The organism is Sinimarinibacterium flocculans (genome assembly GCF_003201205.1).
Classification (GTDB): Bacteria; Pseudomonadota; Gammaproteobacteria; order Nevskiales; family Nevskiaceae; genus Solimonas; species Solimonas flocculans.
On record NZ_QICN01000002.1, the window covers coordinates 111,780 to 169,450 of the forward strand.

Genomic DNA, 57,671 nt, shown 5'->3' on the forward strand with positions numbered 1-57,671 from the left:
CACCCTCAGCGCCGTGCTGGCGGAACTCGGCACGCTCGAACCCGCCACAGCGTCGATCGCCGAAGCAGGCGCGGCGCCCCGGACCACGCCGACGCCGACGGCCAGCATCGACTATCAGTCGACGCTGCTCGCCATCGTCGGCGAGCGCACCGGCTATCCGACCGAGGTGCTCGACCTCGACGCCGATCTCGAAGCCGATCTGGGCATCGACTCGATCAAGCGCGTCGAGATCATCGGCGCGCTGCAGAAGGCGCTGCCGGACACGCTGGCCGCCGGCATCAAGTCGCGGATGGAGCACTACACCAAGGCGCGCACGCTCAGCGCCGTGCTGGCGGAACTCGGCACGCTCGAACCCGCCACAGCGTCGATCGCCGAAGCAGGCGCGGCGCCCCGGACCACGCCGACGCCGACGGCCAGCATCGACTATCAGTCGACGCTGCTCGCCATCGTCGGCGAGCGCACCGGCTATCCGACCGAGATGCTCGACCTCGACGCCGATCTCGAAGCCGATCTGGGCATCGACTCGATCAAGCGCGTCGAGATCATCGGCGCGCTGCAGAAGGCGCTGCCGGACACGCTGGCCGCCGGCATCAAGTCGCGGATGGAGCACTACACCAAGGCGCGCACGCTCAAGGCGGTGCTCGACGAGCTTGCCGCGAACGCAGCGCCGGTAGCGGCGGAGGCAGACACGTCGGCGCCGCAGTCCGCTGAGCCGACCGCGTCGCATGCAGCCGGGGCCTTGCCTCGCTATGTGATCAAGTCGCGGGCGGCGCCACTGGCGACTGCCAGTGTCGAACTGCGTGGCCTTGCGCTGCTGCTTGGCGCCGACGATGCGATCCGCGCCGGCCTCGCGTCGCAGCTGGCGGCGCGCGGACTGACGCCGGTGCTCATCGACGCCACCGACGCCCAGACCCTGCGCAGTGCAATCGACGCGGCGCGTGCTCAACATGGCCCGGTACGCGCGCTGCTGCATCTGCACGGCCTGGGCGCCGCGGCGGCCGACGACCTCGACGCCTGGCGGGCGATCTGGCGGCGCGACCTGATGAGCCTGTTCCACGCAGTGCAGGCCTGCCACGATGAACTTTCGGGCGCACGTGTGCTCGCCGCGAGTCGTCTGGGCGGCACTTTCGGCCGCGACGCCATCGGCGAAGGCGGACCGCTCGCCGGTGGCGTCTGCGGCATCCTCAACTGTCTGCGTATCGAACTGGCCGGCTGCGTCGCGCGTGCGGTCGACTTCGACGGCCATGCCGACCACGAGGTCGTCGAACTGCTCGGCGCCGAATTGTTCGCCGCGGATCCCGAAACCGAAGCCGGCTACATTGGCCGCGAACGCTACGGCACCGCGACACTCGAACAGGCATTGACCGCCACGCCCTTCCCTGCCGGCCTGACGCCCGCCGGCGATTGGGTGGTGCTGGCCACCGGCGGCGCACGCGGCATCACCGCGCGCATCATCGAGGCGATGGCGCGTCCGGACATGCGCCTGGTGCTGCTCGGCCGCACCGGCGAGCCGGGCCCGGAGCCCGAGGCGACCGCCCGCCATGCGCACGCCGATTCGCTGCGCAAGGCGCTGCTCGCCGAGCGCCTGGCCAGCGGCGAACGCCCGCGCCCGATCGAGATCGCGCAAGCGGTCAACCGGGTCCTGGTCGATCGCGAGCTGCGCAACAACCTGGCGCGGCTGCGTGCGACCGGTGCACAGGTCGACTACCGCGCCGTCGATGCCCGCGACGGCGATGCCCTCGGTGCGCTGATCGACGAACTCTATGCACGCCATGGCCGCATCGACGCGGTGCTGCATGCAGCGGGGGTGATCGAGGACAAGCTGCTCGCCGACAAGAGCGCCGACTCCTTCGCGCGCGTCCTCGGCACCAAGCTCGACCCGGCGTTCGTGCTGACCCGGAAGCTTCGTTCCGAATCGCTGCAGCTGATCGCGTTCTTCACTTCGGTCGCCGGTCGCTACGGCAATCGCGGTCAGGCCGACTACGCCGCGGCCAACGAGGCGCTCAATCGTCTTGCCTGGGAGCTGCACCGGCGCTGGACCGACACCCGGGTCATCGCGGTGAACTGGGGACCGTGGGACGGTGGCATGGCCAGCGAGGACGTCCAGCGCCAGTTGCGCGAACGTGGCTTGGCGCCGATCGGCATCGACGCCGGCTGTGGCTTCTTCATCGATGAACTCGCCAACGGCCCGCGACACGATGTCGAACTGGTCGCCGGCCAGGGACCGTGGGGCGCGCTTGCACAGCCCTTGCCGGCGTCGACGGCGTCGGCGTCAACGGCGCGTCAGGTGTTCGTGCGCAAGCCCGCACGCGTCGGCATCGGTGGCGCGATGTCGGTCGACCAGCATCTGAGTCTCGGCGACGACCCGTGGCTGCGCGATCACGTCATCGACGGCCAGCCGGTCGTGCCGCTCGGGATCGCGCTCGAAACCATGGCGCAGTTCGTCGCCGGCAGCTGGCCGGGCTGGCAGATTGCCGAGGTCCGCGATCTGCGCATGCTCGCGCCGCTGCGCGTGGATCCCGAACTCGGCGCCGATGTGCAGTTGCGCGCGCGCGCCGGCACCCACTCCGAGGCCGGCAGCCAGCACGTGTCCGTGCAGTACGGCAGCCCGAAACGCGGCGTCGAGCCGTGGTTCCAGGCGAGCTTCGTGCTGCGCGAGGTCCTGAGCGCGCCCGCGACGCCGCGGCTGGCGAGTCTCACCGAACTCGAACCGATCGACGCGGGCGAGGCCTATGCGCGACACCTGTGCCGCGGCGAGCGCCTGCGTTGCCTGCAGCGCATCGACGCGCTCGCGGCGAACGGCGCGGTCGCCAGGCTGCAGCCGTCGCGCGCGCAACAGTTCTGCGCGGACAGTACCGCCAACTGGCTGTTCGATCCGGCACTGCTCGATGCCTTGACCCAGCTGGCCTTCGTCTGGGCGCAGCAGCAGCACCAGCAGGGCGTGCAGCCGCTGCGGATCGGTCGCGTGCGGCGCTACGACGGGGCGACCGTCGGGCCGGTCACGCTGGTGCAGCACTTCACGCGTGACATCGACGGCGACAGGCTGCGGGGCAATGCCGAGTTCGTCGATGCCAGCGGCGCGCTGCGCTATGCGGTCGACGACATCGAGAACCGGATCGGCATCGAGTTCAACCGGCTCGCGCCGAGTTCGCCGGACTACGTGAAGCCCGCCGTCGGTCTGCGGCGCTGAGGCTCGCGCGAATGGTTGATCGTCATGATCTGTCGACGGCCCGCAGCGCTCACGGCGCTGCCTCGGCTCCGTGCGCGAGCGTGGTGCACCGGGTCTGTTGCACGCCCGCGGCGAATCCTGCGCAATCATCAGGGCTGTCCCTCTCGACAGCGTCGCAGCGACGTCCGACAATCCCAGCGTCGATCGCGATGATTGAATCCGCCTACGTACATGAGCAGTCGCAGCACGCAAGCTCACGCCGACGAGTCTGGACCGGCGTCGACCGCTGCGGTCCAGCCACCCCGGCCCGCCGAGCAGACGCCCAGCCCAGAGGTGTTGCTCGAATTCCAGCAGACAATGCGGCAGTTCCTGAAGATGCAGGAGCGCATCCTCGTGCAGTTTCTGCAGCCGGTCGCGACCGACGAAGCGCGCGCGGCGCCCGCAACGACATCGCCCGCCCCGTCGAGCGTCCTGATCCGCGCGACGCCGAACGTCGGCGCGGACGGCGGCGTGGTCCTGCATCAGCCGCTGACGCTCGCCTCGGACCCTTACCTCGCCGACCATGTCATCGATGGCCGCGCGGTGCTGCCGATGGCGATGGCCCTCGAGTACATCGCCCAGTTCGCGGCACGTTGCTGGCCGCAGCGGCACGTCAGCGAGGTGCGCCAGCTGCAGCTGATGTCCGGGGTGACGGTCGATGCCGAGCGCCCGCCCCGGCTCGAACTGCGCGCCAGTGCGCCCTCGGTCGACGAGGGGGGGGTGCTGACGAGCGCGATCGAACTGTGGACCGCCGTCGAACGTCCGCGGCTGCACTACCGCGCGAGCGTGCGACTCACCGATGCCCGGATCGCAGCACCGCCGTCGCGACTGAGCGTGCCGTCCGGCGCACCGATGGCAGGCATGCAGGCGTACACGACGCTGCTGTTTCACGGGCCGCGGTTCCGCTGCATCGAACAGATTCCGGCGCTGGGCGAATCCGGTGCACTGGCCATGCTGCGGACGTCGACACCGGCGCAGCTGATGGGGGCAGACACGCACGCCGATGCCCGCTGGCTGTTCGATCCGGCGGCGCTCGACGCCGCGCCGCAGCTGGCGTGGATCTGGGGCTTCACCCATCGCAACGCCGCTGCATTGCCGACACTGATGCCATCGGTGCGCCGCTACGGCCCGGCAACGGGCGCCGAGCGTCTGCAACTGATCCAGTCGATCAGCGCTGCCGCCGGCAGCACGACCCTGCGCTACGAAGCGGAGTATCTCGACGACAGCGGCCGGGTCCGCTACGCGATCAGCGCCGGCGAGAGCACCTTGAGCCCGGCGCTGAACCGACTGGTCCCGGCCTCGCCGGCCTTCGCGCGCCGCGCACCCGACGACCGCCTGTCCTGAGCGTGCTGCCCGCGGGGCGGCGCGCATGAGCAGGCCACTCGACGTCGCCATCGTCGGCCTCGCCGGCGTCTATCCGTCGGCGCCGAACGCGTCGGCGTTCTGGCGCAACATCTGCGCGAAGGTCGACGCAATCTCCGACGCCGGTCCGGAATGGGCGGGGCCGTACTTCGATCCGGACTCGGACGACGACGACCGCATCTACACGACCCGGGGCGGCTTCCTGCGCGAACTCGCGCAGGTCGACCCGCTCGAGATCGGCCTGATGCCGGCGATCGCGGCCGGCGCCGACCCCGATCACCTGATCGCGCTGAAGTGCGCGCGCGATGCGCTGCGCGATGCCGGCTATCTCGACAAGGGATTCGATGGCGACCGCGCCGGCGTGATCGTGGCCCGCGGCACCTACGGCAACCGCGGCTTCGCCAGCATGCTCGCCCGCGGCTTGTTCCTCGATCAGATGATGGACGTGGTGCGTGAGCTGCGGCCGGACTTCAGCGCGCAGGAAGTCCGCGCGCTGCACCGCGACCTGCGCAAGCAGCTGCCGCCCTACGGCGGCGAGGTCGTCGGCCTGCTGACACCGAACGCGATCGCCGGCGTCATCGCCAACCGCCTCAACCTGATGGGGCCGAGCTACATCGTCGATGCCGCCTGTGCGTCGTCGCTGATCGCGATCAACGCCGCGGCGCAGGAGATCGCGTCGGGGCGCTGCGATCTGATGCTCGCCGGCGGCACCCAGGTGCAGACGCCGGCGATGCTGTACATCCAGTTCACCCAGATCAGCGCGCTGTCGCGCGGTCAGCTGCGGCCGTTCCAGAAAGGCGCCGACGGCACCCTGCTCGGCGAAGGCTGCGGCATGCTGGTGCTCAAGCGCCTCGATCACGCCGAGCGCGACGGCGATCGCATCTATGCCGTCATCAAGGGTATCGGCGTGTCCTCGGACGGCAAGGCCAAGGGCCTGCTCGCGCCGCGCCTCGAAGGCGAGGTGCTGGCGATGCGCCGCGCCTACGACAGCAGCGGCATCGACCCGTTGACGGTGGACCTGATCGAGGCCCACGGCACTGGCACCGCCATCGGCGACAAGACCGAGATCGAGGCCCTGACCGAGATCTTCGGTGGGCGCGGCGCCGGCCCGCAGATCGCAATCTCGGCAGTCAAGTCGATGATCGGCCACTGCCTGCCGGCCACCGGCACCGCGTCGATGATCAAGACCGCGCTGGCCCTGCACCACAAGGTGTTGCCGCCGATGCTGTGCGACGAGCCCGACCCGGCGCTGCATCTCGAACGCACGCCGCTGTACATCAACAACCAGACGCGGCCGTGGGTCCACGGCGGCCAGACCCCGCGCCGCGCCGGCGTCAATGCCTTCGGCTTCGGCGGCATCAATGCGCATGTCGTGCTCGAAGAGTATGTGCCCGCGCCATCGAAGACGCAGCTCAGCGTGCTCATCACGCCGGAATCCGGCGAAGTGTTCCTGCTCGCAGCCGACCGTCGCGAACGCCTGGTCGAACTGGCGCGGACCGCGCTGGCGCGGCTCGATGGACCACAGGCATTGACGCTGGCCGAGGTCGCACGCGCCGCAAGCGCGCACGCAGTCGGTACGCACCGGCTCGCAATCGTCTGCGACAACCTGACCGAGCTGCACAAGAAGCTCGGCGGTGCGCTCGACAGGCTCGCGCAAGCAGACGTCGCGCCGTTCCGTACCCGCAACGGTGTGCATTACGGCCACGGCCCTGCCGCCGGCAAGCTGTGTCTGCTGTTCCCCGGCGAGGGCTCGCAGTATCCGGACATGCTGCGTGATCTCGCGTTGCGCTTTCCGCAGGTGCGCGAGGGCTTCGATTTCATCGAGGACGCGGCGCGCCGTCGTGGCAGTCGCTCACGCGCCGCACTGCTGTATGCGGCGCCGACCGGCTACGACGACGCGCAGCGCTCGGAACTCGAGGGCGAGCTGCAGGCGATGGACGTCGGCGCCGAAAGCGTGTTCGCCGCGAGTCTCGCGCTGCAGCGGCTCTACGACGATCTCGGCCTGCAGTTCGACGCGATGCTCGGCCACTCGACCGGCGAGAACACCGCGCTGACGGCCTGCGGCGTGCGTCGCTACGCGTCGACCGACGAACTCGCCGAAGCGGTGCAGGTCGTGCATGGCCTGTACCGCCAGCTCGATGCCGAGGGCCGCATCGTCCAGGGCACGCTGCTGTCGGTCGGCGGCCTCGATGCGGCGACGCGCGCCGCGCTGCTTGCCGGCGATCACGGCCTTCAGCTGGCGATGGACAACTGCCCGAACCAGCTCGTGCTGTTCGGCACGCCCGAAGACGCGGAACGACTGCGCGAGCAGCTGTCGGCGCAGGGTGCGATCTGTCAGGCACTGCCGTTCGGCCGCGCCTATCACACGCCGTTGTTCAAGCCGATGGCGGATGCCTTCCGCGATTACTTCCGCGATCTCGAGTTCGGCCCCGGCCGCGTGCCGCTGTACAGCGCACGCAGCGGCGCCCCGTTCCCCGACGACGAGGCGGCGATCCGCGAGCTGACTGCGCAGCAGTGGGAAAACCCGGTGCGCTTCACCCAGACCGTGCAGCGCCTGTACGACGACGGCCATCGCGTGTTCCTCGAAGTCGGCCCCGGCGGCAATCTGACCTCGTTCGTGACCGACACCCTGCGCGACCGGCCGGACGTGATTGCCGTGGCCAGCGACAACCGTCGCCGCGGCAGCCTCGCCCAGTTCCACACTGCGCTGGCGACACTGTTCGCTGCCGGCAGCGTCTTCGATCCGCGCAAGCTGTACGCGCATCGCGATGTCGCCGAACACGACCTTCTCGCGCCGCGTGCGGCGAAGAAGGCCGCGCCGAAGCAGCCGTTGCGCATGCCGAAGATCGAACTGCCGGAGCAGTGGAAGCGGCCATTGCCTGCCGCTGGCGCTGACGATGTTTCTTCTCCTTCTCCCCGCTCGCGGGGAGAAGGTGCCCGAAGGGCGGATGAGGGGCAGTTGGCAGGTGCCGCGCCTAGCCCCTCACCGCGTTTGGACACGCTGGGGAATGACTCAATGTCATTCCCAGGTAGCCAAACGCCCTCTCCCCGCATGCGGGGAGAGGGGGAAGAGAACGACCCGCGCCTACAACTGCTGCGCAGCCACTTCGCGCTGATGCAGGATTTCCTCGACAGCCAGGCGCGCGTGCTCGGCTTGGTTTCGAGCACAGCACCGGCAGCATCCATGCCGGCGGCCCCGGCCCCGGGCCTCGACCCCAATTTCCCGCTGCTCGGCGGCGTCCACGAACACAGCGACACCCGGCTGGTGATGGAGCGTCGCTACACGCTCGACAGCGATCCGTTCCTGCGCGATCACTGCATTGGCGGTGCGCCGAGCGTCCGCGACCGCTCGCTGCTGGCGATTCCGGTCATTCCGTTCACCTTCAGCCTTGAGATCTGCGCCGAGGCTGCGGTGAAACTGATCGGCCGCGCCGATCTCAAGGTGATCGCGCTCGAACAGGCGCGCGGCAGCCGCTGGCTGTCGCTGGACGAGGGTGCGATCGATCTGCGCATCGCTGCCGAACGCGTCGCCGTGCAGGGCGACGAGATCGCACGCGTGCATGTACGCCTGTTCCTGCTCGGCAGCGGCGCGCCGGCCAGTGGGCTGATCGTGTTCGAAACCCAGGTGCTGCTCGCGACCGGCTACGCCGCTGCGCCGCCGCCGGCCTTGTCGTGGCCCGGCACCGACGCTCGCGCGCCGCATTTCAATGCCGACGATGCGCTGTATGTGCGCGGCATGTTCCACGGCCCACGCCTGCAGGGCGCGAAGCGACTGTTGCGCTGGAACAGCCGCGCGATCGACATGGCGCTGGAGACGCTACCGACGCAGGACTACTTCGGCTTCACCCAGGCACCGCGACTGCAACTCGACCCGGCGCTCGCCGACGTGCTCGGTCAGACGTTCTACTACTGGCTGCAGGAACAGCAGGGCGGTCTGATCAACTGTTTCCCGTATGCGATCGGGCGGTTGACGCTGCACGCGCCGCCGCTGCCGGCGGGCACGCCGCTGCACAGCCGTGCGCTGCTGCAGGTGCCCGCACCGGATCGGCTCAGCGCCGACGTCGAGGCCTGCGACGAACAGGGCCGCGTCGTCATGCGCGCGACCCAATGGGAAGACCGGACCTTCGAGGTGCCGGAACGCTTCTACCGTTTCCGCCTGCAGCCGGCGCAGGGCTTTGTCGGCGACATCTGGATGGATGGCCTGCTGCCCCCGGGGCTGCACGCACGGCGGGTGGCGCCGTTCGAAAACGATCTGCTCGCCTCGGGTGGCGGCATCTGGGGTCGCGGACTTGCGCACATGGTGCTGAACCGCGACGAGCGCGCGCGCTGGTATGCGCTACCGGCGGCAGGCCCGCGCCGTGACGAGTGGCTGCTTGGCCGCATCGCCGCCAAGGAGGCCGCGCGCGACTGGCTGCGCACGCGTCATCAGATCGATCTCGCCAGCGCCGATATCGAGATCGTTGGCGACGATCGTGGCCGCCCGCAGATCCGCATCGCCGCGCTCGCGCAGGCGCCGACGCCGGCGCTGTCGATTTCGCACAGCCAGGGCTGGGCCGCGGCCGTGGTCGCGGACCCGGGTCTTGCGGTCGGTTTCGACTACCAGCGCCTGCGCTCGGTGCGCGCCGCCGAGCTGATCCAGGGTGCGTTCGGCGACGCCGAACAGCACTGGTTCGCGCAGGTCGACGAGGCCGAGCGCGGCCTGGTCGCCGCGGCGCTGTGGTGCGCGAAGGAAGCGGCGTCGAAGGCCGCAGGCAGCGGCCTCGAGGGCAGACCGCTGGATTGGGTCGTCAGCGCCTGCCAGCTCGACCCGCGCACCGTCGCCTTCGGTTCGGCACAGATCGTGCGCGGAGCTCAGACGTATGATGTCGCCCTGCAGTTCGAGGACCGCGATGCGATCAGCGCGCTGTGCATCGTTGCTGCTTCCGCCCGCCAGCCTGTGTCATGAGCCAGCACGGCATCCATTCCGCGTCATCCTGAGCGCAGCGAAGGATCCGTCGTTCGTGTCGTTCGACGCCGACACCCGGATTCTCCACGCCGCCCAGACTGACCATCGACTGATTTTCTGCCTTTCGTCATGACCGATACCCCCCGCAAGACCAAGACCCTGTTCATCGGCCTCGATGGCTGCACCTACACGGTGCTCGACCAGATGACGCGAGACCTGCCGGGCACCGGCATCACGATGCCGTTCATGAAGTCGCTGCTCGAACGCGGCACCCGCGCCAAGCTGCGCTCGACGCCGAATCCGCTGACACCGCCGGCCTGGTGCTCGATCATGACCGGCCGCAATCCGGGCGAGCACGGCGTGTTCGACTTCATCCGTGCCGAGGATCGTGGCGGCGAGGTCTACTGGACGCTGTACGACGCCCGCGATATCGACTGCGAGACGATCTGGTCGATCTGTTCGCGCAAGAACGTCTCGGTCGCGGCGCTGAATTTCCCCCTGACCGCACCGGCCGCCGAGAACCTCAAGGGCTCGATCGTGCCGGGCTTCATTCCGGCCAAGCACCTGCGTCGCAACACCCATCCACGCGAGCTGTTCGAGCGGATCAAGACCGAGATTCCGGGATTCGATCCGAAGGAACTTGCCTGGGACTTCGACAAGGAAAAGCAGGCGATGGAGTCGCTGTCGGCCGACGAGACCGCGAAGTGGGTGCGCTACCACCTGCCGCGCGAGGAACAGTGGTTCAAGGTCGCCGAGTTCATTCTCCAGAACGATCAGCCGGACTTCATGGCGGTGATGTTCGACGGCACCGACAAGATCCAGCATCAGGCATGGCCTTGGCTCGATCTCGACCTGCTGCCCGACAACCCGCAGGGCCATGACAAGGAGATGCGCGAGGTCTGCCTCGAATACTTCCGCAATCTCGATGGCTACATCGAGAAGCTGGTGACACTCGCCGGTCCGGACACCCAGGTGTTTTTCGCATCGGATCACGGCTTCACCGCGTCGACCTACGTGCTGCGCATCAATGCCTTCCTCGAAGAGAAGGGCTATCTCGCGTGGGCGCAGAGCGACGGCAGCGACATGGCGGTCCGTCGCGAGGCCGCCGACTTCGCCAACCTCGACTGGTCGAAGACCACCGCCTACTGCCGCACGCCGTCAAGCAACGGCATTCATATCCGCGTCGCCGAAAAGCCGGGCGATCCGGGGATCCGGCCCGAGGACTACGCGTCCTTCCGCGACAAGCTGATCGACGACCTGAAGTCGCTGAAGCATCCGGTCACCGGGGTGCAGATCGTCGCCGACGTGCTCAAGCGCGAGGCGCATTTTCCCGGCCAGCACATGACCCGCGCCTGCGATCTGACGCTGGTGCTGTCGGACAACGGCTTCGTATCGATCAAGAACCTCAAGCCCTGCGTCGCCGACCGCCCGCTGGCGATCGGCACCCATCACCCGGACGGCATCTTCATGGCTGCCGGCCCGGGCATCGCCGCCGCAGGCATGGTCGACACGCGGCAGATCGTCGATGTCGCGCCGACCCTGCTGCACAGCCTCGGCCTGCCGGTGCCGACCGACTTCGAAGGCGAGGTTCCGTCGCCGTTCTTCGACGCGGCATGGCTGGCCGCGCATCCGGTGAAGAAGGGGGCACGCACGCGTGCACCACAGCGGCGCGAGCTCGAACAGGAAATGGACGCCGGCGAGCAGAAGCAGATCATCGAACAGCTGCAGATGCTCGGTTACATGGAATAGATGTGATCGTCGAACTCGCAGGCCGGCTGCCGTTGCGAAGCTTCCGGCAGGTGGTCGTGCAGGACAGTCCAGGGAACCCCCACCCATGAGCAGCCATATCGGCCTGACGGCCCAGGACCTGATCGGTTTCGGTCTCAAGGTCTACGAAGGCAAGTCGATTGCCGGCAGCCTTGTCTACGAGAGCCCGGCCTTCATTCTCGATCCTCGCCGGATCAAGAACTGCAGAGTCGGCGCCTTCACCTACTTCAACGGTCATTCCACCTCGAGCATGTATGCGACCGAGGTCGGGCGGTACGGCCAGATCGGCGAGTCCTGCATCATCGGCCCGCCCGAGCACCCGATGGACTGGTTCAGCACGCACATGTTCGCGTTCACCCAGCGCCAGCATCTGCCGCGCTTCTACGAACTCGAGGACGCGGAACGCCTCGCACCGGATGGGCCGACGCCGACGCGCTTCACGATTCCGATGAAGACGGTGATCGGCCACGATGCCTATGTCGGCGCCGGCGCCTTCGTCAAACGCGGCGTCACCATCGGCGTCGGTGCCGTCGTTGCCGCACGCGCCGTCGTCACCAAGGATGTGCCGCCCTATGCGATCGTCGCCGGCACGCCGGCGCGGATCATGCGCTATCGCATGCCCGAGCACCTGATCGAGCGGATGCTCGCACTCGAGTGGTGGCGCTACGATCTCGCACCGCACAAGCACAACGTCGACTTTGCCGACATCGACGGCACCCTCGGCTACCTCGAAGAGGCGCATGAAGCAGGTAAACTACAGCCTCTGATGCCCCGGACCTACCGGGTCGAGCGCACCCGGGAAGGCTTCAATCTCGACCGGATGCCGCAACCGCTCTACTTCTCAGAAACCGCATGTCCGTCAGCGACGCCTACTTCGAACGACTAGTTACTCTCCTCGAGGACTTCACTCAGGACTGGGACCACGAATTTGCCGGCGTGATGGGCCGCGATACGCGACTGCTCGCCGACCTGGGCTTCGAGTCGATCGACATCATCCAGCTCGTCGTTGCGATCCAGGAAGAACTGCTCAAGCGCAAGCTGTCCTTCGACAAGCTGCTGATGAAAGATGGCCGCTACGTCGATGACCTGTCGATCGGTCAGATCGCCGACTACCTGACGGCGAACCATCCCGGCTGAGCTCCGCCCGACAGCCGTGTCGGCGCCGCTGTGCGCCGGTTCCGATATGCCGCATACTTCCGGCACATTTTGTCGGGGTGTCACTTTTGTCCCCATCGCCGAAGAAGAAGCCTGCAGCGCGCAAGCGCGACAGTGAACCCAAGCGGGCCTATCTGAGTCGCGACAAGCGCCGGCAGACGCTGCTGGACGTCGCCTCGACGATCGTTGAGCAGCATGGCTGGGCCGCGCTGACGATGAGCGCACTGGCCGAGCGCGGCGGCACCAGCCGCCAGCTCGTCTACCAGCACTTCCCGAGCCTGGAGAAACTGCTGGCCGACACGGCGTGGCACATCTTCCAGGGGACGATGCACGACACCCGTGCGTCGGTTGCGGCACACCCAAGCAATCTCAGCGAGGCCGCCCGCGCCTCCGAGTCCTTCACGCTCGACCTGCCCCCCGGTCGCGGCGACGCCCTGTGGCAGCTGGTCGCCGGTACCGCCGCATCGACGCCGGAACTCGAGAAGATCCGCCATAACCTGCGCCAGCTCATCGTCGGCCTGTGGGCCCCGCTGGTGCGCAAGCAGCTCGGCCTGAATGCCGCCGACGCCCGTGCCTATGCGTGGATGGCGATCATGTCGTTCTGGGGCATGCGCCAGCTGATCCGTGACGGCGAGGTCAGCCGCAGCCGTGGCGTGCGGCTGTTCGGCGAGTTTCTCGACCGCCTTTCGCAGCCGTAGCGACGCCAGCGCCCGTATCATGGGCGTTCATCGTCACAGGCTCACCCATGCGCCGTCGCCCATCCTCCGAAGAAATCGCTGCCGGCGAACGTCCGCCGAGCAAGAGCCAGCTCAAGCGCGAGGACGAGGCGCTGCTCGCGCTGGGCACCGCCCTGCTCGACCTGCCCGAGAGCCAGCTCGATTCGATCCCGATGTCAGACCGCCTGCGGGCGGCCTTCGCCGACTACCGACGCTTTCCGACGATGGAAGCCCGACGCCGGCAGATGCAGTTCATCGGCAAGCTGCTGCGCAGCGAGGACGCCGATCCGCTGCAACACGCCCTCGACGCCCATCAGCGCCTGCGCGACCACGACACCCGCACCCTGCACGATGCCGAACAATGGCGCGACCGGATCCTTGCCGGCGACGATGGCTGGCAGGCCTGGCTTGCGGTCTATCCGGCCGGTGACACGCGTGCGCTGCGTGGCCTGATCACCAATGCGCGCCGCGAGATGGAGCAGGCCGAAGACGTCGCGCGACAGCGCGGCCAGGCTCCGCGCAAGGGCAAGCTCTACCGCGAGTTGTTCCAGAAACTGCGCGCCGTCATGAGCGCCGACGACGCGGTGTCGGACTGACGACGGGCCGCGCCGGCGGATCGGCGTATGATTGACAACCTGTCATCTTCAATCCGGACATCCCCATGAAGCTCCATACCTCCAGGGGCGCGGTCAGCCCGGCGCGTGTGCAGTTCTTTCTCGCCGAGAAGGGCATCGAGATCGAATGCGCACAGGTCAACCTGATGAAGGGCGAGCACAAGACGCCGGAGTACCGCGCGATCTCGCCGAACGGCCGCAGTCCGGCACTCCAGCTCGACGACGGCCGCGTGATCTGCGAGACCTCCGCGATCTGCCGCTACATCGAGGCGCTGCAGCCGGAGCCGCCGCTGTGCGGCACGACGCCGGTCGAACGCGCGCATATCGAGATGTGCGATCGCATGATGGAGTTCGAGTTGATGATGCCGATGGCGATGACCTTCCGGCACACCTTCCCGGCGATGAAGGCACTTGAGGACCAGGTGCCGGAGTTCGGCGAGAAGCAGCGCGGCGTCGCGCGCAAGCGCGCCGTGCGGCTCGACAAGCAGCTGGTGACGCAGGACTACATCGCCGGCAGCGAGTTCAGCATCGCCGACATCACCGCGTGGTGCTCGTTCCGCTTCTTCCGCGTCGCCGGCTTCGAGATCACCGACGAGACGCCGCATCTGAAAGCATGGTTCGCGCGGATCAAGGCGCGGCCGGCGGCGGCGGTGGCGTTCAGTTGATCCGCGCTCGCACCGCTCGGGTCGGGTAGCGCCGGCAGACGCGTGCATGCCCCTCGATCCACCGCGCCCGTGGCGCGGCACTCGGGGCGAACGATCAAGCCGCGGCGATCAGTTCTGCCAGTAAACGTACTCGTCGTCCTCGCTTTCCTCATCGACGAGCGTCTTGTCGACGAGCACCGGCAGTTCGACGAAGCTCGGCCACATCGGCTCGGCCATCTGTGCCGCGTGTGCATCGAGCAGCGCGCGCAACTCGGCGACCTTGTCCGGATGCTGCGCCGAAACCTCGTTCTGCTCGGTGGGATCGATATCGAGGTGGAACAGCCAGATCTTGTCCGGACGCTCGGCGACCTGCAGCTTCCAGCCCGCCGATAACACCATCCGGTAGCTGCCGTCGCGCCAGAACAGCGTGTCGTGCGGCGGCGTCCCGGTCTCGCCGAGCAGATGCGGCAGCAGGTTGGCGCCATCGATCGGGCGATCATCCGGCAGTGCGGCGCCGGCCGCGGCAACCGCCGTCGGCACGATGTCGATGCTCGACACCGGATGCGCGAAGTCGACGCCCGCGGGAATCCGCGCAGGCCACTGCGCGACGTAGGGCACGTGCACGCCACCCTCGAACAGCGTCAGCTTCCAGCCGCGGAATGGCCGGTTCACCTCGGGCAGGCCGATGCAGTTCGGCGCGCCGTTGTCGCTGGTGACGATCAGCAGCGTGTTGTCGGTCAGCCCCTGCGCCTCCAGCGCCTCGCGCACGCGGCCGACGCTGCGGTCCACGCCGCGCAGCATCGCGCCGTAGACACGGCGGCGATGATCGGGAATGTGCGCCAGCGCGTCGTAGTCGGCCTTCGCCGCCTGCAGCGGTGTGTGCGGCGCCCAATGCGCCAGATAGAGAAAAAACGGACGATGACGGTTGGCCTCGATCACCTTCACCGCCTCGTCGCTGTAGTAATCGGTCAGATAAGCGCCCGGTTCGAACCAGTCGCCGGCGTTGTAGCTGGTCGCGTAGCGCATGTTCGCCCACAGGAAGCGATCGATCGGATCGAAGTCCTGGCGCGAGTTGACGACGCCGGAATCATCGACCGGCAGATACAGCCCGTTCTCCATGTACAGGCTCTCGTCAAAGCCCTGGTTCAGCGGACGCAGCTCCGGGGTGCCGCCGAGATGCCATTTGCCGATATGCACGTTGTGATAACCCGCCGGCTTGAGCATCTCGGCCAGCGTGATCTCGGAGGGCGGCAGTCCCAGTTCATCGAAGCCGGCGATGTCCTTCGCGCGCTCGGCATGCACGACGATCGGCAGGCGCCGGTTGCCTTCGGCATAGATCGTCGAGGCCATCCGCGCCATGTTGCCCGGCGTCGGCGTGTACTCGAAGCCGAAGCGCGAGTGGTAGCGTCCGGTCAGCAGCTAGGCCCGTGACGGCGAGCACACCGCATTCGCCGAATAGCCGTTGCGAAAGCGCACGCCGGCGGCGGCCACGGCGTCGATGTTCGGCGTCGGCACCTCGGGCATGCCGCCGCCGTAGGTGCTGACGTCGTTGTAGCCGAGATCGTCGAACAGGATCACGACGATGTTCGGCGGCCGCTCGCCAGCCGGTGCCGACGGCGCCTCGGGGCCGCGTTGCCAGTGCACCTCCCGGTTCGGAGCAACCGGATTCCGGATTGCCGATACCCAGCCGCTGATGTGCAGCAGGACCGGCAGGCGCGCCGCGTACAGGCCCGCAGCGAGCGCGACGACGACGAGCAGCACGATCGGCAGGCGGCGGCTCATGGACGCGCTCCGGCATACCACGGCTGCCGTCGCAGCAGACGATGCAGCAGGCCGCCGAGCGCGATCAGCAGCACGGCGACCGGCATCCGCACGAAGAACAGGCTGAACACCGGCCTCGTCGGAAACACCTGCGTCTTCTCGATCGCCGCCCACTTGTGGATGCCGACACCGGCACCGGCGAGGTCGACGACCATCTCGACGAGGTCGCGCCGGCTGCGGTAGCGCACCAGCGCGACGCGTTCCCAGCTCGTGTGGTCGCCCGGCTCGTCGAGAAAGCGACCCGTCGGCGTGGCGAGGAACAGCGGATGGCCGCCGTGCGCAAGCAGCACCGGCACGATCGCGCGGTTGTAGCGCGCGTCCGCCTCGAGCGCACTGCCGCCGTAGCCGGCACCCGGCGGATACTGCGCCTGCTCGCGGAAGTCGATCAGGTTGAGCATGTAGAGCTCGTCGCCGTCGTCGTTCTCGGCGAGCCGGCGCAGTTCCTCGAACAGGCGCGCCTGCCCATGACCTTCGCCTTCTGCAGTGCCGGCGCGTTCGCGGATCTGCGCGAAGTAGGCGTCGAGATCGGCGGCATCGAGCACCTCGGCATCGGCGTCGTACCACGCGAGGAAACCGGCATAGCACAGCGCCAGCACGGCGACGAGGACACGGGGACCGGTGATCAGGGACATGAAGGTTCTCAGCAGGAATCAGCCGACGGGGTCACGGGCACAACGGAAACCGACGTGCATCAGCGTTGAATCCGGTGTCGCGTGCGCACGGCCGCTGACGCGAAAGCCGTAGCAGACGTCCGGATCGCAGAGGAACGAGCCGCCCCTCTGAGCCTTCTCGCGGGCCGGCGTCGCGGCCGGTACGCCGTAGGGCGCATACCAGTCGGCGGTCCATTCCCAGACGTTGCCCGCGAGGTCCTCGAAGCCGAGTCCATCGCGACCGTAGGCACCGACCGGCGACGTCGCCTTGTAGCCGTCGGCGCCGGTGTTGAGCGCCGGAAACGCGCCGGTCCAGACATTGGCGCGATAGCGGCCGTCGCGCCGCAGCGCATCGCCGAAGGCATGCCGGCCGCCATGGCCGGCGAGGCGCGCGGCATGCTCGAACTCGACCTCGGTCGGCAGGCGCTTGCCTTGCGCCGTGCAGTAGGCCTGCGCGTCGTGCCAGCTCACCTGCGTCACCGGATGGGTCTCGGTCGCCGCGGGGCCGTCCGGCCCCAGCGGCCTGCGCCAGTTCGCGCCGGCGACGAGCTGCCAGCGCCCGCTGCCATAGGTCATCACCGAGGCGCTGCCGATGCGCTCCGCCTCGGTGACGATGTGCTGGCGCGCGACGTGGCGTGCGAATGCCGCCACCGTGACCGGCCCGCGATCCAGCTCGAAAGCCGCGACCGCGGCGACGAAGGACGGCCTTTCGTCCGCGCGGCTGGCGTCGTCGCCGATGCGTGTCTGTCCGCCGGGCACGCGGATCATGTCGGCCGCTGCGATCACCGGCAACGCCGTCAGCGCAAGCGCGACGACGCCCGTGCGGCAGCGTCTCCGGCGCGCGTCGATGGGCGGGCGGACCTTCATGGCGCCAGCAAGACCTCGCAGCCGCTGCCGCGCAGTGCCTGCGCCAGCCATGCCCGATCGTCGTCGTCCAGCGCCGCCGCCTGCGCGCGCAGCGCGTTCAGGCACTTCACCTGGTACGCGAACACCTTCTGCCGCCAGCGCCCGCCCTGCACCGCGCACTCCACCCACTCGCCACCCTCGGCACGGGCCTGTGCATTGGCCAGCAGGAACGGCACGTAACTGCCGCCGATCTCGGCGAGCAGCGGCCCCAGCGTGACGAGCACGGTGTCGCGGTCCAGCCATTGCGCATCGTCGACGCGCCAGCCGCTCAGGTCCTCGCAACGCGCGGTCCAGGCCACGACGCGCGGCGCCTCGCGCTCGGCCAGCCGCGCCGAGCCGGGATCGAAGGCGCAGAGCTGCGTGAGCTGTCCGTACAGACCGAAATCGCCGGCCGCGGGACGTTCGCCGAACAGGAACCGGCGTTGTTCCAGCAGGGACTCCAGCATGCCGAGCAGTCGCCGGTAGCCGGCCTCGAGCATCGCCGCGGTCGCGTCGCTGGAACCGACGATCTCGCGCCGTCCGATCTGGCGGTCGCCGAACCACTGCGCAAACCGTTCGAGCTGCGCCGCCGGCACGGCGGGGTCGATCTGCCGCATCAGCTGCCGCCGCGCCCAGTCGATGCCGGCGGCGTCGGCCCAGCGGTAGTGGAACATGAACTTGGTGCACCACTCGTCGCCGTAGTCCTCGACCAGTGCGCTGAGGAAGGCCACGACCGGATCGGGCGGCAGCAGCGAGCGTTGCGCGTACTCGCGCTCCAGACGCGCGATCAGCGGCGTCGAGTCCACCGCCGCCTCGCGCATCGCCCCCGTCGCGTCGTGCCAGACGAGCACCGGAATCACCTGGACCGGCACCGGCGGCGGCGCGACGTACTCCGGACCGTTGCCGACGACCCAGACATGCGCGATGCGCCGATAGCGCAGCACCGCCCGCAGCTTGCGCGAGTACGGCGAGCCTTCGTTGCCGATGAGGGTCAGCGGCTGGGTCATGGAACTCTCCTCTCCGCCGCGATGGTGTGACGAACTTTACATCCTGTCAATTCCGCGCCGGTCGCCGTCGACGTACCGCGCGAACAGCGTGCGCATCGGCAGCCGCGCGCCGAGCGCGCGCAGCATCCAGTACTGGCCGCTGAGCGCACGCATCACGAAGGCGAGCTCCGACACCGGCTGGAACTTGAACGCACTCGACCAGTGCCGGCGCCCGGCGGCGCGCAGGTTGTCGATGAACGCCGGGTCGGCGCAGTCGAAGCGTTCGCGCGCGAGCAGGCGGTCCAGTCCCAGCGCGACGAACTCGCGATACACCGGCAGCAGCGCATCGAAGTCCGCGTCCGCACGCACGCCGCCGAGTTCCGCGAGGGCGGTGTGCAGGCCGTGCCAGTCGTGTGCGCGCGCCGCGCGCAGCAGACGGCGTCCGGTCTCCACCGTTTGCGGACGCACCTGCTTTACGCAGCCCATGTCGTAGACGACGACGCTGCCGTCGGCACGGAACGCGAAATTGCCCGGATGCGGATCGGCATGCACGGCGCGGCCGTCGAAGAAGCTGTGCAGCAGCCAGTGCGCGAGTGTGTCGGCCAGCCGTCCGCGCAGATCGGCGTTCCAGCCGGCCGCGGTTTCCAGCGTCTCGCCGGACTCCTCGCCGAGCACCAGCACGCTCTCGCCGCACAGTTCCGGCACCGCCTGCGGATAGACGATGCCCGGGACCGCGCAGTCGCGCGCCAGCGTGTGCAGGTGTTCGAGCTCGATGCGGTAGTCGGTTTCCTCGAGCACGCGCGCGCGCACTTCGGCCATCACCGCGTCCACCGCCGCGGCGTCGACCGGCAGCAGCCGCGAGGTCTTCAGCAGGCGCCGGAACTGGGTGAGATCGGCGTCGACCGCCTCGCGCACGCCGGGGTAGCGCACCTTGACCACGACCGCGCACCCGTCCGCGAGCCGCGCGCGATGCACCTGACCGATGCTCGCCGACGCGAGTGCCACGGGTTCGATGTGTGCCAGCCGTGCCCACTGCGACTTGGTCCACTCCGCATCGAGCACGGCCTTGATGTCGGCATACGGCAGCGGCTCGGCGCTGCGCTGCAGCTTGCGCAGCTGGTCGCCCAGCGCCGGCGGCAGCAGCTCGGCGTACTGCGAGGCGAGCTGCCCCATCTTCATCGCCGCGCCGCGCAGTTCGCCGAGGGTCTCGGCCCAGTCGCGTCCGACCGTCTCCCAGTGCCGCGCGCGGCGCTCGATCTCGTCGCCCATCGGCAGCTTCTGCAGCACGCTGCGCCCGAGCGTGCGCACACTGGCGCCGAGCAGCTTCATCGTGCGCGACGCCGGGCGGCGACTCTTGATGCTCATGCCAGTGCGCGCGCCACGCTGGCGTACAAGCCGATGCCGATGAGCAGGTTGAACGGGAAGGTCAGCGCCATCGGCAGGCCCAGATACAGGGCCGGGCTCGCATCGGGCAGCGCATGGCGCAGCACCGCCGGCGCGACGATGTAGCTGGCGCTGGCCGACAGCGTTGCCAGCAGGGCAAGGTCGCCGGCGCCCAGTCCGAGCAGCGTGCCCAAGCCCATCGCGGTCGCGGCGGCCGCCAGCGGAATCGCGAGGGCCAGTACCAGCAGCCACGGCGACAGGCCGCGCAGGTCGCCGAAGCGACGCGCCACGTCGAGCCCCATCTGCAGCAGGAACAGGGCCAGCATGCCCTTGAACAGGTCGCCGGAGAACGGCTCCATGACGGTGGCGCCGCGCTCGCCGGTCACCCAGCCGATCAGCAGGCTGCCCATCAGCAGCAGCGGCGCGCCGTCACGTGCGCTGTCCTTGAGCAGGTGGCCCCACGGCGTGGCCTGGGCACCGGCGTCGCCGCGGCGCGCCAGCGCGATGCCCAGCAGCACCGCCGGCATCTCCATGATCACCAGCGCGACCGACATCGTGCCGCTGAACGACACGGCGTTCTGCTGCAGGTGCTGGGTCGCGGCGACGAAGGTCACCACGCTGACCGAGCCGTAGCTCGCGGCGAGCGCGCCGGCCTGCAGCACGCTGGTCACCAGGCGAAAGGCCGCGAACGCGATCAGCGGGACGAGCAGTGCCATCACCAGCGACGCGCCCAGCGCCGCCGCCGCATCGGCATCGATGCCCGATCGCGCCAGCGTGAAGCCGCCCTTGAGGCCGACGGCCATCAGCAGGTACAGCGTCAGCCAGCGCACCACCGGCTGCGGCACTTCCAGGTTGGAGCGCAGCAGACCGGCACCGATACCGAGCACGAAGAACAGTACCGCGGGGTCCAGCAGGGCATCGGTCATGGGGACGCGAAACGGGGGGCAGGAAAAGGGCGCGTCATTGCAGCAGATCGGCAGGCACCGCGACAGTCCGCGGGAGTGCAACGCGACGGATGATGCGTGGCAGGCGGCCCAGGGGTCGCGAACGGGCGCGATCCTCCACCCGGGGCACCCGAACCGATGCGGCTATCCGTCCCCGCGGCGCTGGCGCCGGAGTGCGAAGCGCGGTTTCGTCAGATCGCGCAGCCGGCCGATCGCAGCGCGCGGCGCAGGTTCGCGTAGTCGCGCGCATGCGCCAGGGCGAGCGGCGGCGTGCTCTCTTCCACGCGACCCATCTCGATCAGCGCCCATTGCACGGCGCGGGGAACGTTGTCCGCCGGCTGCGCGTCGAGCACCGTCCTGAGCTGCGGCTGCAAGGCCTCGGCCTTCGCACGATCGCCCGACAATGCCGCGTCGTGCAGCGTGCGCACCAGGCGCGGTACGAGATTGCCGGCGGTCGAGATGCCGCCGGCGAAACCTTCGAGGACGAAGTGGGCCGTGGTGAGGTCGCTGCCGGCGTACAGCGCAAAGCCCTCGGGCAGCGGCAGGGCGCGCAGCTCGCGCGCCCGCGCCACGTCGGGTGCGCAGTCGACGAAGCCGCTGACACCATCGATGCGCGCGATCGCCTCGACCACGGCCGCGGGGATGCGCTGCGCGCTCGATCGCACGATCAGGTGCTGCCGGGCGGCCGCGGCCACCACCTCGACCTGCTCCAGGATCTTCTCCGTGGACGGCCACGGCGTGGTCGGCAGCGTCAGCAGGACCGCATCGGCTCCCGCCTCGTCGGCAATCTGCGCGAACTCCAGCGAGGTCTCCAGCGCGTCGGCACTCAGACCGGCAATGATCGCGATGCGCCCCTCGGCCTGCCAGATCGCCCTGCGCAGGAGTTCCAGGCGCTCCTCGGCGTCGAGGTCCAGCGCGGCGTCGAGCGTGTCGCCCAGCAGCAGCGCCGCACTGCCCTCCACGACGTGCCAGTCGACCAGTGCTTCCAGGCTTTGATACTTGATCGCGCCGTTCGGCTCGGTGGGGGCCACCAGTTCGACGATGCTGCCCTTGATCATCCGGAGGGTTCCTGGCGCAGACGGAGCCCGGAGTATAACCAAGGAGACCGGGCCTTCCGGGTGTCGGTGTGCCTTGCCACGACGCTGCGGGCGGACGCTCAGACGCCCGTCGTCGTCACCACCAGGCCCTGCCCGCCGTCGGCCAGTCCGGCCGCCCGGTGGTGCAGCGCGGCCCGGTAGCGCCGCAGCGCCGTCATCCGCCGGAATCCGGCGCGGCCGAGATACTCGACCATCGCGAACTCGTGCCAGAGATCGACGCCGGGATCGCCACCGTTGCCGACGAGCATCTGCCGGTAGCGACTGACGAACAGCGCCCGCGCACCGAGACTGTGCAGCGCGACGAAGGCACGCTTGCCGTAGCGGTAATAGGCCGTCTGGCCGGACACGGCCTCGCCGTCAGCGACGGTGTCCGCCGGGTACTCCGCCCGCTCGCGAAAGCGCAGCCAGTTGACCATCACGACGGGCGCCTGCGGGTCCGGGTGGGCGACGAAGGCATCGTAAGCCGCCTGGGTCGGCATGATGCGGGTGCCGATGCCCGGCTCGGGAGCGGAGTCGGCGCGGTTGTCGAAGAACGGCCAGCGCGGCAGGGCCAGGGCCATCAGGCGCATGGCGAGGCGTGCGCCGCGCGGCTGTTCGTTGAGCACGGCGATTTCCAGCGCCACCGCCTCATCGAACAGCTCGCCGTGCGCCGGGCTCTGCACCATCTCGAGCGCCGCCGCGCGCGTCGCAAAGTGCAGGCGCGCACAGTGCCGGTACAACGGCAGTACCCCGATGAGGACTTGCTCCTCGGTGCCGGACCAGCGCAAACGGCCGCGATGCGCGGATGCCAGGGCCGCGAGCTTCGTGACGGTTTCTGCGCGGGTGACGTCGGCACCCAGGCCGAAGCGGTAGAACAGCACGACGGGGCGTTCGGCGTTGCGGCGACGGTACGCGTCGAGTTGGGCGGAACTGGGGATCGGGGCGGGCATGGGCGGCGGTGGTGCGTCGGCGCGGCGATGCGATCGTTTCGCCATCGCGGGGAGCGAGCCGTTTCAGGGCATGCGCTATTCGGGGCGGACCGGCTCGGAGCGGATCGGCGGCTCGGGGAGGTCCCAGGGCGTGCCCTGCATGACGCGCAGGCCGTACCAGCGCGTGCCGGGATAGCGTTGCCGCAGCGGCAGCTCGAACTCGGCATCGAGCCCTGCGGGAACGTCGGCGGCGTCCTGCAGCCAGGATGCGACGCCACTGTCGCGCGTGCGCCCGAGCACGGCCTGCTGCGCGTCGGGCGGCAGCGCCCGGTAGGCCTTCAGCAGCTGTTCGCGGCAGGCCACGCGATAGCGCACGACCGGCATGCGCGGGTAGTGCGCATCGTCGAGGGTCAGGTCGAAGCGCCGGCGACCGGCGGCGTAAGCCCGTGCATTGGCATCGAGATAGCGCAGATAGTCACGACCGATCTCGGCGAAGACGGCGTCCCAGGCCGCATCGTCGAACGAGGCGAACGCACCGCACCCTTCGCGATCCGCACGCGCCGCCCAGACGCGGCCGACCCAGGCGTAGACGTTCGGCGCAGTGTCGACCATCTGCTTCGCCGAGTGCGGGTCGAGCGCGAAATGCCGGAACATCGACGCGAAGTAGCCGAAGTCGACGATGCCCGGCCGCGAGCCGAGCAGGAAGGGGCGCTCGCGCAGCAGCTCTTCGAGCTGCGCCAGCGTGCGCGCATACAGCGCCTGCACCGCGGATGCGTTGTGACGACGCACGCCGTCGCCGCGCACGTAGACGAGGTACTGGCGCCAGCGCATGAACCAGCCGAGCAAGGCGGCGGAATGCCAGGTGCCGGCGGACAGGTCGCGCCCGAGGCGGCGGCGCAGCAGACCGTGCGAGTCGCCGAAGTTCCAACGGAAGTACATCGCCGGCCGCCACAGCCATTCGTCGGCGTAGTCCTCGACCAGCAGGGCAAGGAAGCGCTGCGCCGGATCGTCCGGATAGATCGACGGCGCGCCGTGCTGCGCATCGAGCCAGGCGATCATCGGCGTGGTGTCCTTGAGCCAGCGCCCGTCCGGGCACTGCATGCACGGCACCTTCATGAAGCCGGTTGCCGGCAGGATGGTCTCGCGCATCACGCGCGTGTTGATCTCGACGCGCCGGTACGCGATCCGGGCATAGCGCAGATAGGCTTCGAGCTTGCCGCTGTAGTAGGACACGTCGGAAACGTAGGCGGTGTACATCCCGCCAGTCGCTGGCGCGGCGGATTGCGGGCGCACCGGTCTATTCCGGCGCGACGCGCAGCGCCATGCGCCTGAGGCGCGGGACCGGCAGGCGCATCGCGTCCGCGGCACCGACCGCCGCCAGCCAGTCGTCGACCGCGGTGCGTCCCGCGTCATCGAGTCCCCGGTAGGCGTCGAGCACGCGTTGCGCCATCCACAGGCTGTACGGCCGCGCGCTGAGCCCGAAGTCGCTGCCGGCCAGCGTCGTCCGGACCCGACCCAGCGCGCGCGCATAGCCGCGGCCCGGCGCTAGGTCCGGCGTCGCCTTCTGCACCTCGTCCAGCGTGCCGCGCAGATACGGCCAGAACTCGCCGAAGACCGATGCGAACAGCGGCGCCAGTGTCGCCGGCACGTCATCGTCCGGCAGGAAGCCGCCGCGCGCATCGGCCGGCGGATCGCACATGCGCCGCACCCAGTCGGCGAGATGCCGGCGCGGCGCGATCAGCGTGCGCGCCGGCACCGGATCGCGACCCAGGTGCGCATACAACGGGCCGATCAGGCCGTAGTCGCCGAGGCTCGCGCGCGTGCCGAAGAGGTAGGGATGCCGGGCGAAGTGTGCGTCGAGGGCGTCGCACATCGAGACGGTCCAGCGTTCGATACTGTCTGTCTGTGCCGGCACGACGCCGAGCACCGGCAGGAAGCCGCGCATCGCCCCCGCCGCACGCGCGACGACGCGGTTCTTCAGGAACCGCGGCGCGAACGGCAGCAGGTTGTCGCCGCCCTCCGGCGCAAAGACCGCGCGATAGTTCTCGTCGAAGTGCCAGCGGTAGTGCATCGCGCTCGGCAGCCAGAACTCGTCGCCCCAGGCTTCGAGCAGACAGGCCGCGACACGCTGGCGCGGCGTCTCCGGCACCACCGGCTGGTCGGCGAAGCGCGTCTCCAACACGTCGATGATGTGCGAGGTGTCCTGCAGCCATTCGTCCTGCGGCGTGACCACCACCGGCATGACGTTGGCGCCGGTCCGGCACCGGATCTCGCGCATGTCCCACAGCGTCACGCGCTTCTCGCGGAACGCGATCCGCTTGTGCCGCAGGTAGGCGCGGACCTTGCCGCTGTAGAGCGAGAGTTCCCAGCCGTAGAGCAGGTGGGGACGCGTCATTCCACGCCGCCGCGCCCGGCGGTCACTTCTGCAGCATGGTCTGCGCGCCCTTGACGAAGGCCCGCGTGGCGTCGGTCTCCTCGTCGAGCGACGGCAGCTTGACCGGCACCTCGATGCCCTTGACGCAGGCGGGCCGTGCGTACATTGCGTCGAGCCAGCGCTTGAGGTTCACCAGGCCGTCGATCTTCACGCCCGACCACTTGTACGTGCGCACCCACGGCCAGGTGGCGATGTCGGCAATCGAATACTCGTCCGCCAGCCACTCGCTCTCGCCCAGATGCCGGTCCAGCACCTCGAACAGCCGGCGACACTCGTTCTGGTAGCGGTCGATCGCCGGCTGGATCTTCTCCGGGAAGTAGCGGAAGAAGACATTGGCCTGGCCCATCATCGGGCCGACGCCGCCCATCTGGAACATCAGCCACTGCAGGGCACGCGAACGGCCCTTGGCATCCTGCGGCAGGAGCTTGCCGGTCTTCTCCGCCAGGTAGATCAGGATCGCCCCGGACTCGAAGACGGTGAAGTCGCCGTTGTCGGTGTCGACGATCGTCGGGATGCGGCCGTTGGGATTCAGCTTCAGGTACTCGGGCTTCTTCTGCTGCCCCTGCATCAGGTCGATGGCGTGTACGTTGTACGGCAGCCCCAGCTCCTCGAGCACGATGGAGACCTTGTGTCCGTTGGGTGTCGCGGCGGTGTAGAGCTCGATCATCTCGGTACTCGGCATGTGGGGAAAACGGAAGGGTGGACGCTCAGCCGCGTCGCCGCAAGCGTACGTCCGCGCCGTTCTCCGGCAACTGGACCCAAGTGCCGTCGCGGCCGACGGTCGCGGGACCGTCATAGACCTCGGCAACGCCGCGCACGAACAGCTTCTCCAGGCGCCGCAGCGGCAGCGCCGGCACGATGTGGTAGTACAGCAGGTGCTTCGCCCCCGCGGCCTGCGCCAGCTCCGCGACCTCGACCGGCGTCGCGTGATAGTCGTGGATGTCGAGCGAGATCTGCGCCATGTTCTCCGCACCTGCCTCGCGCGCACCGGCCGTGATCACGTCGACCAGATGCACCGCCAGTGCCTCGTGCACCAGCAGGTCCACGCCTTGGGCGAAGCGCGCGAGGTTGTCCGACTTGACCGTGTCGCCGGAGATCACCGCGCTGCGGCCGCGATAGTCGATGCGATAGCCCACCGCCGGCGCGACCGGTGCATGCGTCACCGAGAAGGCCATGATGCGCAAGCCGTCGTCGTCGAACACCACGTGGCTGTCGCCTTCGGCCGGCATCGCGAACGGCACCGCCCGGGCACCGGCACCGGAGGGCGGAATCACCCCGGGACCGTGGTGCGCCACGCGATAGCCGAAGTCAGGCGCGTAGGCGGTGTTGAACCCCTCGACGATCCTCTCCACGCCTTCCGGCCCGTGCACCGGCAACGGCGTGTCGCGCGAACCGCCGGCCCAGCGCTGCAGCATCAGCTCGCCGATGCCGTCGATGTGGTCGGAATGAAAATGCGTCAGCAGCAGGGCCTCGACGCGCCCGGGCGGAAGGCCGAACCGCGGTAAGTTGCGCGTTGCGCCGCTGCCGACGTCGATGACGACGATGCGGCCGCCGGCGACGACCGCCACGCAGGGGCCCGCCCGCGCCGGATCGGGCATCGGCGAGCCGGCACCGCAGAGCAAGATGTTCAGGCCGTCGGCGTACTGCGCGAAGTCCTCGCCGGACAGCGTCGAGACCACTTGCGCGCGCATCGCCCTGAGCAGGACGCGGTCGCCGACGGCCGCGGCGACCGCCAGCAGGAGCAGCAGGATGAGCGCTCCGATCGCGAGCTTGCGTCTCATGTCGCAGCGCGCGCCGGGCGGGACTTCACCTGCACGTGCGCCGGCGGCGCGGCCCGGCCTGTCGAGGGATGCATCGGAGCTCCGCAATCGTGTGACGCGCGCATCCTTTCGGTTTATTGACAATCTGTCAATATTGATGATGAAAGCAGTCGTTCAGCGCCACCCGGACCGGTTGACGACGGACTTCCGCTGATACAAAGTGGACACCATGTAAATCTCGGTAGCCGGCGTCCGCCGCTCCGCGTGGTCCGCAAGCGCGGCGCTGGAGGAGAGGAACATGCGATCGAGCCGGAGACTGCCGCACACGGCGGCCGCCATGCTGCTGCTGGGCGGCATCGGCCGCCTCGCCGCGAACGACACCGGCGGTGACGAACTCGACGCCCTGCTGGGTCCGGCCGACGACGCCGGCGCCGCTGCCGCGGTGCAGCCGACACCCGACGGCGATGCACCGCTGGCCGTCGTGCCGGTCGCGCCGCTGCGCACCGAAGCGCCACCCGCGGCGCCGCAGGGCGGCGGCCGCGTGATCGAGGAGATCGTCGTCACCGCGCAGAAAACCGAGCAGAGCCTGCAGGACGTGCCGATCTCGGTGTCGGCCATCGGCGGCGACCAGATCCGGGACGCTGCCGTCACCGAGCCGCAGGAGCTGTTCCAGTACATGCCGAACGTCAAGTTCTCGCAGGGCGCGAGCCTGATTCCGACGATCAACATCCGCGGCTTCGGCTCGCCGCCGCTCGGTCGCAACCTGGAACCCTCGGTCGGCCTGTCGATCGACGATGTCTTCTACGGCCGCTCCACGTTCAGCGCCGACGGCATCTTCGACGTCGACCGGGTGGAGGTACTGCGCGGCCCGCAGGGCACGCTGTTCGGCAAGAACACGGTGGCGGGCGTGCTGAACTTCACCACGGCGCCGGCGGCCTACGATCCCGGCGGCTTCGTCACCGTCGCCGCCGGCAGCCTCGGCGAGAGGCGCGTCGAGGGCGGCGTCGGCTTCGGCCTGATCGACGACGTGCTCGCCGCGCGGGTCTCGTTCCGCGCCCGCGAACGCGATCTGGGCATGTACAACACCACGCGCGACGAGCACGGCGAAACCGACGACCTGGCCGGCCGCGTCAAGCTGCGCTGGCACGCCACCGACACGCTGACCGCCGATCTCAACGCCTTCGTCGCGCGCTCGCGCGCCGACGGCACCGTCTTCGAGCTGCAGCACGCCTCCGAGCGATCGCTCGCACGCTACCGCCAGGCCGACCCGCAGACCGAGGACGAACCCTTCAACGGCCGCCAGTCCTTCAACGAGCAGACCTATACCGATCGCGATTCGTACAGCGTCGCGCTCAAGCTCAACCAGCACCTGGGCACGCTCGGCGCGATCGACGACGCGGACGTCCAGCTGATCCTCGCGCAGGCCGAGGTCGTAACGCCCTACCGCTTCGACACCGACTTCTCGCCCATCGACGCTCAGTCGCTGGAATCGGACGGCGCCGATCGCTACGGACAGCAGTCCTTCGAGCTGCGCGCGACCGCGCTCACGCCAGGACCGTTCGGTGTCGGCGGCGACATGCGCTGGATCGCCGGCGTCTTCGGCATGCGGAGCGAGTCGCGCGTCTCGCAGTTCTCGACGATCAATCTCAACGGCGTGATCGACCTCGTGCTCGGCGGCGCCTCCTTCGCCGGCCGCGTGCCGACGGCGCCCGAGGCGATCAGCGCCCTGCTCGAACAGCTCGGCCTGCCGGACGACTTCAGCGATGCCCCGGGCCCGATCCAGCTCATCCCGGACGAGCTGGCCAACGAGATCTCGATCAACCGCACCGATGTCGACTCGCGAACACTGGCACTGTTCTTCCAGACGAGCTGGGCGCTGACCGAACGCCTGGAACTCACGCTCGGCTATCGCTTCGGCCGCGAACGCAAGCACGGCGACCAGTCGTCGCGGTGCGACAACCGGCCGGTGTGCACGGCGCTGGCCATCTTCGCCGGCCAGCGCGACTTTGCCAGCACGTCGTCGCGCGACGAGACCGAACGCTCGCCGAAAGTCGCCGTGAGCTATGCCTTCAGCGATGCCGTCACCGGCTTCGCCAACGTGACGCGCGGCTTCAAGAGCGGCGGCTACTCCGGCCCGCTGATGTCGCCGAGCCGCCTCGAGTACGGCCCCGAGAGCGCGCTGTCCTGCGAGGCTGGCGTGAAGTCCCGCCTGTTCTCGGGCAGCCTGGTACTGAACGCCGCCGTCTACCGCGTGGCCTTCGACGACCTGCAGGTCAACCTGTTCGACGGCACCAACATCAGCACGATCAACGCGGCGAGTGCGGTGTCGCAGGGCCTGGAGATCGACTGGCAATGGCTGCCGCCGCTGGAGTGGCTGAGCCTGGCCGGCAGCCTCGGCCTCAGCGACGTGTCCTACGGCCGCTTCGTCTGCGGCCCGGCCACCGCCGAGGACACCGACACCTCGCCGGAATGCAATCCGGACAACGATCCGCGGCCACCGCCGACGCAGGATCTCAGCGGCCGCGAAACGCCGTTCGCGCCGCGCATGACCGCGAGCTTCACGCCCTCCGTCCGCTTCCCGCTGTGGCCGCGGAGGAACCTGGGCGGCGTCTTCGGCGTCGACGTGCTCTACCAGGGCGAGCAGTACCTCGATGCCCACCTCGACCCGGCGAGCTTCCAGAAGGCGACGACCAAGATCAACGCGACTGGGCATCGCTCCCGGCGACCGTCGCTGGTCGATCATGTTCAACGCCAAGAACCTCGGCGGCGCCCGCGAGCGCGTGCTGTTCGTCGACCAGCCGGTGCTCGCCGGCAACTACGTCACCATCGCCGTGCCCGACGAGCCGCAGTACGCGCTGGACCTGCGCTACACCTTCGGCGAGTAGCGGCGAGTGACGGACCGGCCCGTGACGAGGATCAGGCGATGCGCGACGCCTTGCCGCATGATGGGCGTTCGCAAGGAAGGCACATGACCGCACCCACACCCCCGCTGCGCTGGCTGCCGATCTCCGGCCTGCCACGCTCCTTCAAGTCGCGCATCGCCGAGCGCGTCGCGCGCTCGCGCGATCCGCTCGCGCGCCTGCGCGCGGGCCGCCGCCTGGAGCTGTACTACGAGGTGGGCGACCCGCACTCGCAGCTCGCCGCGGCACTGGCGCGGCGCATCCACGCGCGCCTGCCGACCGGCCTGGACCTGCGTCTCGTCCCCCCGCCGGACGCGCACACCTATCCGGAGGAAGCGAAGCAGCGCGACTTCGCCGCGCGCGACGCCGCGCGGCTGGCGCCCTGCCACGACCTGCCTGCGCCCGTCCCCGTGCCGCCGGCGCAGCGCGCCGCCATGCAGGCGCGGCTGGCGCAGGCGCCCGACGCCGCCACGTTTCTCGCCGTCGAGCGCGACTGCCTCGACGCGCTGCGCGACGGCCGCCCGCTGGCCCCGCCTCCCGGCGAGGACCGCACGGCGCTGGTATTGCAGGCCAACGCCGAGCGCCGCCGCCGGCTCGGCCACTACCTGCCGGCCATGTGGCAGTACCGCGGCGAATGGTTCTGGGCGCTGGATCGGCTCGACTTCCTGCACGCCCGCCTGCAGGCGGACAATGCGCTGCAAGGCGACGATCCGCTGTCGCCGCTCGATGCCCGTCGGCTGGTGACGGACGACCGCGATCCGTCGGCGCCGCTGGAGTGCTGGTTCAGCTTCCGCAGCCCGTACTCGTATCTCGCGGTGGTGGAGCTGCTGCGGCAGCGCGAGGCCGGCCGCCACCCGACGCTGCAGCCGCGCCCGGTGTTGCCGATGATCATGCGCGGCCTGCCGGTGCCGGCGGTCAAGCGGCTCTACATCGTGCGTGACGTGCATCGCTGCGCCGCCGCGCAGGGCATCCCCTTCGGCCGCATCCACGACCCGGTGGGCGACGGCGTGCTGCGCGTGCTCACCGTCTACCCCTACGACGCCGATCCCGACACCCAGCTGCGCTTCGCAGCCATCGCCATGCAGAGCATCTGGGCCGAAGGGCTCGACCTGTGCCTCGACGCCAACCTCGCGTCAGTGTTCGCCCGCTGCGGGCTGGATTGGCCGGCCGCCCAGCGCACGCTCGCGCAGGGCATCGACACCGCCCGCGCGGAAGCCAACCGCGACGCCCTGTTCGACGCCGGCCTGTGGGGCGTGCCGAGCTTCCGCCAGGGCGCCTTCACCACCTGGGGACAGGACCGCATCTGGATGCTGGACCGGCCTGCGGCCGGGCCGTCGTCATAGCACGCCGCGATCCTCCGGGCGGGGCCGGGCAAGACCCTCTACACTGCACGCCCCCTCCCGTGGATCGGACATGCCCAAGCCCAACTATCGCTTCGACAAGCGGCAGCGCGAGATGAAGAAGGCGCAGCAGCTCGAGGAGAAGCGTCTCAAGAAGCTCGCGCGGGCCGCGCAGCCGCCGGCCGACGGCAGCGAGAGCGCCGCGCAGCAGGCGCCGGACGACGCCGAGGACTCGCGGTCATGAGCAAGGGCATGGATCGCAAGAAGGAAACGAAGAAGAAGCCGGCGAAGACCCTGCTCGAAAAGCGCGCGGCCAAGGCCGAGAAGAACAAGACCAGAAGGTAGTTGCCCGGATCGGGCCCCAGGGCCTGATCCGCATCCACACGCCGTTCCATGAAGATTCCCCGGGGCCTGCAACCGCTGATCGACGACGGCATCGTCGATGCCGTGCTGCGCCAGCTCAAGAGCGGCAAGGAAGCCTCGGTGTTCCTGGTCGACTGCGGCGGGCAGCTCCGGTGCGCCAAGGTCTACAAGGACGCCGAGCACCGCGGGTTCCACAAGCTGGCCGCGTATCAGGAAGGCCGCAAGGCGCGCGGCAGCCGCGATGCACGCGCATTGGCCGGCCGTGGCCACCAGGGGCGCAAGCTCCAGGAAACGCAATGGAAGAACGCGGAAGTGGATGCGCTGTACCGCCTCGCAGCCGCCGGCGTGCGCGTGCCGCAGCCGTACGGCGTCTTCGATGGCGTGCTGCTGATGGAGTTCATCCGCGACGAGCACGACCAGCCGGCGCCGCGCCTGAACGAGGTCGACCTCACCGCCGGGCAATCGCGCGAATGGCACGCCTTCCTACTCCGGCAGATCGTCCGCATGCTGTGCAGCGGCCTGATCCATGGCGACCTCTCGGCGTTCAACGTGCTCGTCGACGCGGCCGGCCCGGTCATCATCGACCTGCCGCAGGCGGTCGACGCCGCGAGCAACAACAACGCGTTCCGCATGTTCGAGCGCGACGTCAACAACATGCGCGATGCCTTCGTGCACGCATGGCCCGAGCTGGCGCAGACCCAGTACGCGCATGAAATCTGGTCGCTGTACGAACGCGGCGAACTGCGCCCCGACTCGGCGCTCACAGGGCACTTCGAACACCCGTCGGGGGCCGCCGATGTCGACGCGGTCCTCGCGCAAATCGACGAGGCGCGTCGCGAGGCGGAGGCCCGCGAGCAAGGCCGTCGACGGGCCGAGGCCGAATAGGCCGGCGCCCGAAGGCGTATGATCGTCTGCTGATCCACGCACGTCGCGCACGGCCTGCGCTCACGGGCCGGCCCTTCCGGCGCTAGGCCCCACATTCCCCGAAGGCTGCGGCAGGCCCGGACGAAAGCCGCCCCACCTTCCGGCACAGGAGTCACCCGTGGCCAATAATCCGCGCGCCTTCGACGCCCGCGCCCGCGAGGCGCGTCAGCTTGCCTACGAAGCGACGACGACGGTGGGCAGGCGGTACTCCAGCGTTGCCGAGATCGGCATCTCGCTGCAGTTCACGCTGCCGGATGGCAAGCCGCATTCCTCGCCGCATCGCCGCCTATTCACACCCGACATGCAGGCGTTCTTCGATGTGCAGTGCACCGACCGCGACTGCAGCGACGGCGGTTTCGACCTGAGCCCCGCCGTCGACTCGGCCGTGCGCAGCGATCGCCACGAAGTCGCCGGACACCTCCGGTGCAGAGGAACGCGCAGCCGGCAAGAGTGCGGCATCGCGCTCGACTACGCCGTTTCGGTGCAGATGCGGGACGACTGACCGGCCGCCCCATCCGCCCCATCCGCCCCATCCGCCCCATCCGCCCCATCCGCCCCATCCGCCCGGGACTATGATGCACCCCGAGGAGATGACACGAGGACCGGGCCGATGGACGACGGCAGCCCCCCGTTCGACGTCACGCCGCATCTGCAGCAGCTGCGGCGCGACGGTTACAGCATCATCGAGGACTTCCTGGGTCCGGACGAGCTGCGCGCCGTGCGCGAGGCGCTGGCGCCGCACCTGGACCGCCATGCCGGCCGCAACAACTTCGAAGGACATCGCACCGAGCGCGTGTACGCACTGGTCGCGCGCGGCGCGATCTTCGAGCGCATCACCGAAGACCCGCGCGTGCTCGCGCTGCTGGACCGCCTGCTGCAGCCGGGCTACCAGCTCACCGCCAGCCAGGCGATCCGCATCCTGCCCGGCGAGACGCCGCAGCCGATCCACTACGACGACCAGTTCTACCCGGTTCCGCGCCCGCGCCCGGCGATCAGCATCTCCACCATCGTCGCCGTGGATGCCTTCACCGCCGAGAACGGCGGCACCGAGATCCTGCCCGGCAGCCACGCGATGAGCGATACCGAGGTCGCCGGCATCTACGACGGCTTCGATGCGGATGCGCCGACGCGTGCCGATCTGGAATCCCGCCTCGTGCCGGTGCAGATGCCGGCCGGTGCCTGCGTGGTCTTCCAGGGCACGCTGCTGCATCGCGGCGTCGGCAACCGCAGCACCGCGCCGCGGCTCGCCTTCTCCAACCAGTACTGCGAACCCTGGGCACGCACGCAGGAGAACTATTTCCTCGCGATTCCGCCGCAGATCGCGCGCCGCTTCTCGCCGCGGCTGCGGACCCTGCTCGGCTATCACATCTGGCCGCCGTTCATGGGTCACGTCAGCGCGCTGCATCCCCGCAAGGCGCTGGCCGAGGACTGGGTGCCGCCGGTGCTGCGCGGCCCGGGTGACTAGCGCCGCCCGCTGTTGCACCCGCCGACGTGCGGATCAACAATGTTTCGGCGCTTCGCAAGCACACGCCGCCCCCCATGACCGAGCCTGAAGACATCGTCACCGCCGCCAGGAAACTGTCCCCGGCCGCGCGCCTGAAGATCGTCGAGGAGATCCTGGACAGCGTGGACGTCGCCGACGCGACCGTCGATGCCGCATGGGCACGCGAGGCCGAGGACCGGGTGGCTGCATACCGGCGCGGCGATCTGCGCGCGCTCTCGCTGTCGGACGTGCTCGCCAGGTACGCGAAGACGTGACCGTCCGCCTGCTCGAACCCGCGCAGGCCGAACTCGATGATGCGATCCGCTGGTACGACGAACAGGCGCCGGGCCTGGGGTCCGCCTTCCTGGTCGAAATCCTGGACGCCTTCAGACTGATCGAGAGCCATCCACAGGCGTGGCACCCGCTGAGTGCGAACACCCGCCGTTGCCGGCTTCGACGCTTTCCATATGGCGTCGTCTACACCGATGTCGAGGGTGACATTCTGGTCGTTGCCATCGCCCATCTTCACCGTCACCCCAACTACTGGCACGACCGGCCCTTCGAATCCGGGCGACAATAGCGCCTCACTCGCATCCGGATGATCCCTCGTGGCGGTTGATTCTCCTGTCGATCCCGGCGGCCTGGCCGAGTTCTCGGTCGTGTTCACCGGCCGTGCCCTCAACCACATGTCGCGCAACTTCCAGCAGGTGATGCGCGACATCTCCGGCCTGCTCCGCTCGGTCTACCAGGCCGATGCCGTCGCGGTGGTGCCCGGCGGCGGCAGCTACGGCATGGAGGCCATCGCCCGCCAGTTCGCGCAGGACGCGACCGTGCTCGTCATCCGCAACGGCTGGTTCAGCTATCGCTGGAGCCAGATCTTCGAGATGGGCCGCATCCCGGCGCGCGAGACCGTGCTCAAGGCGCGCCGCAGCGGCGAGGCACCGCAGTCGCCGTTCGCACCGCCCGCGATCGAGGACGTGGAAGCCGCCATCGCCCGCGAAAAGCCCGACCTGGTCTTTGCCGCGCACGTGGAAACCGCCTCCGGCATCCTGCTGCCCGACGACTATCTCGACCGCGTCGCCGCGGCGGTCCACGCGCACGGCGGCCTGTTCGTGCTGGATTGCGTCGCCTCCGGCGCAGTCTGGGTGGACATGCGCGCACGCGGCGTGGACGTGCTGCTGTCCGCGCCGCAGAAGGCCTGGAGCGCGCCACCGAGCAGCGCACTGGTGATGCTCGGCGCGCGCGCTGTCGAACGGCTGGAACAGACACAGAGCAGCAGCTTTGCCGCCGACCTGCGCAAGTGGCGCCAGATCATGCAGGCCTACGAGAACGGCGGCCACGCCTACCACGCGACCATGCCCACCGACGCGCTGCGCCGCTTTCGCGACGCCGCGCAGGAAACCGTAAATCTGGGCCTGGAGCACGTGCGCGAGCGCCAGCTCACGCTCGGCGCGCGCGTGCGCGCCCTGCTCGCCGAACACGGCTACCCGAGCGTCGCCGCGCCGGGATTCGAGGCACCGGGCGTCGTCGTCAGCTACACGAGCGATCCCGACCTCAGCTCCGCGAAGCGCTTCGTCGACGTCGGCATCCAGGCCGCCGCCGGCGTGCCGTTGATGTGCGACGAACCGGCGGACTTCCGGACCTTCCGCATCGGCCTGTTCGGGCTCGACAAGTTTGCGGACGTGGATGGCACCGTCGAGCGGCTCGCGCAAGGGCTGCGCGCCCTGCGGGCCTGACGGCACGCGGGCCCGTGCCGCGATTCAGTCCGGCAGCGGGTCTTTCACCCCGCGGTAACTGACGCGGACCGCGCATCGCCTCATGGATGCGCACGCCGCCGCCTCAGGCAGCGGTTGCATGCACGTAGGCGATGAAGTCGGTCACGCCCGGGTCCTTGCCGAGCTGGTGGAGCAGCGTGGTGATCTGCCCGCGGTGATGCGTCTGGTGGTTGAACAGATGCGCCGCCGCGACCCAGGCGGGGTGCACGCGCTCGCGGCCCGAGGACATGCGGTAGCGCATCGTCTGCGCCAGCAGCGTTTCATCGAGCTCTTCCACCCAGGCCACCAGCACATCGTCGGTCTCGGCACGAGCGCGACGCAGCGCGTCGAAATCCGCATACAGCTCGTCGGCCAGCGAGCCGAAGCCGTGCAGCACCGCCGCGCCCTGCAGCGACGCCAGCCCCGGAAACACCGTCGAGAAACGCCCGAGCCACACGCGGTCCGCCAGCAGGATGTGGTTCAAGGTGGCATGCACGGAGCCGAAGAACGCCCCGCGATCCTGCTTGCGCACCTCGTCTGGCAGTTCCGCCGCCACCTCATACAGGCGACGGTTGAACGTCCGGTTGTACTCGGCAAAACCGCGAAGCTGGTCCTGATGCGTGCCCATGGTGGATTTCCGTTGTAGCGCCCGATCCGTGTGGCCGGCATCACCCGTCAGATGCCAGGCCGCCTCACGCCGATCCGCGCTCAGACGCTGCCCTCGTGCTCCACCACCAGGATGCGCGCCTCGCCCTGCGGATGCGCGACGTGCTCGCAGCCAACGCCGGCAAAGAACACGTCCCCGGTCCGCAAGGTGACGACATGCTCCGCACCGCTCTCGCGATAGTGCATGTCGACGACACCGTCGAGCACGGCGAACACCTCCTCGCCGTCGTTGACGTGCCACTTGTACGGCTGGTCCGTCCAGTGCAGCCGCGTCGTGATGGCCTTCATGTTGGCGATGTCGAGCGCGCCCCAGGCCCGCTCCGCCGTGAACGACTTGCTGCGAACGATCTTCATGGACCTGCCCCGATCGGATTCCGACGGTTCGCGTGCCAGGCACCCTGCCCTGCGAGCCTCCTCAAGCTTCGCATTGTCGTCGATTCAGCCAAGCCGCCCAAGGACGATGCTCGCCACATAGCACCCCAGCGCCACGGCAATCCCCAAGAACGGCGCGCTGAACCAGTACAACCAGCCCAGCACCAGGAACCCGAGCAGCATGCAAAGGCCCACGAGCTGCAGATACGTCGATCCGAACAGCAGGGCGGGATGGACGAGCGCCAGATAGCCGAACACGAGGCCGAACAGGATCGCGGCCATGCTGTGGCTCGCGTTGAAGCCGATCCATGCGTTCCAGACCGACGTTTCCTTCGTGATCACCAGCGTAGTCGCCTTCATCGACGCGATCACGCCGGGATCGCGGGGTAGCAGCTTCGGCCCGAAGAAGGTGTAGAGCAGATGGACGCAGCCGAGCACGAGGATGATCGCGGCGCTGGCGAGCATCAGGACGGTTCTGGCGCCCACGCGCGGCCTCCGTCAGCCGAGGGACCGCGCAGCATCCACAGGCCACCCGTCCCTCACGAAAGCGGGTTCGCAGGCGTTGGCTCCGGCCCTCACCGTTCGAAATCCAGGTTCGCCGGAACGGCGAGCAGTGCCGTGCGCGCAGGTCCGTGGACCGATACCGGCGCGTCGACCGTCTCCAGCCGTGCTGTTATACAAAATAGATTCCCCATACCTGCCGCCGTTTCTTGTCCGCGTCGTGAGTCTCGAACACTTGTTGCTGCGCAAGATTCGGCGAATTCACACCGCAATGCGGACAGCGCGACAAGTCAAGCTGCTTGTTCAGCTGCAACACTGATGTTTCTCCGATGCATAACGCCCAATTGAGGAACCAAACCGGCTCCATGACTCGGCCATAGGTTCCACAACCTAGGCACGCTCGTCGCAAGCGCTTGATCCACAAGCACGTCCCTCGCTCGCCTTCTCGGAAAGGAACTTGAAACGGAAGCGCGGCCGCGGAACGGGCGTAAGCACGTGCGACGCCGCTGGCGATGCAGGGCGACTGACGAGGCGGTTCGGCATGCTCCCTCCCTTTCAGGGATGCAGGGTCCGAATGTAGCGCGATGCCGGCGGCTTGAACATCGGCGAAATCAGGCGAATTCGCGCCCTCTCGCACCCTGTTGGTGGATGTTCTGGATGGCGCGACGGGGCGCGATGGGTCAGGGTTACGCTTTGTGCCGCATTCGGGGGCCGCGCGATCCGCGGGGCGGCACCGGCAAATCAGGGGGCTGATGCAGTGGAATCGTTCGTCAACGCGGTCAACGGGCTGATCTGGAGCAAGGCGCTGATCGCGCTGTGCCTGGGGGCGGGGCTGTATTTCTCGATCCGCACGCGCTTCATGCAGGTGCGCGGCGTCGGCGAGATGCTGCGGCTGCTGGGGAGCGGCAAGGCATCGGCGTCCGGCGTGTCGACGTTCCAGGCGCTGGCGATGTCGCTGTCCGGGCGCGTGGGCACGGGCAACATCGCCGGGGTGGCGACGGCGATCACCTTCGGCGGGCCGGGCGCGGTGTTCTGGATGTGGGTGGTGGCGTTTCTCGGCGCCTCGACGGCCTACGTGGAGTCCACGCTCGCGCAGATCTACAAGGAGCGCGACGACAGCGGCCAGTATCGCGGCGGCCCGGCGTACTACATCGAGAAGGCGATGGGCAGCCGTGTGTATGCCTGGCTGTTCGCGGTCTCCACGGTGATCGCGACCGGACTGCTGCTGCCGGGCGTGCAGGCGAACAGCATCGCGCTGAGCATGAATGTGGCCTGGGGCGTGGCACCGGCGGTAACGGCGGCGGGCATCGTCGTGGCGCTGGGTTTCATCATCTTCGGCGGGGTCAAGCGCATCGCGCACTTTGCGCAGATCGTGGTGCCGTTCATGGCGCTGGCGTACATCCTCGTGGCGCTGACGATCATGTTCCTCAACATCCACCAGGTGCCGGAGGTGGTGTCGCTGATCCTGCGCAGCGCCTTCGGCGCGGAGGCGGCGTTCGGCGCGGTGCTGGGCCTGGCGGTGGAATGGGGCGTGAAGCGCGGCATCTATTCCAACGAGGCCGGACAGGGCACCGGCCCGCATCCGGCGGCGGCGGCGGAGGTTTCGCACCCGGCCAAGCAGGGATACGTGCAGGCGTTCTCGGTCTACGTGGACACGCTGCTGGTGTGCTCGGCCACGGCGTTCATGATCCTGTCCACCGGCATGTACAACGTAATGGGACAGGCCGGCGCCGTGATCGTCGAGAACCTGCCGGGCGTGGAGGCCGGCCCCGGCTACACGCAGGCGGCGGTGGAGGCGGTGCTGCCGGGCTACGGCGCGGGCTTCGTCGCGCTGGCGCTGCTGTTCTTCGCGTTCACGACCATCGTCGCCTACTACTACATGGCGGAGACCAACGTCAGCTACATCAACCGGCAGGTGCACCGGCCGTGGATGGTGCTGCTGCTGCGCATCGGCATCCTCGCCGCGGTGACCTACGGCACGGTGCGCAGCGCCAACCTCGCCTGGGCGCTGGGCGACATCGGCGTGGGGCTGATGGCGTGGCTGAACATCGTGGCCATCCTCATCCTGCAGAAGCCGGCGCTGGCGGCGCTGCGCGATTACGAGCGGCAGAAGAAAGCCGGCGCCGAGCCGGTGTTCGACCCGCAGGCGCTGGGCATCCGCAACGCGGCGTTCTGGGAGGAACGGCTCAAGCGCTGAGGCTACGCGCCCGGAGCCCGGGTCCGGGCCGGGCCCGACTCAGGCGATGCGCTGGAAGAACCAGGCGCAGCCCAGCGCGAGCATCAGCGCCGGCAGCCACGGCCGGTGCAGCGCGGGCCAGCGGCGGGCGAGCCACCACAGCGGCAGCACGAACAGGAGCTGACCGAGTTCCACGCCCAGGTTGAAGCCGGCCAGCGGCAGCGCCGGCACCGCCTGCCCGGCGTTGAGTTCGCCGAGCACCCCGGCGAAGCCGAAGCCGTGGAACAGGCCGAACAGCCCCGTGCGCAGGCTGTCGAGTCGCGTGTCGAGCCCGCCGCCCAGGATCAGCAGCACCGCAGCGGCAGCGAGCGGCCCAGGCAGCGCGCCGGCAATCCAGCCGACCAGCGCCAGCGCGCCGGTCAACGTCGCGATATGTGCCGCCGCCCGCGCCTGCCCGGCCAGCACGCGCTCGGCGGCGAAGCAGGCGATGGTCAGCGCGATGAAGCTTTCCACCATCAGCGCCGGCGGGCGCACCGCGCCCAGCGTGGCCAGGATCAGCGTCGCGCTGTGCCCCACCGTGAAGCCGGTGATGCGCCACGCAAGCTGGCGCAGCGAGGCGGCACCGAGCAGCAGCACGACCAGGAACGCCAGATGATCCCAGCCGATGAGGATGTGCTCCGCTCCCAGCCACAGATAGCGCGAGAACGCCGGTTCGGGAACGGCTGCGCCGTACGCGCCGACCCTCACCCGCGGGCGTGCGGCGCTCAACGCGAATGGGCCGATCAGGCCGTCGCCCGTGCGCATCTGCAGCAAGTGCAGATGGCCAGCAATCGCGTCGAGCAAAAAGCGCGTCTCGATCTGCTGCGGCGGCCCGTCGCAGCGCCAGCGCGCCTCGACGATGAAGTCCGCGCCGCTACGGCGCGCCTGGGCGGAGGCGTCCGTGCAATGGCCCGCTGCCGATGACGGCACGAAGCCATTGCGCACGCGGCTGGCCAGCTCATCGAGGATGCGCGGGTCCTGCGGGTGCAGGCTGGCGCGGTTCAGCTCCACGCCGGGCAGCCGCACCTGGGCGTGCAGCACGGCATCCTCGACCGTCCATGTCGAGTACGACACCGAGCGGTTGTGGGCCTGCGCCGGCAGCGCCGCGCACAGCAGCACGCACAGCAGCAGGCCGCGCCGGGCGGCGTCAGCGCGCATCGCTGGCGTAGCGGATCGCCGCGTCGCGGCGCAGCTCGGTGAGCAGCGCCTCCAGCGCCTTCTCGGCCTCGCGGCGCTGCCACTCGCTGCGCACGGCGTCAGCCACGTCCTCGTAGCGCACGGCATCGGCATAGCGCTGGCGCAGCAGCACGTACAGCGCGCCGCGCCCCTGCACGAACGGTCCCAGCAGCTCGCCGGCCGTGGCCCGGTGCAGCGCGCCGGCCGCGGCGCCGCCGAGGCGCTGCGCGATCTGCGGCAGCGGCAGCGGTTCTTCGGGTAGCGCCACGGGCTCGAAGCCGGCAGGCAATGGGCGCCCCTCGCGCAGCGCGTCCTGCAGAACCTCGCCCAGCGCCCCACGAGCAGCGGTGGCGTCATCCTGCGCCGCCGCGTCGTTCGTCCGCACGGCGACCACGGCCAGCCGCGGCTGCGCTGCGAAATACGCCGGATCGCGCGCAAACAGCGCCCGCGCCGCATCCTCGTCGACGGCGCCGCCCGCGGTCGTCGCGTCAATCAGCGCCGCGACCAGGGTCTTGCGCAGGCCCGGATCGTCGCGCGCCAGGCCGCTGTCGAGCGCGTGCTGGAACAGCAGTTCCTCGTCGATGAGCCGGTCGAGCACGGCGCGTCGTTCTTCGCCGTCGAGCGCCCGTGCGCGATCGCCCTCTACGGCCTGCACGGCGCGCTGCCACTGGTCGCGACCGATCGCCTGGTCGCCGACGACAGCCGCGGCGCCGGCCGGCAGGGGCTTGCCCCGCCCCTCGTAAAGCAGCGACAGTGCGGCCAGCAGGCCGCCCGCGGCGACCGCAAGCCAGGCCAGGCGGATGCGGCCGGCGTCGGTTTCGTTCAACATATTGACGCAGTGTAAATTAGATTCCGTGCGCAGCGCCGCCGATGCGGCGCAGGGGAAGAACGATGAAAGCCTTGTCGAAGATGGTCGTCGTGCTCGCGGTGCTCGCCGCGGCAGTGGTGGCGCTGGTGTGGTGGGACCGGCAGGTGGAACCCGAAGGGGCCGGCACCGTAGCCGCGACGCGCGTGGATGCGCAGAGCCTGCGCGAGCGGCAGCAGCCTCATGCCGATGCGCGCGAAGGGGACGGCCAGGTGCTCTACGGCGATCTGCATGTGCACACCACGTTCTCGATGGACGCCTTCGTCTGGGCGCTGCCGCTGATGCACGGCCCTGGTGCGCGACCGCCGGCCGATGCCTGCGACTATGCCCGCTTCTGTTCGTCGCTGGACTTCTACGCGCACACCGACCATTCCGAGAGCCTGACACCGCGGCACTGGTCGATGATCAAGGACACGGTCCGCGCCTGCAACGACGCCGCCGGCCCCGCCGACAACCCCGACGTGGTCGCGTTTCTCGGCTGGGAATGGACGCAGATGGGCAACACGCCGGAGACCCACTACGGCCACAAGAACGTGATCCTCTACGAGACTGCCGAGGACCGGGTGCCCAGGCGACCGATCATCGCCGGCGGCATCGCCTACAACGCGATGCGCGTGAACTCGCTGCCGTTCACCGACCGCTTCGTCGGTCCGTACCTGACCGACTTCGAGAACCGCGACCGCCAGTTCCTGCAGGACGACAAGCGCATGGAGCTGGCCTCGATCCCCACCTGCGCGCAAGACGTGAACTCGCGTGACCTGCCGGCGGACTGCATCGAGTTCGCGACCGAGCCGGCGGACCTGTTCCGCAAGCTCGACGAATGGGGCGGCAATGCGCTGGTGATTCCGCACGGCACCACCTGGGGCTACTACACGCCGCCGGGTTCCTCGTGGAAGAAGCAGCTCACACGCAAGCAGCACGACCCCAGGCGGCAGAAGCTCATCGAGATCTTCTCCGGACACGGCAACGCCGAGGAGTACCGCGACTGGCGCGCCGTGGCCTATGACGCCGACGGCGGCCTGGTGTGCCCCGAGGCGAGCGACGACTACCTGCCGTGCTGCAAGCGCGCCGGCCAGATCATCCGCTCGCGCTGCGACGATCCGGATTCCGCGGACTGCGCGGCACGCGTCGCGGAGGTGGAGTCCAACTACCTCAGGGCCGGCCGCGCCGGGCATCTGGTCGTGGCCGACGTGCAGCCCGAGGACTGGCTCAACTGCGGGCAGTGCACGGACTGCTTCATGCCGCCGCTGAACCATCGCCCGGCGAGTTCGGTGCAGGCGATCATGGCCTACAACAATCCGGACGAAGTCGATGACGACGGCGGTGCGCTGCGCTTCCGCTTCGGCTTCATCGGCTCCAGCGACAATCACGCCGCCGAGGCCGGCACCGGCTTCAAGCAGGTGAACCGGCACACCAGCACCGAGGCGCGCGGCGCCGCGAACGAGCTGGTGCAGAAGCGCTTCGTCGATGCCGCCAAGCCCACCGGCGATCCGGCGCGTCCGCGCAGCTTTGAGCTCGGCAACACGCCGTACAACTTCCTGCAGATCGCCGAAACCGAGCGGCAGGCCTCGTTCTTCTACACCGGCGGCCTGGTGGCCGTGCACGCGCCGACGCGCACGCGCGACGCGATCTGGGACGCGTTGCAGCGCAAGGAGGTGTTCGGCACCTCGGGTCCGCGCATGCAGCTGTGGTTCGATCTCGTCGGCGCCGACGGCACGCGCCATCCGATGGGCTCGGAGCTGCAGGGCAGCGACGTGCCGCGCTTTCGCGTCCGCGCGCTCGGTGCCTTCGAGCAGAAGCCCGGATGCCCGGCGTGGACCGTCGATGCCATCGGCGATCAGCGCGTCGAGCAGCTCTGCGGCGGCGAGTGCTACAACCCGGGCGATGCGCGCACGCCGGTCGAGCGCATCGAGATCGTGCGCATCCGCCGTCAGCAGGACCTGGACGAAGCACTGGAACCGCTGATCGAGGACCCGTGGAAGGTCCTGCAATGCGCCGACGAGGGCGACGGCTGCGCGGTGGAGTTCGACGATCCGGAGTATCCGCAGATCGGCCGCGAGGTGCTGTACTACGCGCGGGCGATCCAGCGTGCGGAACCGACGATCAACGGCGCGCAGCTGCGGTGCGAGTTCGACGAGCAGGGCCGCTGCATCGCGGTGAATCCCTGCCACGGCGACAGCGCGCGCACGCCGCTGGACGAGCGCTGCCTGGCCGAGGTGCAGCACCGCGCATGGTCGAGCCCGATCTTCATCCGCCCGCCGGCCGCCGACGCCGCACCGCCCGGCTGAGGCCGCCATGCGTGCGGTGCTGTGGAGCTCGGTGCTGTCGCCCTACGGCCTGAAGCTCGAGGCCCTGTGCCGGCACGCGGGCCTGCCACTGGACCTGCGCCCGGCGGATGGCGGCACGCTCGAAAACCTGCGCCTGGCCGCGCGCATCCGGCGTGCGCAGCACCGCGGCACGGTGCAGCGCTGGCCGCGGCGCGACGCGCTCGACGAGTATCCGCTGGTGCCCTACCTGCTGACGGCGGACGGCAGCGTGCACATGGACAGCAGTGCCATCGCCGCATGGCTGGACGCGCATCCGCCGGCACAGGCGGCGCCGCTGCTGCCGGACGATGCATTGCAGCGCTTCGCCTGCCAGTTGCTCGACGAGGCGATCGACGAGATCGGCCTGTACTGCGTGCACCACCACCGCTGGGTCGTCTCACACGACGACAACGATGCCGGCGCGCGCCTCGCGCACGAGTTCCGCAGCCTGGTGCCGGGGCCGCTGCGGCCGTGGCTGGCGGCACGCTTCTCGCGCCGGCAGATCCGGCGCCTGCCCTACCTGTTCTCGGTGGCGTCGCCGGACGCACCGCAGGCGCCAGGCACGCGAGGCGCGGGGCGACCGCCGCCGCCGTGGCGCGCCGGCTTTCCGGAAACGCACACCCGCCTCGCCGCCGCCTGGGATGAACTGGTCGACGCCGCCGCGCAGGCATTGTCACGACAACCCTGGCTGCTCGGCGGGCGCTTCACACTGGCCGACGCCGCGCTCTACGGCCAGCTCGGCATGAACCTCAGCGATCCGTCATCGGAACGCCGACTGCGCGAGCGTGCACCGCGGCTGCGCGACTGGCTCGGACGCATCGCCGCCGGCGCGCACGGGGGCAGCGACGGCGCGCTGCAGTTGCACGAGGACCTGGCCCCGCTGCTCGCGTGGGTGGCGCGGCATTTCATCCCGCTGATGCGCGCCAACGCCGCCGCGCACGCGCGCCATCGCGCACAGGGGCAGATACGCTGGAACGAGGCGGCCTTCGATCGCAACGAGGCGCTGTTCGATGTCGACTGGTGCGGCGCGCCGGCACGCACCGTGGTCAAGACCTTCCAGCTGCGCGTCTGGCAGGACCTGGTCGCGCAGGCCCGCGCCCTGCCGCCCGCGGCGGCGGACCGCTGCGCGATGCTGCGCCCGCTGGTCGAGGCCTGCCGCTCAGGCTGAGCCGCGCGCCGACTCCGCCTTGCGCGCGACGACGAGCACGTAGTCCTCGCCGGCGTCGACCACGGCCTGCAGCTTGTCGGCATGGGCCAGCACCTTGTCGCCGTCGACCGTCGTCGGCCGCTGCGCGTACTCGCGGCAGGCCGGGATGAAGCGCGCCAGCGTCCACGGCAGGATCGAGTCGATGCGCACCTCGGCAAATCCCGACTCGCGCAGGTAGCCGGCGTAGACCTCGGCGTCGTAGGCGTTCTTCGGGTTGTACATCTCGATATCGGCGGCGAGCCGGTTCTCGACTTCGACGTATCGGGACAGATCCGCGTCGCGCTTCGGAATCAGGTCGGTCAGCACCAGCGTGCCGCCGGGCTTGAGGACTCGGCCGGCTTCGCGCAGAAAGTCGCGGCGCGTGTCGAAATGGAAGGCGCATTCGACTGCGATCAGCTTGTCGAACTGGCCGGCGGCGAAGTCGAGTTTGGTCGCGTCGCCGAGGCGCAGCGTGATCGTGTCCGCCAGGCCGTTCTGCTTCACGTACTCATTGCCGTGCTCGACGCGCGTCGGCGTGATGTCGATGCCGATGATCGACTTCGCGCCGAAGGCCGTCGCGTAGCGCACTGCGCAGGCGCCGTAGCCGCAACCCACCTCGAGAACCTCGTCCTCGGGACACAGGCCCGCCGCGCCGGCGACGAGGCCGGCCATTGCCTCGGCGGCGTCCGACATCGACAGCCCCGGACGCGTCCAGTAGCCGTAGTTCGCATACGGCCGGTCGAAGGCATCGCGGCGCTGCGTGTGGCGGCGCGTGTAGTATTTGACGATGCCTTGCGTGTGCTCCGAACTCATGGAACCGCTCTCCGATCGAGGGGGGTCGGGTGGATCTACAGATCTGGTTTGCGGATCAGCGCGCGCGCCGGGCGACGACGAGCACGTAGTCCTCGCCGAGCTCGACGAATTCGCGCAGCCGCGCCGCCGACCGACGCCATGCCGCGCCGCGTTCGCCGCCATCGCGCTCACCCATCGCATCGAGGCAGCGCGCGAACGGCAGCCGCGTCCAGTCGATGATGGATTCGATGCGCACCGCCTCGAAACCGGCGTCGCGCAGATGCGCCGCGTAGACGTCGGCATCGTAGGCGTTGGCCGGGTTGTCGAGGCACACGCCGCTGTTGAGGGTTTTCTCGCCGCGCAGGTAGGCCCCGGGATCGGTGCCGCGACGCGGAATCATGTCGGTGAGCGCCAGCGTGCCGCCGGGCTTGAGCACGCGCGCGGCCTCGCGCAGGAAATCGGCGCGCGTGTCGAAGTGGAAGGCGCATTCGACCGAGACCAGCTTGTCGAAGGACGCATCGGCAAAGTCCATCGCGGTCGCGCTGCCGAGCTGCAGCGTGATCACGTCGGCAAGACCGTGGCCGGCCACGTACTTGCGCCCTTCGTCGATGCGCACCGGCGTGATGTCGATGCCGGTGATCGCCGCCGGTCGGCAGCGCTTCGCATAGATCACCGCGCCGGCACCGTAGCCGGCACCGACGTCGAGCACCGTGTCGCCGGGCCGCAGGCCGGCTGCGGTGGCCACGAGCTCGGTCAGCGCCTCGGCGGCCTGCTCCAGCGTCATATCGTCGCGCGTCCAGTAGCCGTAGTTGGCGAACGGCTGGTCGCCGAACAGGCCGTCGCGTCCGCCGTGGCGACGCGTGTAGTGGGCGACGACGTCCTGACTGTGAGCCGACAACATCTGCAACCTCCGGGTCATTCCATGACGACAGCGGTGTGGGCGTGAGTGCGCGGCCGAAGCTCGCCGCGCAACAGCTCGGCGAAGGCCCGGACCTGGTGCTGATCCACGGTCTCGCGACCAATCGCGCGTTCTGGTATGCGACCGCGGTCGCCTTACAGGAGCGCTACCGCGTGACGATCTTCGATCTGCGCGGTCACGGCTACAGCGAGCGGCCGGCGCGCGGCTACCGCCCCGTCGATTTCGCCGAGGATACACTGGGGTTGATGGATGCGCTGCAGATCCGGCGCGCTGCGCTGGTCGGACACAGCTACGGCGGCGCCGCGGCGCTCGAGGCGTCGGGGATCGCCCCCGGGCGTGTCAGTCATCTCGCACTGATCGACACGCGCGTGGCCCGCATACAACCGCTGCTGCGGCTGCACGATGCCCCGGTGATCAGCGAGGCCGAGAAGGAGGTCGCCGCGACGCATGCGGCCGACTGGGCGGCGCTGCCGCAGGTCGGGTATCTGTTTCTTGAGGCGGCGGCGCGCATGCGCCTGGCCGGCAAGCTGCCGCAGGCGCGCGATGACTTCACGCCATTCGGCGAAGGCCGTGGTGCCGCGCGTGCGGCGCGCGCCTGGCTTGAGCTGCTCGACCACACCTCGGCGCGCGAGGAGCTCGACCAGCCGGGCATGTCCGCGGACGCGATCGCCGCCCTGCCGATGCCGGTACTGCTGATGTACGGCGCGCTGTCGCGCTGTGTACATTCCGGACGCGCGCTGCACGCGCTGCTGCCGCAGTCCCGCTACGTCGAGGTGGCGGAAGCCGGCCACTTCTTTCCGCTGAGCCGGCCGCAGCTCGTGCTCGACGCGCTCGACAACTTTCTTTGCACATCGCGATGACCATCTCGTTTCCCTTCGCCGCGCTGCAGGTCGTCGAACTCAGTGGCCACGTCGCCGGCGCCTGCTGCGGCAAGCTCATGGCCGGCTTCGGCGCCGAGGTCGTGCAGATCGACGGCGGGCACGACGCCGCACTCGACGCGGCCGCGCAGACCTGGTTCCACAGCGGCAAGCGCCGGCTGCCGGCGCGGCCGGATCGCGCGACGCTGGAGCGCCTGCTGCGACGGGCCGACATCGTCATCGATGCCTGGGGTGTCGACGTACTCGCCGGGGCGGGCTTCGATGCCGCGACGCTGCGACAGCTCAATTCACAGGCCATCGTCTGCCGCATCACGCCCTATGGCCTGAACGGGCCGAAACGCGACTGGGTGGCAGACGACATCACGCTGTACGCCAGCGCCGGGCTGATGCATTCGACCGGCGACGGCCGCCGCGCACCGCTCAACGCCGGCCCGCGCATCGCCGAGTTGAGCGCCGGCATGAACGCCTGCTTCGCCTGTGTCGGCGCGCTGCTGCGCCGCCGGCGCGACGGCGGCGGCGATGACATCGATCTGGCCATCGTCGAGGCCGCGATGGACAACTACGAGGTCGCGCTCATGGAGGCGCTGGCGCTCGGCAGGATCGCGCGCCGCAACGGCGATGAGCATGCGATGGTGCCGTGGCGCACCTATCCCTGCGCCGACGGCGAGGCCGCGATCATCGGCGGGCCGATCCGCCACTGGCTCAAGGCCGCGGCGATGTTCGAGGCCCCCGGCCTGCTCGACCCGAAACTGGCGACGATGGCCGATCGCATCGCCCGACGCGCCGAGACCGAGGCCCTGATGCGGCCGTGGCTGGCGACGCAGACCCGGCAGGCCCTGTTCCATGCCGGACAGAAAGCGGGCCTGGCCTGGGCGCCGCTGGCGTCGATCAGCGACGCGCTCACCGATCCGCAGCACGCGGCGCGCGGCTATTTCATCGACGCGCCCGGCGGCGGGCGCATGCCCGGTGCGCCGTTCCGGCTGCAGCGCGGCGCGTGGTCGGAGGACGCTCTACCCGCCGCAGTGGGCGGCGGCGAGGACCGCGCACATGCACAGACGCCGGCTGCGCCGGCGCCCTCTTCTGTCCCTGCGGGACATCCTCTCCCGCAAGCGGGAGAGGAAAACGGCGCCGCCCCCTTCGCCGGTTTGCGCGTGCTCGACTTCAGCCACGACTGGGCCGGTCCGCATGCAGCGCGGCTGTTCGCGGACTATGGCGCCGAGGTCATCAAGATCGAATACCCGCGGCGACTCGACGGCATGCGCGGCGGCTATGTCGAGCGCGTCGACGCGCATCCGCGCTTCTGGCAGCTGCATCGCGGCAAGCAGTCGCTGACGCTGGATCTCAAGCGCGACGCCGACCGCGCCGTGCTCGACCAGCTCGTGGGCGACGCCGATCTGGTGATCGAAAACTCGCGACCCGGCGTGATGGCGCGCAAGGGCTACGACTATGCGCGCCTGCAAGCGCTCAATCCGCGCCTCGTGCTGCTGTCGATGTCGGCCTTCGGCGCCAGCGGTCCGTACGCACCGTACTGCGGCTACGGCGGCACGCTGGAGGCCGCCAGCGGCCTGCAATCGCTGACCGCCTATGACGCGCACAGCCGCTGGTTCCGGGTGCGCGAGATGGACGTCATGAACGGCATCATGGGCGCCTGCGCGGCGGCGATCGCGCTGTGGCAGCGTGCGCAGGACGGCCCCGGCCAGTGGATCGACCTGTCGGAGAACGAGACCACGGCGTGGTTTGCCGGCGAGTTCTTCCTGCGGGCCGCGCGGACCGGGCAGCAGCCCGCGCCGCGCGGCAACCGCCACGACGTCCACGCGCCGCAGGGCTGTTACGCCTGTGCCGGCGAGGACCGCTGGCTGACGCTGTGCGTGCGCTCGGATGAGGAATGGCGGCGCCTGGCGACGCGGATCGGTGGCGCGGCGACGGCGGCGCGCTGGTCCACGGCCGCGCAACGCCGCGCGCATCATGACGAGATCGACGCGCTGCTGGCGAACTGGCTGCGCCCGCGCGAGGCCGCGCAGGCCGCCGCCGAGCTGCAGGCGCTGGGCATCGCCGCGGCGCCGGTGATGAACGCGGCCGAACTGATCGCCGACGCGCAGCTCGCGGCGCGCGGCTGGTTTCTGCAGGTGGGCGACGACCGCCTGCCCGGCCTGCCGTTCCGCTACGCGCGCGGCGGCGGCGCAGTGCGCGCGCGCGGGCCGCGGCTCGGCGACGCCAACGCGCACTGGTTCGGCGCCGCCGGACAGACACCGCCGGCCCTGCATCCGGATTCGATCGGCACCGCCTACGCGATCGCTTGATCGCGGGCAGGCTTCATGCTTCATTCACCGCTGGCGTCGAATACTCGCCCGACCGCGCCCACCCCGAGAACCGAAATGACCGCCAATCTGACCCGCAGACTGCGCCGCGTACCGCTGATGCTCGTGACGCTGCTGCTCGGCGCCTGCGTGGCCGCCCCGGACGTCCATGCCCAGCAGCCCGGCGCCGCCAGCGAACACGAGCTGCGTTCCGGCCAGCTTGAGCGCAGCTACCGTCTCTACGTGCCGCGCAGCTACGACAAGAGCAAGCCGATGCCGCTGCTGGTCGCACTGCACGGCGGCCTCGGCACCGGCAAGTCCATGGCCGAGGTCAGCGGCTTCGACCGCGTCGCCGAGGCGCGCGGCCTGATCGTCGCCTACCCGGATGGCATCGGCCGCGGCTGGAACGCCGGAAGCTGCTGCGGCAAGCCGATGAAGAACCGCGTCGACGACGTTGGTTTCATGAAGAACCTGATCGCCGACGTCAAGCGCAAGGTGGCAATCGACGATGGCCGCGTCTACGGCGCCGGCTTTTCCAATGGCGCGATGCTGGTGCATCGGGTCGCCTGCGAGGCGCCGGGCACGTTCACGGCCATCGCCGCGGTCGCCGGCGGCATCATGATCAAGGACTGCAACACGTCGAAAGGCACACCGACGCTGCTGATCCAGGGACGCAACGACCCGCGCATCCCCTGGAACGGCGGCGAGTTCGACGGCACCTACCGGCCGTCGATCGCCGAGATCGTGGCGACGCTCGGCAAGCGCAATCGCTGCAGCGGCGGCGAGACCGTGGTCAGCGAGGACGACACCGTGAGCTGCCGCAAGCTCGGCGGCTGCGTCGACGGCAACGAGGTGCAGTGGTGCGGACTCAGGGGCGTCGGCCACCAGTGGCCCGGCGGCAAGACCCTGCTGCCGCTGCTGCTCGGCGACAACACCAACCGCTACAACGCCTCGCTGCGCATCGTCGACTTCTTCCTGCAGCACCGGCGATAACGCAGGCCCGGCGCGCGTGCAAGTGTCGGCGCGCGCCGTCGTCACTCGCAAGCGTTCCCGCAGGCCGGTCGTGCCGGCACCGCCGAAGAGGTCGCGCAGGCGGTGCTGTGGTTGCGCTCGGACGAATCGCGCTACGTGCACGGCCATCTGCTCGCCGTCGACGGCGGCTACGGCGCGCGCTGAACCAGCGGCAGCACCGTCACTCCCGGTGGATTTCGCTTGCGCTCAATCCACCCTGCGGGCTCAGGCCTCAGGACCCGCCGTGACGGTAGGTGGATGGAGCGTAGCGATATCCACCGGCGAGGTTCACCGATAGCCGTAGCGTCGCGCCCGCTCGACGAGCTGCGCATCGAAGCCGGCTCCGTCGGGGCGCCACGGCAGCGGTGCGGTGAGGGTCGCCGCGGTGGCTTGTTGAAGCACCTCGTCGTCGAAGCGTTCGAGTACGTCGGCTTCGAGGCCGTAGGGCGCGGCGCCGGGGCCGAAGCCGGCGTAGATCCAGCGCTCGGGTTCGCGCATCGCGGCGAGGGCGTCCGCGTCGACGCCGGCAAGCTCGCACAGGCGCGCGAGCGCGGCATCGTCCGGTGTCTCGACGTCCTCGACGCGCAGACAGCGTGCGCGGCCGGCAAACACGGTCTCGATGTTGCGATTGCAGCGCAGCCACGGCACCTGCGGATCGACCAGCGCCGGGATGAACGCGTGGTCCTTGAAGTCCGGCGGCACGAACAGGCGATCGCGCGCCCACGCATCGAGCAGGCAGCCCTGGGTCCACGGATGGCGCGTGAGCTGCAGGATGCCGGCCTGCGGGAAACCCCGGTGCAGGCGGCGCAGGTCGAGCGGGCGCAGCGGCGCCTCGGTGTCGGGAACGACCAGGCGCCGCGGCGCGACGCGGGCGGCAATTTCCGCGAGCAGCCGCGCGGTGGTCCAGTCCGCGCGCTGCGCGAGCCATTCATGCGCCGCCGCGACGGCGTCGTCGTGCTGCGCGCCAAATTCCAGTTGCGCGATCGTGCGCAGCAGGCCGTCGGCCTGCGGGCCCTGACTGAGGTGGAAGATCTCGAGCAGCTCACCAACCGCGTCCGCCATCTGCAGACACAGCTCCGGCACCGCGTAAAGCCGCGGATGCACGCCCAGGCAGCCGGCGGCGTAGGAGGCGCCGCAGAACGGCGCCGCGAGTATGAACAGCGGCGGCGGCGCGCTCACGCCTCACCGCCGGGCGAACCGAGCCAGACCTCGCAGCCGCCGCGCGGGTTGTGCACGTACTGCCAGCGGCGGCCACGCTTGACCGCGACATTGGGCGCGAACGGATTGGCGGTGCCGACGAACAGGCCATGCGGGGTCGACACCAGCGTGCGGATGCCCCAGTTGAACTTGTTGCCAAAGCCGTTGCGCGTAACCGCCTCCCAGTGGATGCCGTCCTCGGTGCGCCACAGCTCGGCGCCGCCGAAACGCGCAAGCAGTTGCTCTTCGCCCCAGCGCCGCAGCAGTGCGATGACGTCCTCGGGCCACAGGCTCATCGGCAGGTAGGGCATGATGTTGGTCCAGTTCAGCGTGCCGGCGTAGAGCCAGCCGTCGTGCACGCATAAACGCCACACATAGCCGTTGAACAGGCTGTCGAAGCCGGGCCCGAAACCGGACAGCGGATAGCGCAGACCCTCTTGCGTGCTGCGGGCGTCGCCGACCAGCAGTTCCCAGGAATCGTCGGGCCAGACGCGGATGATTTCCGCCGCCGACGGCCCGATGTTGGCGCTGCGGTGGTAGCCGCCGTTGATGATGCCGTAGGCGACATAGAGCGCGCCCTTGAACTCGCACATCGCCGCCGTGGCCTCGTTGAGCGGGCCGCGACCGGCACCGTGGGTGATCACCGGCTGCCAGCGATACGGCATGTCGCCACCGGCGGTCTTCCACAGCTCGCTGCCGGTGACGGGGTTGATGGTGCCGCCGTACAGGTGCCCGGTGTAGTGCGCCATCTCGAACACGGTCGCATTGTCGGGATTGCCGAAGCCCTCTTCGCTGACCGCGGTCCACTCGTCCGTGCGCAGATCGGCGTTCGCATACACCACCGCCTCGGAACTGATGTCCTGCAAAAAGCCCTTCGCGGTGCCGGACGCCGTCGGGCTGATGTGCACGCGTCCCTGGAACGGCTGCAAGGTGCGGAATGCCCGCACGGTCTTGGCGAACGGCGGCCGCGGCACCGGCGCGAAATGCTCGCCGTCCTCGCTGCGCAGCAGATCCGGCGTATGCGCGGTGTGCGGCGACCAGGTGGTCACGTAGAGGCAGGGATGCGGATCGCCGAGATCCTGGTGCACGGCCATGCCGCGCAGGCCGATGTAGCTCGGCACGTCGTCGCGCTGGTTGGTGCCGAGCACCTGCGGCGAACGGTAGACCAGGCGCCACGACTGCGTGTCCGGCGTGTACGCCCAGATCTGCGCACGGCGGTCGATCTCGTAGAGATCGTTCGGCGCGAGGATCGGCCACGGATACAGCCGCGGCGTCGGCTGCGACAGGCGCAGCGCCGCCAGCGACGCGCGCGAGGTGCCGACGTACAGCCGCCCGCGGAACCACGCCATGCTGTGGGCATAGTGGTTCCAGCCGTCGCCGAAGCCGCTGTCGGCGGTGAGCCGGAAATCAGCCTGGCACAGGGCAGCCTGCACCGGCGGCCGGCCGGGCGGATCGTTCAGGGAATCCAGGACCACAGCTCGACGAAGACGAAGCGCGCGATCGCACGCGTGAACACGATGCCCGTCAGGCTCCAGCCGGCGTCGACCTTGGCATTGCCGGTCATGCCAGTGCGCAGCCGGCCGTCGGGGTCCTGCAGCTCGACTTGCACGCGGATGATCTTGCCGTAGGTGTCGTCGTCGGCCGCCGGCGCGATTGCGCGCACGCGACCGTCGAAGCTGGTATGCGGGAACGCCCAGGGCTTGAGGCTGGCATCGGCGTCGATCGCCGTCTCGCCGATCGACGATTCGGGGATGCGGATGTCGGCATACAACGTGGCCGTGTCCTCGACCACCGCGAGCGGATCGCCGCGGTTGAGGTAGTGGCCACGCGCGAACTGCAGTTCGGAGGAAACGATGCGCCCGGCGATCGGCACCTTGATCCTGGTGTAGGCCAGCTCCTGGCGCGCGTACTCGAGCTCGGCCTGGATGCGCCGCTTCTCGGCTTCGATGCTCTGGATGCGCTCGGCGAGCGCCGGACTCTCGATCAAGGCCAGCGCACGCTGCGCTTCGAGCAACTGCTGGCGCGCGACCTCGGCGGCGCCCTGCGCACGCTCGTACTCCTGCGGCGTGACCGACTTGCCGCGGAATGCGACGGCGACGCGCGCGGCGCTGCGCTCGGCGAGCTCGGCCGCTGCCTTGGCGGTCTCGACCTTGCTGCGCGCGAGCTCGATCTCCTCCTCGCGCGCGCCCATGCGCACGATCGCGAGTTCCGCCTCGAGACGCGCCAGCTCGGCTTCCGATACGGCGACGCGCGCACGCTGCGCCGAATCGTCGAGCCGCGCGATGACCTGGCCGGCGGCCACGGCGTCGCCTTCCGTGACCAGCACTTCGCGCACGTCGCCGGCCACCAGCGCGCGCACGTCGGCGCGATCGCGCGGCAGGATCTCGAACTCGCCGCTCGCCGAGTACGGGTAGGGCAACACGCAGACGATGGCGACGATCAGCGCCGTGATCTTCTGCCGGCGCGTGGGCCGCCACGGCCGCTTGACGTGGCCCATCGTCGTGCGGTCGACCGCGGCGCGCGAATACTGCCTGACCATATAAACCCCCATCACGCTCAACAACACAAGAAAGCCGACGCCGTGATAGCGCTCGGCGAGCCAGCCGCCGACGCCCCACAGGATCAGCCACAGCAGCACCAGCAGGAACACCGCCGCCGCGAACCCGTAAGCCAGCAACGCACGATACGAGACGCGGCGCGTGCGCACGAGCCACGGCCGGCTGCGCGCACCGAGCAGCGCGCCGATGGCCTGTTCACGCAGATCCGGCGTGTCCAGCAGGTGGCACAGCAGGAAGTGGCCGTCGTAGTGCATCAGCGGATTGAGCCGCAGCACCAGCGAGATCGTCGTGACGACGGTCAGGCCGACGCAGAAGCGCGCGATCGAGACCTGCGAGTCGACGAACAGAAACCAGGTGAGCACGGCGATCGACGCCGCCGCGGCGCTGCCGACCAGGCCGCTGCCGACGATGCGCAGACGCTCGACGCGACCGGCGCGCTCGGCGGCACCGGCGGTGTCGACAAACAGATGCGGAATGCCGAGCGCACCGCGGACCAGGCCGATGCGCGGCGTACTCGGTGTATAGCGTGCGACCGCCGCCGCGCGTGCCGACATCGACAGCAGGTTGATCAGCGCCGCGCCGACCAGTGCCGTCGCGATTGCGCGATAGCTGCCGAACAGGCCCGCCGACATCAGCAGCCACCCGTAGCGGTGCGTGATCACCAGCGCGATCGCCAGCCCGCACAGCGCGATGAAAGCGCCCAGATGCAGGCGCGAGCGCAGCGGCCAGATCAGCAGGCGCCCGAGTATCACGAACGGCGTCGGCGGCAGCGGCCAGTCGATCTGGTTGGCCTGGCCGCGGCGGCCGGTGACCAGGCCGGTCAGGCCGCCGGTGAGTCCCGGACTGACGCGCGAACCGGGCACCGACGACGGCGGCAGACTCGCCGGCGGCGCGGCGGCCAGGACCGGCTCGAGTCCGGTCCAGCCGAGGCCGATGCGTTCCGCGTCGTTGTGCGCCGGCGGCGGCAGCGGCTCGTGGGTGCCGGCCTGCAGCAGCCGGTATACGGCCAGCTCGGCGGCCAGGCCCTCGATCGTGGCCGCCGTCCAGCCGGCGTCTGCGGCCGCTTCGAGGCGCGCGGCGGCGCTGCGCCGGCCGTCAAACAATTGCGCGGCGGCGTACTCCGCCGCGCTCAGGCGCAGCACGAAGCCGCCGTCGGCGGCGTGGACCTCGGCACCGCCGTCCGCATGTTCGACAACACGCGCCGGCGCAAAGCGGCGGTAGCGGCTGTCGATCATTGGCGCGCGCCCGTGTGCACGAGCGCCGCCGGCACGACCGCGGGGAGAACGGCTCGCTGGAGCATGAATGCGCCTACGGCAGCCTCGGCGCCTCGAGCATGCGGTTGATCTGCGCGAGATCCGCGACCAGCAGATTTCCGGCCAGCGACTTCAGGCGCAGCGAGCTGATCAGGAAGCGGTAGCGCGCATTGGCGTGATCGCGCTCGGCGGCATAGCGCCGTTCCACCGCGGTCAGCAGCTCGGTATTGGACAGCGTGCCGGCCTCGAAGCCGGCGCGCGTCGACTGCTCCGACGCGATCGTCGCCTCGAGCGCGCGCTTGAGCGCGTCGACGCGCTGCAGCCCCGCCGAGCTGTTGCGGTAGGCGATGCGCACGTCGCGCAGGACCTGCGTGCGCGCATCGTCGCGCAACGCCTCGGCCTGGGTCTGCAGTGCCAGTGCCTGGCGCTTGGCCGATTCGAGCTGACCGCCGGTGTACAGCGGCAGCGTCAGCATGACGCCGATGCGCTCCTGATCCTCGTTGCGCTCGCCGGCGAGACCGCCGCTGGATTCCAGCGAGAACGCGTCGCCCACCAGATCGAGCGTCGGCCACTGCGCCTTGCGCGCGCGCTCGTAGCCCAGTTCGGCGATGTCGACCCCCAGCGCCTGCATGCGGATCAGAGTGTTCTCGGCCTCGGCACGCGCGATCCACACCTCGACTTCGGCCGGCTGCGGCGGCACCAGCAGCAGATTGAGCGGCAGGCGCCAGAGCCGCTCGTAGCGCCGCCCGCCGATCGCCTCCAGTCGCGTCGTCGCGTTGGCCACCGCATCGAGCGCCTCGGTCTGGCGCGCGACCGCAATCTCGTAGCGCGCCTGCGCCGTCTTCAGATCGGCATCGGTGGCCAGGCCGGAGGCCTCGCGCGCGCGCACCTGAGCGAGCTGCTCGCGCAGGGCGAGGGTCTCGGCGCGCGCGAACAGCAGCGCGTCCTCGGCCGCCAGCACGGTGAAGTAGGCTTCGGCGACCGCCAGCAGCAGCGCGTCCTGGGCGCCGCGCAGCTTGTACTCGGCCTGCTGCACGCGCAGCGACGCCTGCGCCTTGCCGAGCATCAGCCCCGGCTGGTACAGCGCCTGGCTCAGGCGCGCGCCGTACAGCAACTGGTCGAGATCGTCGTCGCGGTCGATGTCGACGATGCCGTAGTAGTCACCGGTGATGTGCTCGTGCAGCCAGTCGTACTGGGCGCGCACGCCGAGCTGTGGCAGCAGCTTGCCCTTGGCCTGCGGCAGCAGTTCGCGCGCGGCGAGGAACTCGGCGCGCGCGGCGCGGTAGCCGGCATTGCCCTGCAGCGCATCGTTGCAGACCGCGAGCAGATCGCTGGCCGTGTCCTGCGCCATGACCGGCGCCCAGGCCGTGAGGAGCAGCGCCCGCGCCGCGGCGCGGGCCAGAACGCTGCGCCATGCCCTGACTGGCTGCGAGCGG

The 57,671-nt window shown here is 69.7% G+C and carries 47 protein-coding genes and 1 pseudogene (1 of these 48 only partly in view); 24 read left to right on the forward strand and 24 right to left on the reverse strand.

Annotated elements, in window-relative coordinates:
- The 9 genes from C8D93_RS20595 to C8D93_RS04295 form a co-directional block, all read left to right on the forward strand.
- Positions 1-3,190 (forward strand): SDR family NAD(P)-dependent oxidoreductase (locus C8D93_RS20595; RefSeq protein ID WP_170123891.1); only part of this gene is annotated, 3,190 nt, incomplete at its 5' end.
- 210 nt (positions 3,191-3,400) lie between these two features.
- Positions 3,401-4,552 carry a polyketide synthase dehydratase domain-containing protein gene (locus tag C8D93_RS04260; RefSeq protein ID WP_110263935.1) on the forward strand — a complete coding sequence of 384 codons (1,152 nt, stop codon included), beginning with the start codon at positions 3,401-3,403 and terminating at the stop codon, positions 4,550-4,552.
- Positions 4,553-4,577: 25 nt separating this feature from the next.
- A complete protein-coding gene (locus C8D93_RS04265; RefSeq protein ID WP_110263936.1) occupies positions 4,578-9,515 on the forward strand; it encodes a type I polyketide synthase in 4,938 nt (1,645 codons plus the stop codon).
- A 129-nt stretch (positions 9,516-9,644) separates the two neighbouring features.
- Positions 9,645-11,264: an alkaline phosphatase family protein gene (locus tag C8D93_RS04270; protein WP_110263937.1), complete on the forward strand. Its 1,620-nt coding sequence runs from the start codon at positions 9,645-9,647 to the stop codon at positions 11,262-11,264.
- Between the two features lie 85 nt (positions 11,265-11,349).
- Positions 11,350-12,168 carry a CatB-related O-acetyltransferase gene (locus C8D93_RS04275; protein WP_110263938.1) on the forward strand — a complete coding sequence of 273 codons (819 nt, stop codon included), beginning with the start codon at positions 11,350-11,352 and terminating at the stop codon, positions 12,166-12,168.
- The gene (locus tag C8D93_RS04280) at positions 12,135-12,419 is read left to right on the forward strand and encodes a phosphopantetheine-binding protein (protein ID WP_110263939.1); all 285 of its coding nucleotides are present in this window, start codon (positions 12,135-12,137) and stop codon (positions 12,417-12,419) included. The genes C8D93_RS04275 and C8D93_RS04280 overlap by 34 nt, the downstream gene beginning before the upstream one ends.
- Before the next feature lie 86 nt (positions 12,420-12,505).
- Positions 12,506-13,135: a TetR/AcrR family transcriptional regulator gene (locus tag C8D93_RS04285; RefSeq protein WP_170123892.1), complete on the forward strand. Its 630-nt coding sequence runs from the start codon at positions 12,506-12,508 to the stop codon at positions 13,133-13,135.
- A gap of 47 nt (positions 13,136-13,182) precedes the next feature.
- Positions 13,183-13,749 (forward strand): ribosome biogenesis factor YjgA, encoded by a 567-nt coding sequence (gene yjgA / locus C8D93_RS04290; protein WP_110263941.1) that lies wholly within the window; start codon positions 13,183-13,185, stop codon positions 13,747-13,749.
- A 65-nt stretch (positions 13,750-13,814) separates the two neighbouring features.
- A complete protein-coding gene (locus C8D93_RS04295) occupies positions 13,815-14,432 on the forward strand; it encodes a glutathione S-transferase family protein (RefSeq protein ID WP_110263942.1) in 618 nt (205 codons plus the stop codon).
- A 108-nt stretch (positions 14,433-14,540) separates the two neighbouring features.
- Here C8D93_RS04295 and C8D93_RS04300 read toward each other — a convergent pair whose 3' ends face one another.
- From C8D93_RS04300 to C8D93_RS04355, 13 genes are all read right to left on the reverse strand, one after another.
- Positions 14,541-15,770: a sulfatase-like hydrolase/transferase gene (locus tag C8D93_RS04300; protein WP_339374054.1), complete on the reverse strand. Its 1,230-nt coding sequence runs from the start codon at positions 15,768-15,770 to the stop codon at positions 14,541-14,543.
- Between the two features lie 60 nt (positions 15,771-15,830).
- On the reverse strand, positions 15,831-16,193 hold the full coding sequence (locus tag C8D93_RS21325) for a sulfatase-like hydrolase/transferase (protein ID WP_211307201.1): 363 nt from the start codon (positions 16,191-16,193) through the stop codon (positions 15,831-15,833).
- A complete protein-coding gene (locus C8D93_RS04305; RefSeq protein WP_110263943.1) occupies positions 16,190-16,864 on the reverse strand; it encodes a hypothetical protein in 675 nt (224 codons plus the stop codon). The genes C8D93_RS21325 and C8D93_RS04305 overlap by 4 nt, the downstream gene beginning before the upstream one ends.
- Positions 16,865-16,882: 18 nt before the next feature.
- On the reverse strand, positions 16,883-17,749 hold the full coding sequence (locus C8D93_RS04310) for a formylglycine-generating enzyme family protein (protein ID WP_170123893.1): 867 nt from the start codon (positions 17,747-17,749) through the stop codon (positions 16,883-16,885).
- Positions 17,746-18,774 carry a glutathione S-transferase N-terminal domain-containing protein gene (locus C8D93_RS04315; protein ID WP_110263945.1) on the reverse strand — a complete coding sequence of 343 codons (1,029 nt, stop codon included), beginning with the start codon at positions 18,772-18,774 and terminating at the stop codon, positions 17,746-17,748. Before C8D93_RS04315 ends, C8D93_RS04310 begins: the two co-directional genes overlap by 4 nt.
- Before the next feature lie 36 nt (positions 18,775-18,810).
- Positions 18,811-20,118 carry an ABC1 kinase family protein gene (locus C8D93_RS04320; protein WP_110263946.1) on the reverse strand — a complete coding sequence of 436 codons (1,308 nt, stop codon included), beginning with the start codon at positions 20,116-20,118 and terminating at the stop codon, positions 18,811-18,813.
- Positions 20,115-21,062 carry a sodium-dependent bicarbonate transport family permease gene (locus C8D93_RS04325; RefSeq protein WP_110263947.1) on the reverse strand — a complete coding sequence of 316 codons (948 nt, stop codon included), beginning with the start codon at positions 21,060-21,062 and terminating at the stop codon, positions 20,115-20,117. The genes C8D93_RS04320 and C8D93_RS04325 overlap by 4 nt, the downstream gene beginning before the upstream one ends.
- Before the next feature lie 209 nt (positions 21,063-21,271).
- Positions 21,272-22,138, reverse strand: a complete 867-nt coding sequence (locus C8D93_RS04330; RefSeq protein WP_110263948.1) for a dihydrodipicolinate synthase family protein — start codon at positions 22,136-22,138, stop codon at positions 21,272-21,274.
- A gap of 98 nt (positions 22,139-22,236) precedes the next feature.
- Positions 22,237-23,106, reverse strand: a complete 870-nt coding sequence (locus tag C8D93_RS04335) for a hypothetical protein (RefSeq protein WP_110263949.1) — start codon at positions 23,104-23,106, stop codon at positions 22,237-22,239.
- Between the two features lie 75 nt (positions 23,107-23,181).
- Positions 23,182-24,342 carry a glutathione S-transferase family protein gene (locus C8D93_RS04340; RefSeq protein WP_170123894.1) on the reverse strand — a complete coding sequence of 387 codons (1,161 nt, stop codon included), beginning with the start codon at positions 24,340-24,342 and terminating at the stop codon, positions 23,182-23,184.
- A 40-nt stretch (positions 24,343-24,382) separates the two neighbouring features.
- The gene (locus tag C8D93_RS04345) at positions 24,383-25,480 is read right to left on the reverse strand and encodes a glutathione S-transferase family protein (RefSeq protein ID WP_110263951.1); all 1,098 of its coding nucleotides are present in this window, start codon (positions 25,478-25,480) and stop codon (positions 24,383-24,385) included.
- A 22-nt stretch (positions 25,481-25,502) separates the two neighbouring features.
- Positions 25,503-26,186, reverse strand: coding sequence for a glutathione S-transferase family protein (locus tag C8D93_RS04350; protein WP_110264343.1), 684 nt, complete (start codon positions 26,184-26,186; stop codon positions 25,503-25,505).
- Between the two features lie 40 nt (positions 26,187-26,226).
- Positions 26,227-27,300 carry an MBL fold metallo-hydrolase gene (locus C8D93_RS04355; RefSeq protein WP_110263952.1) on the reverse strand — a complete coding sequence of 358 codons (1,074 nt, stop codon included), beginning with the start codon at positions 27,298-27,300 and terminating at the stop codon, positions 26,227-26,229.
- Between the two features lie 277 nt (positions 27,301-27,577).
- Here C8D93_RS04355 and C8D93_RS04360 point away from each other — a divergent pair, with 277 nt between their 5' ends.
- The 8 genes from C8D93_RS04360 to C8D93_RS04400 all read left to right on the forward strand — a co-directional run bounded on the left by C8D93_RS04360 (position 27,578) and on the right by C8D93_RS04400 (position 36,025).
- Positions 27,578-31,522: a TonB-dependent receptor domain-containing protein gene (locus C8D93_RS04360; RefSeq protein ID WP_146216502.1), complete on the forward strand. Its 3,945-nt coding sequence runs from the start codon at positions 27,578-27,580 to the stop codon at positions 31,520-31,522.
- Between the two features lie 70 nt (positions 31,523-31,592).
- Positions 31,593-31,763, forward strand: coding sequence for a hypothetical protein (locus C8D93_RS20600; RefSeq protein ID WP_170123879.1), 171 nt, complete (start codon positions 31,593-31,595; stop codon positions 31,761-31,763).
- 149 nt (positions 31,764-31,912) lie between these two features.
- The gene (locus tag C8D93_RS04370) at positions 31,913-32,767 is read left to right on the forward strand and encodes a PA4780 family RIO1-like protein kinase (protein ID WP_110263955.1); all 855 of its coding nucleotides are present in this window, start codon (positions 31,913-31,915) and stop codon (positions 32,765-32,767) included.
- Positions 32,768-32,924: 157 nt separating this feature from the next.
- Positions 32,925-33,308, forward strand: a complete 384-nt coding sequence (locus tag C8D93_RS04375; RefSeq protein WP_110263956.1) for a hypothetical protein — start codon at positions 32,925-32,927, stop codon at positions 33,306-33,308.
- A gap of 108 nt (positions 33,309-33,416) precedes the next feature.
- A complete protein-coding gene (locus tag C8D93_RS04385) occupies positions 33,417-34,271 on the forward strand; it encodes a phytanoyl-CoA dioxygenase family protein (RefSeq protein WP_110263957.1) in 855 nt (284 codons plus the stop codon).
- 74 nt (positions 34,272-34,345) lie between these two features.
- On the forward strand, positions 34,346-34,564 hold the full coding sequence (locus C8D93_RS04390) for an addiction module protein (RefSeq protein ID WP_110263958.1): 219 nt from the start codon (positions 34,346-34,348) through the stop codon (positions 34,562-34,564).
- Positions 34,561-34,869: a type II toxin-antitoxin system RelE/ParE family toxin gene (locus tag C8D93_RS04395; protein WP_110263959.1), complete on the forward strand. Its 309-nt coding sequence runs from the start codon at positions 34,561-34,563 to the stop codon at positions 34,867-34,869. Before C8D93_RS04390 ends, C8D93_RS04395 begins: the two co-directional genes overlap by 4 nt.
- Before the next feature lie 28 nt (positions 34,870-34,897).
- On the forward strand, positions 34,898-36,025 hold the full coding sequence (locus tag C8D93_RS04400) for an aminotransferase class V-fold PLP-dependent enzyme (RefSeq protein WP_245903811.1): 1,128 nt from the start codon (positions 34,898-34,900) through the stop codon (positions 36,023-36,025).
- A gap of 103 nt (positions 36,026-36,128) precedes the next feature.
- Here the strand turns inward: C8D93_RS04400 and C8D93_RS04405 are convergent, their stop codons facing one another.
- From C8D93_RS04405 to C8D93_RS04415, 3 genes are all read right to left on the reverse strand, one after another.
- On the reverse strand, positions 36,129-36,671 hold the full coding sequence (locus C8D93_RS04405; protein ID WP_110263960.1) for a DinB family protein: 543 nt from the start codon (positions 36,669-36,671) through the stop codon (positions 36,129-36,131).
- An 80-nt stretch (positions 36,672-36,751) separates the two neighbouring features.
- Positions 36,752-37,063 carry a cupin domain-containing protein gene (locus C8D93_RS04410; protein ID WP_110263961.1) on the reverse strand — a complete coding sequence of 104 codons (312 nt, stop codon included), beginning with the start codon at positions 37,061-37,063 and terminating at the stop codon, positions 36,752-36,754.
- A gap of 84 nt (positions 37,064-37,147) precedes the next feature.
- Positions 37,148-37,567 (reverse strand): LIC_13387 family protein, encoded by a 420-nt coding sequence (locus tag C8D93_RS04415; protein ID WP_245903812.1) that lies wholly within the window; start codon positions 37,565-37,567, stop codon positions 37,148-37,150.
- A 772-nt stretch (positions 37,568-38,339) separates the two neighbouring features.
- Here C8D93_RS04415 and C8D93_RS04420 point away from each other — a divergent pair.
- Positions 38,340-39,779, forward strand: a complete 1,440-nt coding sequence (locus C8D93_RS04420) for an alanine/glycine:cation symporter family protein (protein WP_110263962.1) — start codon at positions 38,340-38,342, stop codon at positions 39,777-39,779.
- Positions 39,780-39,818: 39 nt separating this feature from the next.
- On the opposite strand, the gene C8D93_RS04425 is transcribed toward C8D93_RS04420, so the two are convergent.
- Both C8D93_RS04425 and C8D93_RS04430 read right to left on the reverse strand, forming a co-directional pair.
- Positions 39,819-40,955 carry a HupE/UreJ family protein gene (locus C8D93_RS04425; protein WP_170123895.1) on the reverse strand — a complete coding sequence of 379 codons (1,137 nt, stop codon included), beginning with the start codon at positions 40,953-40,955 and terminating at the stop codon, positions 39,819-39,821.
- Positions 40,945-41,802: a SurA N-terminal domain-containing protein gene (locus tag C8D93_RS04430; RefSeq protein ID WP_110263964.1), complete on the reverse strand. Its 858-nt coding sequence runs from the start codon at positions 41,800-41,802 to the stop codon at positions 40,945-40,947. Before C8D93_RS04430 ends, C8D93_RS04425 begins: the two co-directional genes overlap by 11 nt.
- 62 nt (positions 41,803-41,864) lie before the next feature.
- On the opposite strand from C8D93_RS04430, the gene C8D93_RS04435 reads away from it, so the two are divergent.
- Both C8D93_RS04435 and C8D93_RS04440 read left to right on the forward strand, forming a co-directional pair.
- Entirely contained in the window at positions 41,865-44,126 is a 2,262-nt protein-coding gene (locus C8D93_RS04435) for a DUF3604 domain-containing protein (protein ID WP_170123896.1), read from the forward strand.
- Between the two features lie 7 nt (positions 44,127-44,133).
- Positions 44,134-45,312, forward strand: a complete 1,179-nt coding sequence (locus tag C8D93_RS04440) for a glutathione S-transferase family protein (RefSeq protein WP_110263966.1) — start codon at positions 44,134-44,136, stop codon at positions 45,310-45,312.
- On the opposite strand, the gene C8D93_RS04445 is transcribed toward C8D93_RS04440, so the two are convergent.
- Entirely contained in the window at positions 45,304-46,143 is an 840-nt protein-coding gene (locus C8D93_RS04445) for a class I SAM-dependent methyltransferase (protein ID WP_170123897.1), read from the reverse strand. The two genes, C8D93_RS04440 and C8D93_RS04445, sit on opposite strands and share 9 nt — an antisense overlap.
- Before the next feature lie 55 nt (positions 46,144-46,198).
- Entirely contained in the window at positions 46,199-47,023 is an 825-nt protein-coding gene (locus tag C8D93_RS04450; RefSeq protein ID WP_110263968.1) for an SAM-dependent methyltransferase, read from the reverse strand.
- Between the two features lie 41 nt (positions 47,024-47,064).
- Here C8D93_RS04450 and C8D93_RS04455 point away from each other — a divergent pair, with 41 nt between their 5' ends.
- The 4 genes and pseudogenes from C8D93_RS04455 to C8D93_RS21330 form a co-directional block, all read left to right on the forward strand.
- A complete protein-coding gene (locus C8D93_RS04455; protein ID WP_110264346.1) occupies positions 47,065-47,901 on the forward strand; it encodes an alpha/beta fold hydrolase in 837 nt (278 codons plus the stop codon).
- Positions 47,898-50,219, forward strand: coding sequence for a CaiB/BaiF CoA-transferase family protein (locus C8D93_RS04460; protein ID WP_110263969.1), 2,322 nt, complete (start codon positions 47,898-47,900; stop codon positions 50,217-50,219). Before C8D93_RS04455 ends, C8D93_RS04460 begins: the two co-directional genes overlap by 4 nt.
- A gap of 75 nt (positions 50,220-50,294) precedes the next feature.
- Positions 50,295-51,209 (forward strand): CE1 family esterase, encoded by a 915-nt coding sequence (locus tag C8D93_RS04465; RefSeq protein ID WP_170123898.1) that lies wholly within the window; start codon positions 50,295-50,297, stop codon positions 51,207-51,209.
- A gap of 54 nt (positions 51,210-51,263) precedes the next feature.
- Positions 51,264-51,392, forward strand: a pseudogene (locus C8D93_RS21330) (SDR family oxidoreductase); the annotation flags it as partial.
- Positions 51,393-51,515: 123 nt separating this feature from the next.
- Here the strand turns inward: C8D93_RS21330 and C8D93_RS04475 are convergent.
- The 4 genes from C8D93_RS04475 to C8D93_RS04490 form a co-directional block, all read right to left on the reverse strand.
- A complete protein-coding gene (locus tag C8D93_RS04475) occupies positions 51,516-52,406 on the reverse strand; it encodes a sulfotransferase (RefSeq protein WP_110263971.1) in 891 nt (296 codons plus the stop codon).
- Positions 52,403-53,899, reverse strand: a complete 1,497-nt coding sequence (locus C8D93_RS04480; RefSeq protein ID WP_110263972.1) for a hypothetical protein — start codon at positions 53,897-53,899, stop codon at positions 52,403-52,405. The genes C8D93_RS04475 and C8D93_RS04480 overlap by 4 nt, the downstream gene beginning before the upstream one ends.
- Complete coding sequence (locus C8D93_RS04485; RefSeq protein WP_110263973.1) at positions 53,881-56,217, reverse strand: RND family efflux transporter; 2,337 nt, start codon at positions 56,215-56,217, stop codon at positions 53,881-53,883. Before C8D93_RS04485 ends, C8D93_RS04480 begins: the two co-directional genes overlap by 19 nt.
- A gap of 73 nt (positions 56,218-56,290) precedes the next feature.
- Positions 56,291-57,671, reverse strand: the 3' portion of a protein-coding gene (locus C8D93_RS04490; protein WP_110263974.1) for a TolC family outer membrane protein. The gene runs 26 nt beyond the window's last position; 1,381 of the gene's 1,407 nt are visible here — the last part of the coding sequence; its start codon lies beyond the right edge, outside the window — the gene reads right to left on this strand; it ends in the stop codon at positions 56,291-56,293.

Excerpts from the sequence above, each read along its gene's own strand:
- C8D93_RS04260 (WP_110263935.1), top strand. The coding sequence starts at position 3,401 with ATGAGCAGTCGCAGCACGCAAGCTCACGCCGACGAGTCTGGACCGGCG.
- C8D93_RS04265 (WP_110263936.1), top strand. The coding sequence starts at position 4,578 with ATGAGCAGGCCACTCGACGTCGCCATCGTCGGCCTCGCCGGCGTCTAT.
- C8D93_RS04270 (WP_110263937.1), top strand. The coding sequence starts at position 9,645 with ATGACCGATACCCCCCGCAAGACCAAGACCCTGTTCATCGGCCTCGAT.
- C8D93_RS04275 (WP_110263938.1), top strand. The coding sequence starts at position 11,350 with ATGAGCAGCCATATCGGCCTGACGGCCCAGGACCTGATCGGTTTCGGT.
- C8D93_RS04280 (WP_110263939.1), top strand. The coding sequence starts at position 12,135 with ATGTCCGTCAGCGACGCCTACTTCGAACGACTAGTTACTCTCCTCGAG.
- yjgA (WP_110263941.1), top strand. The coding sequence starts at position 13,183 with ATGCGCCGTCGCCCATCCTCCGAAGAAATCGCTGCCGGCGAACGTCCG.
- C8D93_RS04295 (WP_110263942.1), top strand. The coding sequence starts at position 13,815 with ATGAAGCTCCATACCTCCAGGGGCGCGGTCAGCCCGGCGCGTGTGCAG.
- C8D93_RS04300 (WP_339374054.1), bottom strand. The coding sequence starts at position 15,770 with ATGGCGCGGATGGCCTCGACGATCTATGCCGAAGGCAACCGGCGCCTG.
- C8D93_RS21325 (WP_211307201.1), bottom strand. The coding sequence starts at position 16,193 with ATGAGCCGCCGCCTGCCGATCGTGCTGCTCGTCGTCGTCGCGCTCGCT.
- C8D93_RS04305 (WP_110263943.1), bottom strand. The coding sequence starts at position 16,864 with ATGTCCCTGATCACCGGTCCCCGTGTCCTCGTCGCCGTGCTGGCGCTG.
- C8D93_RS04310 (WP_170123893.1), bottom strand. The coding sequence starts at position 17,749 with ATGAAGGTCCGCCCGCCCATCGACGCGCGCCGGAGACGCTGCCGCACG.
- C8D93_RS04315 (WP_110263945.1), bottom strand. The coding sequence starts at position 18,774 with ATGACCCAGCCGCTGACCCTCATCGGCAACGAAGGCTCGCCGTACTCG.
- C8D93_RS04320 (WP_110263946.1), bottom strand. The coding sequence starts at position 20,118 with ATGAGCATCAAGAGTCGCCGCCCGGCGTCGCGCACGATGAAGCTGCTC.
- C8D93_RS04325 (WP_110263947.1), bottom strand. The coding sequence starts at position 21,062 with ATGACCGATGCCCTGCTGGACCCCGCGGTACTGTTCTTCGTGCTCGGT.
- C8D93_RS04330 (WP_110263948.1), bottom strand. The coding sequence starts at position 22,138 with ATGATCAAGGGCAGCATCGTCGAACTGGTGGCCCCCACCGAGCCGAAC.
- C8D93_RS04335 (WP_110263949.1), bottom strand. The coding sequence starts at position 23,106 with ATGCCCGCCCCGATCCCCAGTTCCGCCCAACTCGACGCGTACCGTCGC.
- C8D93_RS04340 (WP_170123894.1), bottom strand. The coding sequence starts at position 24,342 with ATGTACACCGCCTACGTTTCCGACGTGTCCTACTACAGCGGCAAGCTC.
- C8D93_RS04345 (WP_110263951.1), bottom strand. The coding sequence starts at position 25,480 with ATGACGCGTCCCCACCTGCTCTACGGCTGGGAACTCTCGCTCTACAGC.
- C8D93_RS04350 (WP_110264343.1), bottom strand. The coding sequence starts at position 26,186 with ATGATCGAGCTCTACACCGCCGCGACACCCAACGGACACAAGGTCTCC.
- C8D93_RS04355 (WP_110263952.1), bottom strand. The coding sequence starts at position 27,300 with ATGAGACGCAAGCTCGCGATCGGAGCGCTCATCCTGCTGCTCCTGCTG.
- C8D93_RS04360 (WP_146216502.1), top strand. The coding sequence starts at position 27,578 with ATGCGATCGAGCCGGAGACTGCCGCACACGGCGGCCGCCATGCTGCTG.
- C8D93_RS20600 (WP_170123879.1), top strand. The coding sequence starts at position 31,593 with ATGCCCAAGCCCAACTATCGCTTCGACAAGCGGCAGCGCGAGATGAAG.
- C8D93_RS04370 (WP_110263955.1), top strand. The coding sequence starts at position 31,913 with ATGAAGATTCCCCGGGGCCTGCAACCGCTGATCGACGACGGCATCGTC.
- C8D93_RS04385 (WP_110263957.1), top strand. The coding sequence starts at position 33,417 with ATGGACGACGGCAGCCCCCCGTTCGACGTCACGCCGCATCTGCAGCAG.
- C8D93_RS04390 (WP_110263958.1), top strand. The coding sequence starts at position 34,346 with ATGACCGAGCCTGAAGACATCGTCACCGCCGCCAGGAAACTGTCCCCG.
- C8D93_RS04405 (WP_110263960.1), bottom strand. The coding sequence starts at position 36,671 with ATGGGCACGCATCAGGACCAGCTTCGCGGTTTTGCCGAGTACAACCGG.
- C8D93_RS04410 (WP_110263961.1), bottom strand. The coding sequence starts at position 37,063 with ATGAAGATCGTTCGCAGCAAGTCGTTCACGGCGGAGCGGGCCTGGGGC.
- C8D93_RS04425 (WP_170123895.1), bottom strand. The coding sequence starts at position 40,955 with ATGCGCGCTGACGCCGCCCGGCGCGGCCTGCTGCTGTGCGTGCTGCTG.
- C8D93_RS04430 (WP_110263964.1), bottom strand. The coding sequence starts at position 41,802 with ATGTTGAACGAAACCGACGCCGGCCGCATCCGCCTGGCCTGGCTTGCG.
- C8D93_RS04435 (WP_170123896.1), top strand. The coding sequence starts at position 41,865 with ATGAAAGCCTTGTCGAAGATGGTCGTCGTGCTCGCGGTGCTCGCCGCG.
- C8D93_RS04440 (WP_110263966.1), top strand. The coding sequence starts at position 44,134 with ATGCGTGCGGTGCTGTGGAGCTCGGTGCTGTCGCCCTACGGCCTGAAG.
- C8D93_RS04445 (WP_170123897.1), bottom strand. The coding sequence starts at position 46,143 with ATGAGTTCGGAGCACACGCAAGGCATCGTCAAATACTACACGCGCCGC.
- C8D93_RS04450 (WP_110263968.1), bottom strand. The coding sequence starts at position 47,023 with ATGTTGTCGGCTCACAGTCAGGACGTCGTCGCCCACTACACGCGTCGC.
- C8D93_RS04460 (WP_110263969.1), top strand. The coding sequence starts at position 47,898 with ATGACCATCTCGTTTCCCTTCGCCGCGCTGCAGGTCGTCGAACTCAGT.
- C8D93_RS04465 (WP_170123898.1), top strand. The coding sequence starts at position 50,295 with ATGACCGCCAATCTGACCCGCAGACTGCGCCGCGTACCGCTGATGCTC.
- C8D93_RS04485 (WP_110263973.1), bottom strand. The coding sequence starts at position 56,217 with ATGATCGACAGCCGCTACCGCCGCTTTGCGCCGGCGCGTGTTGTCGAA.